This is a genomic window from Salinisphaera shabanensis E1L3A, assembly GCF_000215955.2.
Classification (GTDB): Bacteria; Pseudomonadota; Gammaproteobacteria; order Nevskiales; family Salinisphaeraceae; genus Salinisphaera; species Salinisphaera shabanensis.
On the sequence record NZ_AFNV02000029.1, the window covers coordinates 1 to 43131 of the forward strand.

Sequence of the window (43131 nt, forward strand, 5' to 3'; positions counted from 1 at the left end):
CGTCGATAAATGCCCATTCCAGATCAGGGTCGGTGATCAGCGCTTTGGCAATCCGCCACCACTTCCCGCTCTGAGACCAGGCGCGGAAGCGTTTGTAGACCGCGTTCCAAGCGCCAAAGACCTCGGGCAGGTCGCGCCAAGGGCAACCTGTACGCATTCGGTAGAGCATGCCTTCAACCGTCAGACGTAAATCCGATTTGTCGTAGATCGATTCGGCAAGCAAAATACGTTTGAGCTTGGACCAATGCTCATCTGTGAGTATTTGTCGGGCCATCGCAGGCTCGTCGTTGTGTTGCTGGTAACACCACAATACGAGCCTGCCTTTCCTACAATCAATAACTTAGCGCGAAACGGCAACACGCCCTAAGAAACGAGCGTTTATTGGTCGTCGCTGTATTCCTTGTCGAGCAGATCGTTGGCCCGCTTGATGAGATAGGCATGGATCTTGTCGATTTCGTCCGGTTCGAGCACCTCGGCATAGGACGGCATGCCCTTGCTCAAGCGCGCGCCCATCACGATCGCCTTGAAATGATCGTGGGTATCGGCCGACAGGCGACGCAGATCGGGGGTCACACCGCCGCTCGCGGCATTCATACCGTGACACTGGCTGCAATGACCGTTCATCAGGTCCTTGCCTTCGGCAATCTCCTCGGCGCTCGCGGTCTGCTCCGGCGGTTCCGGCTTGGCCAGCGGCGGGAAATCAGGCTCGGCCAGCTTTTCGTCGCCGCCGATCTTGAAGGTCAACACCTCGGCGTACGGGCGCACACCCGCGTTCTTGGACTGACCGCCCGCAAACGTGGAGAACGCACCGCCCCAGCCCACCATGAAGGTGACGTACTGTTCGCCACCGGCCATATAAGTCACCGGCGCGGCCATCACGCCGCTGTTGGCCGGTGATTCCCACAGCTTCTTGCCGTCGGTCGCACGATAGGCCACCACGCGGCCGTCGGCGGTGCCTTCGAATACGAGGTTACCCGCGGTCGAGAGCGTGCCGCCGTTGAAGATGGTCTGTGCGGTACTTCCCAAACCTTTTCCTGCTTGACCGGATCCCAGGCCAGCAGCCCGCCGGTCCAGCGATCGGCCCATGACTGCATTTCCTCGGCATCGTCGGACATGGCCGCGGCATTCGTACCCAGCTGGTAGAAGCCCTTCTGCGGCGTCCATTCGGGGTCCCGTACGTCTTCGTAGGTCACCTCGAAGTAATGCTTGGGTATATAGACCAGGCCGGTGTTCGGGTTGTACGACATCGGCTGCCAGTCGTGGCCGCCCCAGAAGCCCGGCTGTACGACGACCGGGCCGTCCTGTTCCCAGTACTTGGCGTGATCGGTGAACACCGGACGCCCGGTTTCCAGATCCACCTTCTCGGCCCAGTTGACCGGCGCATATTTCTCGGCCGAGATCACCTTGCCGGTCTTGCGGTCGAGCACGTAGAAGAAGCCGTTCTTGGGCGCCTGCATGATCACTTCACGTTTCTTGCCGTCGATTTCGAGATCGGCAAGGATCATGTGCTGGGTCGCGGTGTAGTCCCAGGCATCGCCCGGCGTGGTCTGGTAATGCCAGACATACTCGCCGTTGTCGGGGTTGATGGCCAGAATCGACGACAGGAACAGATTGTCGCCCTTGGCATCCGAACGTGCCTTGTAATTCCACATCGAGCCGTTGCCCACACCGACGTAGAGCAGGTTCAGGTCCGGATCGTAGGCCATGGAATCCCAGGCCGTGCCGCCGCCGCCCTGCTCGATCCAGGCATCGCCGTGCCAGGTCTTGGCGGCCATTTCCAGCGCTTCGTTTTCCTGTGGCTCGGCCGGGTCGCCCGGCACGGTGAAAAAGCGCCAGGCCTTGTCGCCGGTTTCGGTATCGTAGGCGGTGATATAGCCGCGCACGCCGAACTCGGCGCCGCTGTTGCCGATGATCACCTTGTCCTTGACGATACGCGGCGCACCGGTAATGCCGTAGCTGCGGTCGTGGTCGATGATCGTATCGACCGACCACACTTCCTCGCCGCTGGCGGCATCGATGGCGACCATGCGCCCGTCCAGCGTGCCGAGAAAGACCTTGCCTTTCCAAACGGCCACGCCGCGGTTGACCACGCCGCAGCAGAAGCTCGCCGCCTTGGTGCGATCGACCTTCGGGTCGTGCTTCCACAGCAGCTCGCCGGAGGCGGCATCGAAGGCATAGACGATGCTGTAGGCGCCGGTGGTATACATCACGCCGTCGACCACGATCGGCGTGGCCTCGACGCCGCGATCGACGTCCAGCTTGTACTGCCAGGTCAGACCCAGCTCATCGACGTTCTCGTCGCTGATATCGTCCAGCGGGCTATAGCGCTGTTCGTCGTAGGTCCGGCCGGTGCTCATCCAGTTGCCGGGTTCCTTGTCGGCATTGATGATGCGCTCGCCGTCGACATCGGCCGGCCCGCGTGCGCCGCTGCCCGTTTCGGCTAACGCCACGGGCTGGCAGAACGCGAACAGCACCAGGGCGAGCCCGGTATGACGTCGCCAGGCCTGCGACGGGTGGAATCTCTGCGTATTCATATTGTTGTTTCTCCTCGGTGCGTTAGCCGTGCTGCATGTAGACGACGTGCGTCTCCATGAACTCGTAGAGGCCGTGCTTGCCGTCGGCACCGCCGATGCCGGACTTACGCCGGCCGGCATGAAAGCCCTGCATGGCCTCGAAATTCTCGCGGTTGATATAGGTTTCGCCGTATTGCAGTGTGCGTACCGCCTGCATCGCGGCATTGATGTTCGTGGTGTAGATCGACGAGGTGAGGCCGTAGTCGGAATCGTTGGCGAGCGCGATGGCTTCATCCAACGAATCGACGGTCTGCATCGGCAGAACCGGGCCGAAGATCTCGTCGCGCATGATCGCCATGTCGGCCCGGCAATCGGTCAGCAACGTGGGCAGATAGTGATAACCCTGGCCCAGATCGGCCGTGCTACCGCCGGTGACCACCGTGGCACCGTCGACTTTTGCCTGCTCGACCATGGCGGCGACCTTGTCCAGCCCGGCCTTGTTGATGAGCGGGCCCATGTCGAGGTCGTTTTCGGCTGACGGGTCGCCGTAGCGAGTCGCCTTCAAATGGGCCGCAATCTTCTCGGCCAGCGGCTCGGCAACGCTTTTCTCGACATAGATACGCTCGGCGCAGTTGCAGACCTGGCCGGTGTTGATGGTGCGCGAAGCGCAGATCGCTTTCGCGGCCAAATCCAGATCGGCATCGGCCAGTACGATCGCCGGCGCCTTGCCGCCGAGTTCCAGATTCACCCGCGTAAGATTCTTAGCCGCGGTGGCCATGATCCGCGAGCCGGTCGCGACGCTGCCGGTGAAGGTGATTAGGCGCACGTCCGGATGCGCACACAGCGCGTTGCCGGTAATCTCGCCACGGCCGCCCACGAGATTGAATACACCCGCCGGCAAGTCGGTTTCGGCGACCAGCTTTGCGAACGCGTAGGCATTGAGCGGCGTTTCTTCGCTGGGCTTGATGACCACGGTATTACCCGTGACCAGCGCGGGCGCCATCTTGCGGGCGATCAGAAAGAACGGAAAATTCCAGGGCAGGATGCCGGCCACCACGCCCACCGGCTTGCGCAGCAGGAAGATGCTTTCGCCGGCCCGATCGCTCTCGATGACCTCGCCCTCGATACGACGCGCCCATTCGGCCATGTAGTCGATATAGTCGGCGGTGAAGTTGACTTCCACCTCGGCCAGCGCCCGCACCTTGCCCTGTTCGCGCACGATGATATCGGCGAACTCGGCCACGCGCTCACGCAGTTTCGCGCTGATCTGGCGCAGATAACCGGCGCGCTCGATCGCCGGGCGCTTTTCCCAGGCGGGCTGGGCGCGACGCGCGGCGGCCACGGCCGTATTCACCACTTCGGCATCGCTGTCGGGAATATGGCCGATGGTGGCCTGGGTGGCCGGGTTTTCGACCGCGATCGATTCGCCGCGGGCGGCCACGAAATGACCGTCGATAAAATTCTGTTCGGGTTCTGCCGGCTGGCTCATGAATAGCGCTCCTTGTCGAAAGAAAACGCTCGAGGCCGAGAATCGACGCATGGGCGCAGACGATGACCGACCGCTATCGCAGCGGAACAGACATCGCCGGGGCACGCCGTTTTGGGATCTCCTCGAACGCCATTTTTTACGCGGCTGTCATGCAGGCCGCGTTTTATTGAATGACCACAGGCGCAAACGGCGTGCCAGCCGATAGGCGTACGAAAAGGCTACGGCGTAGCGTGCACGGACAGAGAGTCAAGCCGCTGTTTTAGCGTAATTTTTTATAGCAGCACAGGCGTTTGTGCCGCTCGCGTCATACGCGCGAGCGTGTGCAACAAGTGTTGCACCGCGACACCGTGAACGCGCCATCTGTTGCAATCCGTGCAACAGATGGTGCGTGTCTAAGCTAGCCGTCGGCCAGCTGCTCCCAGACACGGGCAACCGCCTCTGCGCCCGGATCGGTGAGATCGCGCAGCGCGTTCTCGGGCACGTAAGCCGAACGTCCGGCCTTGGCGTGGGTCATCGAACGCGTGGCATCGGCGCCGTCGCGGGCGGCCGTGGCGGCCGCGCCCAGATCATTGCCCTCGCCCAACGCCTCGGTCGCCGGAATGAGCGCATCGAGCAGTGTGCGATCGCCCTGGGCCGCGCCGCCATAATGCTGCATGCGTTCGATACCGCGCATGAGCGCCTCGCTCCAATTACTGCCCTCGTCCAGCGCCGCGCCGGTGGCCGTACACAGAATGGACAGCAGCACGCCGCTGGAACCACCCATGTCGCGCGCCAGAATTTCGCCGATCTCGTAAGCCATGCGTGCATCGTCGCCGCTGGATAGCACCTCGTTCTGCAAGGCATCGCGGATCGCTCGCGCGCCGGCCGCGAACGTCGTGCCGGTATCGCCATCACCGGCCTTGGCATCGAGCGCATCGAGTTCGTCCTTCGACTCGATCAGCCGCTGCACCACACGTTCGATACGCTGCTCACGATCGGCATCGCGCGCACCCGCCGGCTCGTTCGATGCCGCGCTCAACTCGACATCGAAGCTTTCGTTTTCACGAGCGCTATAGAGCCCCGGCCAGGCAATCGCGGCCACGGGTGATTCCAGCGCGCTTACGAAGTCGTCTTCGGCGGGCAGCAGCGTGACCGAGAAACCGTGCATATCCAGCGATGTCATCAATGCCGCCGGCGCAACCACACGAGCCACACGCTCGGCCGGCAGGCGGGCCAGCAATTCGTTGAAGAGCACGCCCATTTCCTGGGTCGCACAGCTGCCCAGGTTATTGAGCATGACGATCAGCGGCGCGTCACCGCTACCGCGTTCGTTTATGGCTTCGAGCAAGGGGGCGACTACCAGCTGCATCGCATCGCCGGCATCCACCGGGTCGACTTCGCGCACGCCCGGTTCGTTGTGTATGCCCAGGCCGAGCTCGGCAGCACGCCGGTCGATGGCATGACCCGGCAGCGTACAACTCGACAGCGACAGGCCGATCGAGCACAGCCCGTCGCATACGCGCTGGGCCATATCGGCTACGGTGTCGAGGTCCGCGCCTTCGGCGGCATAGTGGCCGGCAATCTTGTGGACCAGCACGGTACCGGCCAGACCGCGCTTCTGGGTCGCCTCATCTAGCGCAATATCGTCGGCGACAATCACGCTACGCACGCGATAGCCCTCGCGGGTGGCGCGTTCGGCCGCCAGGCCGAAGTTGAGCCGATCGCCGGTATAGTTCTTGATGACCAGCAGGCAGCCGGCCTCGCCGCAGGTCGCACGGATGGCGGCAAGCACCGCTTCGACGCTGGGCGAGGTAAAGATATCGCCGGCGATGGCGCCAGCGAGCATGCCCTTACCCACGAACCCCGCATGCGACGGTTCGTGCCCGGCGCCCCCACCGGACAGAACGGCGACTCGCTGCTTGTTCCAGTGGCGATCGACGACCACACGCACGCCGTGCGTTTCGGCACTGCGCTTGACCGGCGCGATACGAGCCAGGCCGTCGATCACTTCGTCGACGACACGCTCCGGAGCGTTATAAAAGAAGTCCATTGCTCATTCCTTCCTTGGCTAAAAGGCGATGCACGCGCCACAACGAACGCAGCACGTTCAGACTATCAGGACGAACGATTGCATCTGCCGCACCGGTTATTAGCCGTCCTGCGCCAGGCGTACTGTGCGGCTTGTTCGAACGTCACCGAAATTTACTCGCCGATGCTTGATTTACCCCAACAAGGCACCAGACTATGTCGCCCCGACACCACCGCGCCGTTGCAGCATATCGACTGACCTCCAACGGATTCTGGAGCCGCCATGCCAGCCTACTTCGACAATCGTATCGAGCTGCATGAGCACGCGGGGCAGCTCTGCGTTTATGCCGGCCCGCAGCTAATCGGCCAGACCGACACGGCGCTGCGCCTGGCCGAACGCGGCTATGCCGATCGCTTCTATCTGCCCTGGTCCGCGATCGAGTCGCATTGCTTGCAGCGCTCCGACAAGCAAACGTATTGCCCATACAAGGGCGATACGCGCTACTACCATGTGGTGATCGACGATGTGTCATACGACAACGCGGCGTGGGTGTATCCGCAGCCGCGTTCCGAGATGGCTGCGATCGCCGGGCGTATCGCTTTTGATCATCCGCAGGTCACGCTTGAGATCGCGCCCCGGCAATAGCCGCGGCCCGATCAGCCGATAGAGAGTTCCAGCCGGTGCCGGGCTCGACTTTCTACTTCTGTTTCTTTTTCTGTTCGCTTCTGGTTTTTCGATGACACGCTTGGCCACTTCGCTCATTGCACTGATTGCCAGCATCGCCCTGCTGGTCAGCGGCAACGCCTTCCTGATGACCCTGCTCGGCCTGCGCCTGAGCGTAGAAGGATTTTCCACCAGCCTCATCGGCTGGATTCTGGTGTGTTATTCCGTGGGCTTCACGCTGGGTACCGTCTTTGCCGAGCGCGTGGTCGAACGGGTCGGGCATATCCGTGCCTTTGCCGTGTTCGCAGCCGCGCTCGGGGTCACGATCCAGATCTACCCGCTCGCGGTGAATGCGCCGCTATGGGCTGCGCTGCGCGCCTTCGCCGGCTTTGCCATGGCCGGCTTGATGATCGTCATGGAAAGCTGGTTCTCGAGCCGGGCGACCAACGACAACCGGGCGCGTCTGTTCGCGGTCTACCAAATCGTGTTCTTTCTTTCGACAGCGTCCGGCCAGCTGCTGATCAACGTCAGCGCGCCGGAAAATGTTTTCCCGTTCACGCTCGCGGCGATGCTGGTGACCATCGCGGTGGTGCCACTGTCGCTCACCCGTATGCAAGCGCCGACGATCGAAGGCGCGGAGCGGGTGTCGCTGCTCGCGCTTTATCGCCTGTCGCCGGTCGGCGTGAGCGGGGCGTTGATCGCCGGTTTGCTGGTCAACGCGTTCTATTCGATGGCGCCGGTCTATGCGGACCGGATCGGGCTGCCCACTGATCGGCTGTCCTTGTTCATGGCCAGCGCCATCGTGGGGGCGATGCTGCTGGCCTGGCCGGTCGGCCGGCTGTGCGATCGGTTCAATCGGCGGCGCGTGCTCATGGCCGTACTGACGGTGGCTGCGCTGACCAGTGGCGCGATTCCATTCGTGGGCAATACGCATGCTGTGGCCCTTATCGCGGTGGTCGGTCTTTATATGGGTCTGTCGGCAGCGCTTTACCCGGTATCGGTTGCAATTACCAACGACCAGATGCCCAGCCACCGAATCACTGCCGCAAGCACGACCCTGCTGCTGGCCTACGGTATCGGCAGCTGCATTGGTCCGGTAGTCGCCGCTACCGCCATGGACGAACTCGGCCCGAACGGGCTGTTCTATACCAACACCGCCTTTCTTGTGGTGCTGGGTGCCTATCTGCTTTATCGTCTGCAACGGCGCGCCGACGTGCCGGCCGAGGATCGTGTCGATTACTACACCACCTCGCCGCAGGGTGGCCGTCATCTCTATGCGCTGGACCCGCGCAACGCCGATTTCAAACCTCGAGGCGAGACGGCCCGAGCTGCCGGCATGCGCATCGGGCGTACTGTATTGGGCGCCGCCGGGCGCGCTCACGCGGCTACGCGCGGGCGTTGAGCAAGCGTGGCCAGTGATAGAACAAATCGTGACGCCGATGCGTCGAAGCATTCAACCCGGCGCTTCTGGTGCCGATAGTGCGGGTACAACGAAACGCATCGGTACACGTCAGCCAGGTCGCGCATGGAAGTGAAGGACGCCCCCCGCATCGAAATCAACGACGGTGACCGAGTAGCCAGCGCGTTCGAGACCCTGCAGCAGCGCCCGTATTGCGATCTGCGGCTGGAATGCGTGGCCACCGGCGAGCGCTTTGATATCGAAGAATTCCGTATCGAAGCCAGCGGCCAGCGCATTCGTCTGATGATCGATGTCCTCGGTCTGCCGCGCGATCGCTTCGCCACCGGTGTACGCCTGCATGCCAGCCTGGGTGTGGAAGCGCTATTGTTTACCGGCATCGAGGTCGAGAACTTCAGTATTGAAGCCGATCCGCCGGAGCTGGTCATCGCCAAGCCCGAACGGGTTTATGTTTCCAACAAACGCGAGTCCACGCGTATTCGCCTGGTTCGCGGCATGCGTGCGTTGGTGCAGCTGCAGGTGTACGAGGACCGAAACCCCCTCGACGCGCGGCTGATGGATCTGTCGTTGGGCGGCTGCGGTATCGAAATCGATCTACGTGCCGGCATGCTGCTCGAATGCGATCAGCAGGTCGCTGCCCTATTCATCGAGTTTCCCAACGGCACGCGATCGGCGCTGTCGGCGGTGGTACGCCATGTCCAGATGGCGGAGCGAAACGCCCATGCCTATGTCGGCTTTTCGTTCGTACAGCGTGACGGCAATCGGCTGACCGAGGTGCCGGTATGGCTGCGCGAAATGGAGCGCGAGATCGCGTTCCGTGCCGGTCAGGGCCGTAATCACATGATTCAGCCCTCACGGCTGTTCATCGGCGGCGCCGAATCGCCGGTAGCGATTCGTCTCGACCAGCAGGAAAAAACGCCTTATGCCAGCACCACGTCGATGGTCGGCCCCCTGCGCGATATTGCCCACACGCTTGGCGTCACGGCCATCGCGTTGCGTCACGGGCGCGAACTGCCGGTCGACGATCTGTATCGATGTGCGGACACGCTCTGCGCGCTGCTGGCCGAGGACCGTCCGACCTTTCTTTATGCGCTGTGCTGTCTCAACGAACAACCGGCGTTGCTGCATCACTGTATTGTCGTTGCCGGCCGTCTCGCCGATCTCGTGCAGAACGACGAAACGCTGGTTCGCAATCTGCGCGATATTGTCGTCGCCGCGCTCGTGCACGATCTCGGCAATATCCGACAGGCCGGCCCGCAGACCGCTTCGGCTGATTCGCTGATTACCGATCCGAGCGCACCAACCAACAGCCATCGCGAACTGATCGAAGCCCTCGGTTCGGCCGGCTCATGGGCCGCCAGTGGCGCCCGGCGCGCGGTTATCGAATGCCTGAACTCGACCGACGCCGATGTCGCGCAACTACCGGTCGCGTTGGCGTCGTTGGCACGCGCGGCGCGAATCGTCGATCTGATCGAAGTAAAAAGTCGTGGCGGTATTGGCGCCCACGAAGCGGGCACGCCGCTGCAGGTGTTTCGCACCCTCTATCACAACTGCGACGAAGCCGAGCGCGAATGGCTACAGCGCTATATGAAACGCCAGGGCATATACCCGATCGGCAGCCTCGTTCATTGTTCGAGCGGCTTTCTCGCCTGGGTGCTGCAACTCGGTGAAGACGGTCAGCCATCGCGCATACGCGTGGTGCGCAGCCTCAACAATGCACGCAAACTCAACCAGATTCTCGGTCGGGCGGATTTCTCGCAAATCGGCAAGATCGATCAACCGGCATTGCCGCAGCGTTTCGGGCTGTCCCCTTTCTAGCCCGGGCATCGTCACCTGGCCGACCGAAAGCGCGCGTACCATAGGCGCGCCTGATAGAGGTGCTCGTATTTCTTCGGTCCGGGAAGGGTTTCGATGATCGTCACAATTGCGCTGATCGCGCTGACCTGCGCTGTTTCGTTTACCGCTTTCCAGAATCGCGACATGATGGAGCGGCTGATCTTCTGGCCACCAGCCGTCAATCGCGGCGAGTACCAGCGCCTGCTCACCCATGGTTTCATTCATGCGGACGGCCAGCATCTGCTGTTCAACATGATCACGCTGTTCTTCTTCGGGCGTGTGATCGAGGGCTTTTTCGAACGCTATATCGGCGCCGTGGGATTCGCGCTCTTTTACCTCGTCGGTGTGGTGGTGGCGATCGTTCCGAGCTATCTCCAGCATCGTAACGACAGCCGTTATCGCAGTCTCGGCGCGTCCGGCGCCGTATCGGCGGTGTTGTTTGCGTACGTGCTGATCGCGCCCTGGTCGACGATCTACGTGTTCTTCTTTCCGATTCCGGCGATCGTCTATGCCGGGTTGTTTACTGCATACGGCCTGTACGCCGGGCGGCTCGGGCACGACCACATCAACCACAGCGCGCACCTGTGGGGCGCCGGCTATGGCGTACTGTTCTCGCTGTGTATGGAGCCGCGTCTGGCCGGCGTGTTCATCGAAAATCTGATGAAACCGCTCGGCGGCTAGCCATGAAGCTTCTTTTCGGACTTTTGCTGCTGTCGTTTCTCGGCTGGCTGGCAGTCAACCTTGTCATTCAGCGCCTGCGCCGACTGCGCGGCGAGCCGATCCCGGAACGTAAAGGCCCGCGTACGGTCACGTACGTGTGTATCGGGCTGGTCGCGATCTATGCACTGCTGATCCTCTGGCGGGTCTATAACGAAGGTTTTTCCGCCTTTGGCTGAGTACGATTTTGCGAAAACCACTTGAGCCACACGTTCGCGCCGCTATACTGTGCGGCCGATCGCTGCTCCCTTCGTCTAGCGGTCCAGGACGTCGCCCTCTCACGGCGAAAACACGAGTTCGAGTCTCGTAGGGAGCGCCATCTTCGGGCTTCAGCCCGCTTCGACCCGACCCCGACCGTTGGATCGAGCAAGATGACGCGCGATATCGGCGCGATGAATAATGATCTGCGCACTGTCTTCACCGCTCGATTCCGCCACGCCGGCGCTTGCCGTGATATCCACGTGCCAAGCCTCGCTCACCATGCCTTGCCCCCGCAGGGCTTGCAGCAAACGCTCGATAGTCACCAGCGCCTGCGCCCGGCTGGTATCGGGCAGCAGTAGAAGAAGCTCGTTGTCGTCCCAGCGTCCGACATGGTCGCTCGCGCGCAGGGTTTCGTTGCAAAGCGCGGCGACATGATCCAGGGCCGCCTCGCCGGCGCCTTGTCCGTGCTGCGCATCGAGCGTTTCGAAATCATCGACCGCCAATAACGCCACGCTCACCGGCTCTTGTCGTGAGCGCGCCCGGTCGATTTCATCCTGAAGTTGGCGCTCGAGCCGGTCACGATCGCTTAAATCGGTGAGCGCGTCCGTCGCCGGGCCAAACTGCTCACGCGCCTGTTTCAGCAGTACAATGCTATTTTCGATCCCGATCTCCTGCCCGACCCATTGCGCAAGCGCGGCGATCAGATCGAGGTCTGCCTGGCCGAACAGCCCATCTGCTTCGTGCCCTGCGAAATAGAGCGTGCCGTAGACCCTGCGCCCCATCGGTATGGGGCAACCGATATAACAGCCGACTTCGACACGATCGCCGTATCGCCGCAGCGGTACGTGCTTGTAGGTAAGTCCATCACGACGAAACGGCGCATTGCGCTCGATCGCATGGTCACAGTAGGTATCGCCACGGTTGAAGGCATCGCCGATATGAAAACCGTCGTCCGGCCCGGTGGCATCGATGACTGTCAGCTCATTATCGACCAGCTCGCTGATAGCGCCATACGGGGTGCCGAAATGTTCGCAGCCAAATGCCAGCAAGGCACGACGGCGCTCATCGAATGGCAGACCGGGATCGAACACGACACGACGCAGCGCATGCAATACCTGATCGGAACATGACCAGACGCTGACATCGTGTACGACCTCGATATACAACAGTTCCTCATGTCGCGGATCGCGAATGGTGGCAACGAGCGTCTGCGCATCGAAAGTCGATCCATCGGCGCGCCGCCGACGCCCCAGATAGCGGCGATAGCCCTGCCCCAGATCGGCACTGGCTTGTAGCACGTCCTCCGACGGCAACGCCTGCGCCTCGGTAAAGAAGTCACTCGCCTTGCGCCCTATCATGTCGCTTTCCTGACAGCCGAACAGCGACAGCGCCGCCGGGTTCGCGAAACAGATGCGACGGCCGCCGTCGGCGAACAGCACGGCCTGTTCGGCTTGCACGAACAGTCGCGCCAGTATCGTCCTCAGTAATTCCGAGGCGGGCGGGCGTTTGTCATCCATATCATGCATGGGGAAGGCCTTCTCCTACGGTCGCGTCTGCCACAGAGGATACGCAACGCGTGGTTATAGTACGCACCGATCGAATCCCGCACGTGCACGCGGTACGCGGCCGGTTCGCACGCTAAGTTTGATACACGCTGTTTTCGCCCCAAGGTCGAGGTTATCCCACGAAGACAAAGGCAACGCCATGACAAGCGAAACCGAACTTTTCCGTGAACAGGCCTATGTCGGGGGCCGCTGGATCGACGCCGCCGAGCAAGCGACCCGTGCGGTCGACGATCCGGCAACCGGCGAAACCATCGGCCATATTCCCGATCTGGAATCGGCGCGTTTACAGGGCGCGATCGACGCCGCCGATGCCGCGTTTGCGCGCTGGCGCGATACGGCCGTGACCACCCGCGCCGACAAGCTTCTTGCCTGGTACGACGGCATGCAGAAAAACCGCGAAACCCTGGCGCGGCTGATGACGCGCGAACAGGGCAAACCGATCGCGGAGGCGCGCGGCGAAGTCGACTATGCGGCCAGCTTCATTCGCTGGTTCGCCGAACAAGGCCGTCGCAGCAATGGCGTGAATATCCCAGCCGAAAACCCGGACATGGCGCTCGGCACGGTCGAAGAACCGGTCGGCGTGGTCGGCGTGATCACACCCTGGAATTTCCCGTTGGCAATGATCACCCGCAAGGCCGCGGCCGCGCTGGCGGCCGGCTGCACGGTAGTGGTCAAACCGGCGAGCGAAACCCCGTTTTCGGCGCTGGCGCTGGCAGCCCTGGCCGAGCAGGCCGGGCTCGATGACGGCGAATTCAACGTCGTGACCGGCGATGCCCAGCGTGTCTCCGAAAAGCTGTGCGCCGACACACGCGTACGTGCCCTGTCGTTCACCGGCTCGACGCCGATCGGCCGCCAGTTGCTGCGTGACGGGGCCGATACGGTCAAGCGCATGTCGATGGAGCTGGGCGGCAATGCGCCGTTGATCGTCTGCGAAGACGCCGATCTCGACACGGCGGTGGAATCGGCAATCGCTGCCAGATTTCAGACCAGCGGCCAGGACTGCGTGGCGGCAAACCGAATGTTCGTGCATCGGTCGTTGTACGACGAGTTCGTCGAGCGATTTGCTGACCGCATGAACGCGCTGGCCGTCGGCAACGGCTTCGACGAAGCCAGCGATATCGGCCCGCTCATCCACGAGCGCGCGGTCGAAAAAGCCAAGGCGCTGGCCGACGACGCCGAGGATAACGGCGCACGCGTGATCGGACGTGCCCAGGCCAACGCGCCGGGCGCGCGCTTCTTCATGCCGACTCTGCTCGCCGATATCACGCCCGAAATGCGCATCTTTTCCGAAGAAGCCTTCGCGCCGTTGGCCGCGGTATGCGCCTTTGATGATGACGACGCGGTCATCGCCAGTGCCAACGATACCGAGTACGGCCTCGCCGCCTATGTGCATACCCACTCGGATGCGCGTATCCGCAAGTTCATGCGCGGGCTCGATTACGGCATGGTCGGTGTAAACACCATGGATATCACCGGTCCGCATGTGCCTTTTGGTGGCATGAAGCAATCCGGCCTGGGGCGCGAGGGTGCCCATGCCGGTATGCAGGAATACCTGGAAACCAAGTACTACTGCCTGGGTGACGTGCCGGTGTGATCGCGCCGGCCGATCGCTGGCGCCGCGTCAGCCGCTGTTTGCCGGCGGCCCGGACGAGCCTGCTCTGTTCGGCTCGTCGATGTGCGTGCCGAAGAGCTCGGCCCGCCGGGCCGTGTCACGCTGATTGTGGGGCCGGCAATTCATCTATGTTCTGTCGGACCTGATTAACTCACACCGAAATCACACGAGGGCCCATTCATGGCTGCCATGTTCGAACCCAAGCACGCATCGACCCACGAGGAGCGCCGGGTCTACGGCCGCTACGAAAAGCTGTACACGCTCAACGATTTTTTTGCTGCGCTGTATTTCCTCGTCGGTTCGATCATGTTCTTTTATGAAAGCCTGATGGTTCCCGCGACCTGGTGCTTCACGCTCGGTTCTGTGCATTTTCTTCTGCGCCCGACGATCAAGGTCGCGCGCGAATTTCATATCGCCCAGTTGCCGCTGCCGGGCGACGACGAATAGTCGGGCCCAGCTATCGCACCAACGCCTGACCGACCCGCCGTAGCCGCGGCAGTTCGTCGAGCAGCTGAGCCAGCTGGGCGCTGATCAAACGCTGGGGTTCGATATCGCCCAGCGGCATGGCCGCAAGCGCGTCGCGCAGGCTTTGTTCGTGTTCGCTATCGACCGGCATGGGCTCGCCGCGCACGAGCGCATGCGCGGCCTCTTCCAGCGTATCGGCGATATAGCCCGCCACCTGCTCGAGTAATGTATTACCAGCGTGGGTGGACAGCACCTGGCGGTGCGCACCAAGCGTGGACAGGTGCGCAATCAGCGTCTGCGCACCGGCCAGCACGGCCAGCGCCTGCTTGCTGTCGGCGCGCGCGCCGTGCGGATCCTTGAGCGCCGATGACACATGCGTACTCACGGCAGCATCGGCATTATGCGCATCGCGGCGCGCGACCCGGTAGTCCAGATCATCGCGTTTGCCGCTTTGATACTGGGCGAAAATCGCACGCAGATAGCGACCGTCTGCAGCCAACGCATCGGCCAGGCGCTGGTGCAGTTCACGCGAACGCCAGTCCGGGAGCACAAGGCGCATGGCGGCAAAAGCGATCGCGCCGCCGATGACCGTATCCAGCAAGCGCGGCACGATCAGGTCGAAGCCGTTGCCGACCTGATTGAACGCCAGCAGCACAAGCACACTGATAGCCGCCGCTGCGATGACATAACGCCGAAAGCGGGTGGCGAAAAATGTAACCCCGGCCGCAATCGTGAGCAGCAGCTGTATTTCGGTGGCCGGGAAAAGCTTGAGTAGCGCCCAGCCCACGACCAGGCCGAGCACGGTTCCGCCCACGCGCTGAATCGCACGCTGCCGGGTCGCGCCATAGTCAGGCTGGCACACCAGCATCACCGTCAACAAAATCCAGTAGCCCTGCTCCGGATGCACGATCTTGAGCACCGCATAGCCGACCAGCATCGCCAGTCCCAACCGCAGGCCGTGGCGAAAACGCGCGGACGCGGGCGTGAACTCGACCACTATACGACGCAACCCTTCGGCAAACGTCGCGGGCGCCGGGTTCTGAAGACGCCGTTCGACCGTCTGCTCGGCCGGCGCTTCGGACGTCACCACACGCTCGGCCAGGGTATCGAGATTTTCCGCCAGCTCCTCGACTACCGCGAGCAACTCGCGCCCGGGGGCGTCTTCGCGCTCGCGCTGATAGGCGAGCGCGGCATCGAATTCCGAGCGGGCCGTATACAGCCGCGAAAAGCCTTGCGTTGCCTGGTAGCGCAGCGCCGCGCCGCGCTCACGACAGGCCATACCCACCGCGGTAACGAGCCGTTGCGCACGAAACATCAGGTCGCTATGAAAGAAGGCCTGCGTCAATCGCGAATAGGGATGATGCGAGGACGCCGCCCGCTCGTGAATATCCTGTGCCGCCAGATAAAGCCGCAGGTTTTCGTCCATTGCAGAGCGCGAGCGACGCCCGTCGAGCCGGTCGATAAGCGCCAGGCGGGTATCGTTGAGTGCGCCCACCACCCGCGCATTGGCGTGGGCCAGCGCATTGCGACAGGCGGCGATATCCAGACCGCGGCTGGGCTCGAAAAGGCGTGCCTTGCAGTCGAGATAATCGCCGAGCGCGTCGTAGAGCTTGGCCAGGGCCTGGCGTACCGGCCGGTGTACGAACAGCGCGTTCCATAACAACGACAACACCCCGTACCAGCCGGCACCGGCGACGAGCAGCGCCGGCTGATGCCAGAACGCATCGGCCACGGCATGCTGATCGCGTCCGATCATGCCGTAGACAGCCAGCAGTAGCGTGGCATTGCTGATGGTTGCATAGCGCGGGCTCGCCGAGCCCATCATCACCAGCAAAAACGGGCCGAGCGCCAACGCCACGCCGAATAAAAACGCGCGCTCGAACAGCAACTGCACGATCAACGCGGCGGCTGCAAAACACAGCAACGTCACCGCCAATGCACTGGCGCGCCGACGCCAGCTATCGTCGGTTTCGGCAATTGCGGCCGCGATCACGCCAAGCATGAGCGGGATCAGCTCATGCACGTTGTCGCCAAGCCCCGCATAAAGCATCACCCCGGCAAGCGCGACGAACACGCGCAGCGCGTCGGCGAACCGATCAAAAGCGATAAGGTATTGCAGACGGTGCCAGCGCAATCCGACAACTCACGAAGGAATCTCAGAGCCGCATTCTAGACGTTCCAGCAGCGCCGGCGCCGGCCGGCATCGCAGTCGCGCCTCGTCGACAGCCCCGCGCCGCGCATTTCCTGCACCGAGTGGATAAAAGCACCGATCCAGGGACGACGCGAAAGCGGCAAACGTTTACCCTCCCACGCGCATCGCACTCGCTTGCAACGACCTTCAGAGCCGGCGCCGCCGGCATCAGCAGATCAGGACGACCGTGCAGATTCTGTTATTCAACCTTGCCGCATTCGCCGGTGCCTGCGCGCAGGGCATGACCGGCTTTGGCTCGGGCACGCTGACCGTGTCTTTGTTGGTGATGCTGTTTCCGTTTCGTGATGTGATCGCGACCGTGGCGATGGTCGTGCTCGTGCCCAATCTGATGCTCACCTGGCTGACCCGCCACGAAATGGACTGGCGTCGCGGGCCGGTGGCCGCGCTCGGCCTGTCGCTGGGCATCGTCGTGGGCGGCCAGTTACTGGCGATTCTGCCGGCCGAGCTGCTGCGCCGCGGGCTGGGCATGGCGATACTCGTTTATGTCGGACTCATGCTCTGGCGTACGCCCACCCCAGAGCACGCACCGCCGCGCTCACCGCGCGAGGCTGGTTTTCTATTCGGCTGCGGCGCTGTCTCCGGTGTGATCGTGGGGGCGGTCGGCGTATCGCCGATTCCGCTATTGATCTATGTGAGCCTGCGCTATCCCAAACAGATCGCTCGATCGGTACTCACGCTCGCGTTTTTCTGCGGCACGATCACGCAGAACATCGTCTACTTCCAGCTAGGACTGCTCACCGGCGAACTGGCGCTCATGGCGCTTCTGACCGTGCCTGGCATCGCGCTTGGGCTGCTGGTCGGCAACCGGCTGCACTATAAAATCAACCAGAAGACGTTTGCACGGGCCCTGGCATTGATTCTGCTATTGCCGGCGCTGCGCCTGGTATGGGGTTGATGCCGCGCTTCGCGTTGCACTACCCGGGCCCAGGCCACGTCGGCATTGCGCCCGGCCCTTGCACGCGGGCATGATTCGAATCGTGAAATATCGGTTACCGACGCGAGTTTACGTAAACCAACCCCATCATTCGCATGGTCATACGGGCGCTGCCGTCACAAAAACGATTTGCGATGGCAAATGTTCGGGTTTGCATGCACCGGTATCGACCCAGTGACAGCCGGTACATCCTATGTTTCGTACCGGCCGTCACGAATAATTCGTGTATCGTGAAAGCGATACGCCATAATGGCAACAATGGCGACAACTGTTTAAGCCTGCGGCTGCCCCGGGCGCCGCGCCGGCGGACCATGCAGCCGACGCCGGCCAATTAATGAGTTCCTTCATGCGCAAGCTTGCCCTGCTGTTTCTGATTGCCCTGTTCGTGTTCGCGCAGACCGGCTGCGCGGCCGACTCTCCGGCCGACCCCGAACCGGTGCCCGACGCCGGCGGCGGTACTGCCGAGGGCTATTCCCCACTGGTGCCCGAGGATAATCAAGGCGAAATCGACCGCGAGATCGTCAAGCAGCTGCAGCAAAACCACTACAACAAGGTAGAGCTCAACGACGCGTTCTCGGAAAAGTTCTTCAACGCCTATCTGGACGAGCTGGACGGCACCCGCGGTGTCTTTCTGCAATCCGATATCGACCGCCTGCGCGACAAGTACGAACACGCGCTCGACGACGAGCTCAAGCAGGGTCAGACCCGCGCCGCCTTCGATATCTACAACACGTATCAAAAGCGTCGCATCCAGATCGACCAGTGGGCGCTGGATCGTATCGAACAGGGTATCGACAGCCTGAACATCGACGATGACGAGAGCTTCGAAATCGATCGAGAAAACGCCCCCTGGCCGGCCAATGCGGCCGAGCGCGAAGCGCTATGGACGAAGCAGCTCGAGAACCAGCTGATCAATCTCAGACTCAACGATCTCGACGAGGCCGAGGTCGAAAAACGCCTCACCCAGCGTTACTCCAACGAACTCAAGCAGCTGCGCCAGACCGAGCCGATGGATGCATTTTCGGCTTATATGGATGCCTATACGCACAGCTACGATCCGCATACCGACTATTTCTCGCCACGGCGCTCGGAAGATTTCAATATCGATATGAACCTGCAGCTGCAGGGGATCGGCGCCGAGCTACGTTCCAAGAATGGCTATGCCGAGCTAGTGCGCCTGATCCCGGGCGGCCCGGCCGCGAAGTCAGGCAAGCTCAAGCCCACGGACCAGATCATCGCCGTGGGCCAGGGCGAAAGCGGCGAGTTCACCGACGTGGTCGGCATGCGTCTGGACGAGACGGTCCAGCTCATCCGGGGCGAGAAAGGCAGCACCGTGCGTCTGCAGATTTCGTCGCAGGACGGCAGCCAGACCAAGACGGTCGTACTCGTTCGCGACAAGATCGAACTCAAGGACCAGGCGGCCCGTAAACAGATCATCGAAATCGAACGCGGCGGCCAGACCGTCGATGTGGGCCTGATCACGCTGCCCTCGTTCTATAACGGCACCGCCAAGGACGTTAAGAACCTGGTCGAGGAACTCAAGAAGAACGAAGACCTGGCCGGCATCGTGCTTGACCTGCGCAACAACGGCGGCGGTGCGCTCGGCGAAGCCATGAAGCTCACCGGGCTGTTCATGAATTCGGTGCCCGTGGTACAGATTCGCGACGCCGACGGCAACGTTCAGGTACTGGGCGATCGCAACGATGGCCCGCTCTATGACGGGCCGCTGGCCGTGATGGTCAACCGCCTATCCGCGTCGGCGTCCGAGATCGTGGCTGGCGCACTACAGGACTACGGCCGCGCGATCGTGCTCGGTGGCCAGACTTTCGGCAAAGGCACGGTGCAGACGCTAATGCCGCTTTCCGAGGGCCAGATCAAACTGACCCAGGCGAAGTTCTACCGCGTGTCCGGCGAGTCCACCCAGGATCGCGGCGTGACCCCCGACCTGACGTTCCCGGCCGCGATCGATCCGAGCAAGATCGGCGAAAGCGCACTGCCCAATGCCCTGCCCTGGGATCGCATCAAACCGACCACGTTCCCTTATTCGGATGAGATCGTGCAGCTGCTGGACACGCTCAAACGCGGCCACACCTTGCGTATCGAGAACGACCCGGACTACCAGTATCGCGTCGACCGTATTCGGCTGGCTCGCCAGCAGAGTGAAAAGACCCGCGTTTCGCTCAATCTGGAAGAGCGCCGCGCCGAACAGGAAACGCTCAAGCAGCAGAGCCTGAAACTCGCCAATGTTCATCGCAAGGCGACCGGCGAGCAACCGTTCGAAAACTATGCCGCCTTCGAAGAAAGCGAAGAAGGCGAAGACCCGCAAGAGCAGGAGCTCAGTGCGCATACGTTGGAAACGGGCGACGAAGTCGACGCCTACCAGACCGAAAGCGCGCGTATTCTGCTCGACTTGGTCGAAGCGTTCATTCGCGAAAAACAGAGTGCGGCAAGCTGAGCCGACCAACGTAAGGCGGCAATGCTACGGCCTGTGTCCCAGGCCTCGCGGGGCTTGGAAGGACTCCCGGATTGCCGGGCCAACTGCCCGGCATAACGGTGGCTGTTTGACCGCCGCTGATCGGGGGTTCCGGCCGGCGCTGCCCCGCCGGGCCAGCAGACGATCAACCGATGGCCTATCACGCCCGAGCCATGCCAGGCGTTATCGATCCCGTTCGAACCGCTGCCAAGACGCGATAGCGCCCTGATGCTCTTATGGGTCCGAGCCCGCGCCTTACAACAGCACGGGCTCGAACCATGCGGCTAATCCTGCTGCGACGGCCGGCCCACGTCGTCCTGGGCCGGCTATCGCAGAGCAGCGACGTCAAGGAACGCGTATACGAACAATCGGTCGCCTTTTTCAGTACCAATGAAAGCGTGTTCACAGCGCTGGCGGCGACTTTCGTTTCGCTTGGCGGTTTGCACGAGTCCACGCAGACCCTCGAACGTATGAAACAGGGCATGAACGAATCGATCGAAACGCTAGCCAATGTCGGCGATGACGTTCTCATGCAGGGCACGCGTGCCGGCTATGGCCCGTCACTACGCGCCGAAAGCGTGGAAAAACTGGTCGATGCCATCGCCGATTACCAGCAGCGCACCTACGAAACCACCCGCGAAATGCGACAGCTCGCGACCGACAACGGCGACGAAATCGCGCGTCTGGTCGAGGCCGGCAAAGCACGCTATAGCCGCCTGCTGCACGAAGAACCGAAAAACCCGCATAGTCCATGAGCGATCCCGACATGTCCCGGCCCGGTCTGGAGGACAGCCTGGTGGTTATGGATATCGCTGATCGCATGCGTCGGCGTGCCGATACGCTCGATCAGGCCAGCGATTACGACTCGCGCCGTCGTGCGTTGCGTGAACGCTTGGTGCAGCTCTACAAGGCACAAGGCATCGCGATCGATACCGACACGCTCGATTCCGCGATCGAACAGCATATGGCACGCCGTCTGACCTACCGCCCCGCGCGCAGGCTCGCTGCCGCCCTGGCGCGATTCTATGTGCGTCTGGTCACGCCCGCGGCTGACGTACCCAGGCAAGAGCGTTGATACGTGGTCGAATCCCAAACGATTGCCGAACGTGTCGCCGCCCGGCGTTCGCGCCTTGGGACCAACGAAGTCCGGCAAAACGAACTATGGCAACAATTCGCCGAATTACGCGCGCGCAGCCTGGCCGCCGGTGAGATTACGGGCGAGTTGACCCGCAGCGATCGACGCATGCGCGAGCTAGACGCGCAACGTCGCCAGTTCGGGGACGAAATCGAACGTGTGTTGCGCGAACGCGACGCCCGTGAGCGCCTGCGCAACGAAGCTCTGAACAAAGCCCGGCAACAGGCTGCCGCGGCCGAAGCGGCGTATGAACAGCTACGCGCCGATATCGAAGCCGAACTTCAGGCCGACGCCGATTACCGCGAAGCGGCCCAGGCCTACGAACGCTCGCGCCAGACCTTGGGCGAACTCGAAACGCGTTTGGCCGACGCCCGCAGCGAACGCGATGCCAAACGCCAAGCTTATGAAAATGATCCGCTGTTCGTCTATTTGTTGAAGCGCGGATACGCCACCCAGGAGTACACACGCTGGGGCTGGGCTCGCCGTATCGATAACTGGATCGCCGATATCGTCGATTTCAACAATGCCTACGCCGACTACAGCCTGCTTAACGATATGCCGGCCTGGCTCGAAGAGAACATCGAGCGCGTTTCCACGCTCCTGCACGAGCATGAACGCGTTCTCGCCCGTTACTGGGAACAACTCGCACGCGCTGGCGAACTGCGACAACGACGCGAAAATGCGGAACAGGCACGCCACACGGCCGAAAGTCAGGCCGAGGCCAACGCCCAGGAAATCGCACATGAACAGGCGGTGATCGATGCACGCCCGGCTTACGAAGCGCGCGACGATATATATGCTCGCGAGATGCGCGAACTCTATCGGCGCAGCTTCGCCCATCAACCACTGACCGCGCTACGTACGCTCGCCGCGCAAACGACAACGTCGCTGGACGTACAGGCAATCGACGATCTCGCACGCCTGCAGGCAGAGCATGCCGACCTCAGCCAGCGTCTGGCTTCGCTACAAATCGAAGACAACACGGATGCCGACGACGTCGAGCATTGAGCTGTGACCCACACGCTTGCGGCACAATAGCCGTCTTGCTGTCACATCGAGTATCGAGCGCTTATGAGCATCCTCCAGCTACCCACCGCCGATCCGTGCGTGATTCTGATCGATTGGCACGCCACGCTCGTCGATACACACGATGCGATGTATCACGCAGTCGACGATGTGCTGCCGCGTCTGGAGGAACTCGGCTTGCTCGAACATCTGCTTGCCCCGGACCAATCCAAGACGGTCGAGGATGCAAAGCTGGTCAAGTATGTGCGCGATAACCAGGCCCTGCATCCGCGTATCGTCGCCGAGCGCAAGATTTCTCGCACCGACATCTTCGAGGTGCTATTCGGCGATAACCCCGACGCCAAGCGCCGCGCACACGGCGCCTTCGACGAGTCGTATCGCAAGTACGTGGGCGAAGTCACACCACTCGAGCCGGACACGCGCGTCAATCTGCAAGCGCTGCGCGAACTCGATATCACCCTGGGGCTGATCTCGAACCGTAATCGCGAGTTCATGAACCACGAACTGGCGATCGTGGACGACACCGGGTGGGAAGATCTGTTCGACGCGATGACCTGCGGCAACGATGTGCCGCATCGAAAACCACATCCCGATCTGTTGCTCAAGGCACTCGAACAACTGGGCCGGGGCGCGGGCGAGCACGTCTGGTACGTGGGCGACTCCACCACCGATGTCATCGCGGCCAAGCGCGCCGGCGTGACGGCTGTGTTCTACAACGGCGCCGGCTGGGATCAGGCATGGATTGACAAGATCTTTCCCGGCACGGTGCGCCACCCGCACCGGCCCGATGCCGTCGTCGATAACCTCGGCGAACTGGTCGATCTTGCTCGGCACATGCGGGCCCAACACCTGCGGGTGGAACGCTCACAGGATTGATGCGCGTCTGTTGCGCCCCGTTTTGGTGCAACTTTTCCAAACATGGCCAGCCTGACCGGCAGGCAATGGCCACGCGCTTTGCAAGCGCCTGATTCGGCAACTTCCATGCGGAATGGCAAGGTTCCTGCATCGTTGCACCCAACGAGTTAATCGGGTATCGGCAGCATGGGCTGCCCCACAATCAGTTTCCAATAGATGGCTAGGGTTCCGATCGGCGCGAAAAACAAGCGTCGGTGACTGGTCCGAGAGCGATCGACCTGACCGGCAGGGCCGGCGCAGGTTACACGGCGGGACAAAAGCCCGGGAGGTCACCAAGCAGTTCGACTGCGTCCGGTACCCCCTGTGTCATTCGCCGAAGTTGGAGACCGCCATGCCCCGCACTTCCCGCCTGTTTGCACTTCTTGCCGTGCTCGCTGTATCGCTGGTGCCGTTGGGCGCTGCCCAGGCCAAGGACAATTTCCGTGTCTGCTGGTCGATCTATGCCGGCTGGATGCCTTGGAGCTACGCCGAAAGCTCCGGCATCATGAAGAAGTGGGCCGACAAGTACGACATCTCGGTCGATCTGGTTCAGATCAACGACTATATCGAATCGGTGAACCAGTACACCTCCGGCAACATGGACGGCTGCGCGATCACCAATATGGATACGCTCACGATTCCGGCGGCCTCCGGTGTCGACTCGACCGCCCTGATCATCAACGATTATTCCGACGGTAACGACGGCATCATTCTCAAGGATGCCGATTCGCTCGAAGATATCGAAGGGCGTCAGGTCAATCTGGTCCAGTTCAGTGTCTCTCACTACTTCCTGGCCCGTGCACTGCAATCGGTCGGCCTGTCCGAGCGGGATATCAGCACCGTAAACACGACAGATGCCGACATGGTGGGTGTTTATGCCAACGACGATGTCGATGCGGTGGTGACCTGGAACCCGCAGTTGCAGGCCATCGACGAAATGCCCAACAGCAACCTCGTCTACACCTCGCAGCAGACTCCGCGTGAGATCCTCGACATGCTGGTCGTGAATACGCAGACCCTCGAAGCCAACCCCGACTTCGGCAAGGCCATGGTCGGTGCCTGGTACGAGGTGATGCAGCATATCGCCGACGGCGACGAAGCCGCGCTGACCGCCATGGCCGAAGCCGCGGGCACGACCATGGACAACTACAAGCGCCAGCTCGAAGCCACGTATCTGTATACCGATCCGGCCGAAGCCGCCGAACTGATGAACAGCGAAGAACTGCTCGACAACATGCAGCGTATTGCCGAGTTCAGCTTCGATCACGGTCTACTCGGCCCGGCCGCGCCCGGCCCGGATTTCGTCGGCATCGAATCGCCGGCCGGCGTTTATGGCAGCGAGTCCAACGTGATGATGCGCTTCGACCCGAGCTTCGCCGAAGACTACGCCGAATCGCACTAGTCACGTTGCTTGTGCGGCGTCCGTAAACACGGGCGCCGCCCTTTCGGCCGAATTCCAAGGACTGCATCCATGAAGCGCTTGATCAACCTCAAGCCGGCGCGCCCCGCGCGCGTCGCCCTCGCGCTGTTACCGTTTTTGCTGATCGCCTTCGTCTATCTGAGCGCGTCCAGTGCACGGCTGGCCGAGAATCCCAACGACCGTCTGCTGCCCTCGCCGGCCAAGATGGCCGATACCATGCACGGCCTGGCCACCGAGGCGAACGTGCGCACCGGCAGCATACCGCTATGGGCGGATACCGCCGCCAGCTTGAAGCGGCTGGGCATTGGCGTCGGTATCAGCGCCTTCGCAGCCCTGGTGTTCGGCCTGTTCAGCGGCGGCCTGCCGTTGTTCCGGGCACCGTTTTCGCCCTTGATCACCGTGGTGTCGCTGATTCCACCGCTGGCGGTACTGCCAATTCTGTTCATTGTGTTCGGCACCGGCGAGCTGGCCAAGGTGGTGCTGATCATCGTCGGCATCACGCCGTTTCTGATTCGCGATCTCACCGGCGAGGCGCTGCGCCTGCCCGACGAGCAGCGCATCAAGGCACAAACGCTGGGCGCCAATTCCTGGCAGGTCATGCTGCGCGTGCTGCTACCCCAGCTCACACCCCGACTGATTTCCGCCACCCGGCTGGCGCTGGGCAGCGCCTGGCTGTTTCTGATCGCCGCCGAAGCCATCGCGGCCCAGGACGGCCTGGGCTATCGCATCTTTTTGGTGCGCCGCTATCTGTCGATGGACGTGATCCTGCCGTATGTGGCCTGGATCACCCTGTTGGCGTTCCTGATCGATCAGGCGCTGCTATGGATCTCGCGCCTGTCGTTCCCCTGGTACCACGTCGACGAGGGCAAATCCTGATGAGTCTCGTAGAAGCCAAAGGGCTGGAAAAACACTACGGCGACGACGTGGTGCTGGAACGCCTGAATTTCAGCGTCGAACCCGGCGAGTTCGTCACCGTCGTCGGCGCCTCCGGCTGTGGCAAGACCACATTTCTGAAAATGATGCTGGGTACGGAGTCGATCACCAAGGGCCAGCTGCGGGTCGACGATAAACCCATTCCCGGCGAACCCGGCCCCGATCGCGGCGTGGTGTTTCAGCGTTATTCGGTATTCCCGCACCTCACCGTGCTCGGCAACACCATCATCGCGGAAGAACTGTCGCGTTCGCGCGTGTTCGGCAAGCTGTTCGGCCCCGGGCGGCGCAAAGCGCGTGAAGCGGCCATGGAACGGCTCACCCAGGTGGGCCTGCAGCATGCGCTCGACAAGTATCCGCATGAGCTGTCCGGTGGCATGCAGCAGCGTCTGGCCATTGCCCAGGCACTGATGATGAAACCGCGCATCCTGCTGCTCGACGAGCCGTTCGGCGCGCTCGATCCGGGTATCCGCCAGGACATGCACGAACTCGTCGGCAAGCTCTGGCGCGAACAGAAACTCACCATCTTCATGATCACCCACGACATCGAAGAAGCCTTCGCGCTGGGTACGCGCGTGTGGGTCTTCGACAAGTGGCGTGACGATCCGCAGGCGCCCCAGGCGTACGGCGCCACCATCACCTACGACCTGGACGTGGACCGCAACCGCGAGGACGCGCCTTCCCAGGCCAAGAAACTCCAGGAGGACATGCACGCATGAGCGATACCGCCTATTCCACTCATCTGCCCGGCGGGCAGCACTGGTCACTGCGCCTGCGCCGTGGCACCACCATGACACTGACCGCCACCGAGCCCGACACGAATGTCGGCATGCTGATGTACAACCCGGAAAACCTGCTCGAGCGGCTGAACCTGCCGGACAGCCTGAAGTGTCAGCACACCTTCAAGCTTACCCGCGGCAACTGCCTGTATTCCGATATGGGCCGCATCTTTGCCTCCATCGTTGAAGACGATCTGGGCTGGCACGATGCGGTCGGCGGCAACCTGCACGAACGCCATCTCATCGACAAAGGCTGGCAGCCGGTGAGCTTCCAGTCCGCGCTCAACGACCGCACCCAGACCGGCCACGACAGCTTTCTGATCGAGCTGGCCAAATACGGACTGGGCAAGCGCGACCTGGCAGCGAACCTGAACCTGTTCAGCAAGGTCGCCGCCGATGACGAGGGCAATCTGTCCTTCGTGACCGGGCATTGCAAAGCCGGAGACGCGGTCACGCTGCGCTTCGAGATGGACACGCTGGTGGCCTTGCATACCTGCCCGCACCCGCTCGACCCGGCCGCCGAATATCCCAAGCGCGGCGTGGATATCGCGCTGGCCGAAGCGGCGCCCGTGGCCGCCGACGATGTCTGCCTGACCCACTGCGACGAAAACGCCCGCGGCTTCGAGAACAACCGCCTGTACTACCTCGGCGCGGCCTGAAGCCCACGATACGACAAGGAGCACCCATGACCATCGCAAGCCAGCAACGCGAGGAAAACGCCGTCTTTCGCCAGCTCATCGATGCCGGCGATCATTACATCGGCACCATAAAAAAAGGCCAGACGATTCGTATCGTCGATGTCGAAGGCAATGAAGCCGCCGATACGCTGTTCTTCAACGCCAACGACCCGTCCGAGCGCTATAGCGCCGTCGATACCGTGCGCGAACAGGGCAAGGTCTATCTAACCACCGGCACGGAGCTGCGCTCGAACCTCAACAACGTAATGCTCACCATCAACGCCGATACCTGCGGCCGCCACGACACGCTCGGCGGTGCCTGTGCCAGCGAATCGAACACGGTGCGCTACGACCTGGAAAAGCGCCATATGCATTCCTGTCGCGACAACTGGATGCTGGCGATCGCCAACTATCCGGAATACGGCATCACCAAGCGCGACATTGCCCACAACATCAATTTCTTCATGAACGTGCCGGTCACCGCCAACGGCGAACTCTACTTCGACGACGGCATTTCCGGGCCCGGCAAGTACGTGGAAATGGTCGCCGAAATGGACGTGGTCGTACTCATCTCCAACTGCCCCCAGCTCAACAACCCCTGCAGCGGCTTCAACCCAACGCCCCTGGAAGTGCTCGTCTGGGACTGATCGGCCAGGCCGTGAGGATCCGGCGCCGGGACGACCCGCGCCGTCGATGACAAACCGCGGGACGACCCGCCGTTGAAGGCATTGCCCTATGTTTTCCAAAGTCCTGATCGCCAACCGTGGCGCTATCGCCCGTCGTATCCAGCGCAGCCTCAAGGCGCTCGGCGTGGCATCGGTCGCCGTCTATGCCGAAGCCGACCGCGACGCCCTGTTCGTCCAGGAAGCCGACGAGGCCTACTCGCTGGGCAGCGGTGGCGCGACCGATACCTATCTCGATCGCGATCGCCTACTGGCTATCGCAGCCGAAGCGGGGGCGCAGGCGATCCATCCCGGCTATGGCTTTCTATCGGAAAACGAAGACTTCATCGCCGCCTGCGAAAAAGCCGGCGTGGTCTTTCTCGGCCCGACCGCCGAACAGGTTCATGCCTTCGGTTTGAAGCACGAGGCCCGCAAGCTGGCTGAAAATGCCAAGGTACCGCTGGTGCCCGGTTCGGGGCTGCTCGATGATGTCGAACAGGCCCGGCGCGAGGCCGACGCCATTGGCTATCCGGTCATGCTCAAGTCCACCGCGGGCGGTGGCGGTATTGGCATGCAGGTCTGCGAGACCGAAGCCGAACTGGCGCGCGCCTTCGATTCCGTACGCGGGCTGGGCCAGCGCAACTTCGGCGACGCCGGCGTATTCGTCGAAGCCTATATCGCCAAGGCCCGCCATCTGGAAGTCCAGATCTTTGGCGACGGCAACGGCAAGGTTGCCGCGATCGGCGAGCGGGACTGCTCGACCCAGCGCCGCAACCAGAAGGTGCTGGAAGAATGCCCCGCCCCGGCGCTGCCCGAAACCATACGCAGCGCCCTGCTCGACACCGCCGTACGCCTGGGCGAAGCGGTGAACTACCGAAGCGCCGGCACCGTGGAATTCATCTACGACGCCACGCGCGAAGATTTCTTCTTTCTGGAGATGAACACGCGCCTGCAGGTCGAGCACGGCGTAACCGAAAAAGTCTACGGCGTGGATATCGTCGACTGGATGGTGCGTCTGGGTGCGGCCGAACTGGGCAATCTCGACGCGCTCACCGCCGATCTCGCCCCACGCGGCCATGCCATTCAAGCACGCCTCTATGCCGAAGACCCGCACCAGGATTTTCGTCCCAGTGCCGGGCTGCTCACGCAGGTCGAATTCCCCGAGGGCGACGATCTGCGTATCGATCATTCCATCGAGGCCGGCCTGGGAATCTCGCCGCTGTTCGACCCCATGCTGGCCAAGGTGATTGTGCACGCGGACGATCGCGATACAGCACGGGCACGGCTGGCCGAAACGCTGGAAGCAAGCGCGGTCTACGGTATCGAGACCAACCGCACCTGGCTGGCCCATGTGCTGCGCGATACGCGCTTTGCCGATGCCGATATCCATACCCGCTGGCTGGCCGATCTGGCATGGGCACCGCCGACCATCGAAGTGCTCGATGCCGGCACCATGACCACCATTCAGGACGTGCCCGGCCGTACCGGCCACTGGGACGTGGGCGTGCCGCCCTCGGGGCCCTTCGACGACTGGTCATTCAAGCTTGGCAACCGCCTGCTCGACAACGCAGCCGATGCCGCCGGGCTGGAAATCACCCTCACCGGTCCGCAGCTACGCTTCAATCGCGCCACCCAGATCGTGCTCGCCGGCCCGCCGATCGATGCCACCCTCGATGGCGATACGGTCGCCAACTGGCAGGTGCTCGATGTCGCCGCCGGCGCCGAACTCAAGCTCGGCAAGATCGAGGGCGGCGCGCGCTGTTATCTGCTCATTCGCGGCGGGATCGACTGCCCCGCCTATCTGGGCTCGCGTTCGACCTTCACCCTCGGCCAGTTCGGCGGCCACGCCGGCCGCGCCCTGCGTAGCGGCGACGTCTTGCCGCTGGCGCCACTCGATGCGATCGAACCGAAAACGCTTGCCCCCGAGCTGCAGCCGGAATACGGCAGCCCGAACGAAACCGGCCGTCACTGGCAGATCGCCGTGCTCTACGGCCCGCACGGCGCGCCCGATTTCTTTACCGAAGACGACGTCGACACCATCTTCGCCGCCGACTGGGAAGTGCATTTCAATTCCAACCGCACCGGCGTGCGCCTGAACGGGCCGCGCCCGGAATGGGCTCGCGAGGACGGCGGCGAGGCCGGCCTGCACCCCTCCAATATCCACGACAACGCCTACGCTTTCGGCACCATCGATTTCACCGGCGATATGCCGGTCATCCTCGGCCCGGACGGCCCCTCGCTGGGTGGTTTTGTCTGCCCGGCCACCTCGGTACGCGCCGAGCGCTGGAAACTCGGTCAACTGGCCGCGGGCGATACCGTACGCTTCGTGCCCGTGTCTCTGGACACCGCGCGCGCCATCGACGAGCGCCAGCAAACGGTACTGGATACGCTGGCAGCCACACCGAAGCCGGCGTTCGCCGAAGACCGCGACAGCCCGATTCTGCGCGAGCTGGACGCCGATACCGCCGGCGAGCGGCTGGTGTATCGTCGTGCCGGCGACGAGTTCCTGCTAATCGAGTTCGGCGAAATGCAGCTCGAGATCGCCCTGCGTTTTCGGGCCCATGCCTGGATGCTGTGGCTCCAGAAAAACCCGCTCGACGGCATGGCCGAACTCACGCCCGGTATCCGCTCGCTACAGATTCACTACAACCCCGACGTGCTCGCGCTCGATACGCTGCTCGCGCATCTGGAAACGGCCGAGCGCGAGCTGCGCGACGTGGAAGATCTGACCATCGAATCGCGGGTCGTGCATCTGCCGTTGTCCTGGGACGATCCGGCCTGCCAGGAAGCCATCGATAAGTATCAGCGCAGCGTGCGACCGGACGCGCCCTGGTGCCCCAGCAACCTGGATTTCATCAAGCGCATCAACGGCCTGGAAAGCCATCAGGATACCCGCGACATCCTGTTCAATGCACGCTATCTGGTCATGGGCCTCGGCGATGTCTATCTCGGCGCGCCGGTCGCCACCCCGCTCGATCCGCGCCAGCGCCTGGTCACCACCAAGTACAACCCGGCCCGGACCTGGACGGCGGAAAACTCGGTGGGTATCGGCGGGGCCTATCTGTGCGTGTACGGCATGGAAGGCCCCGGCGGCTACCAGTTCGTCGGGCGCACATTGCAGATGTGGAATCGCTACCGCGAAACCCGCCATTTCGAAAATCCGTGGCTGCTGCGTTTCTTCGATCAGCTGCGCTTCTATGAAGTCAGCCACGACGAACTCACCGAAATCCGGCGCGAGTTCATCCACGGGCGTTTTGACCTGAAGACCGAGACAGTCAAGTTCTCGCTGGCCGAGCACGAAGCACAGCTCGAACCGGTGCGCGACGAAATCGCCGCGTTCCGCGACCAGCGCGAGCAGGCCTTTCAGGAGGAAATGGCGCGCTGGCGGGCCAACGGCCAATTCACCTTCGAGGATCACACGCCCGAAGTCAGCGAAACCGCCGAACTCGCCGCCAACGAAACCGGCGTCGACAGCCCGGTGTCCGGCAGCCTGTGGAAACTCCAGGTCGCCGAGGGCGATGCGGTCGAAGACGGCCAGGTCGTCGCACTCGTCGAATCCATGAAGATGGAAGTCGAAATCGTCGCCCGCCAGGCTGGGCACGTCGCCCGTTTGCCTATTGCCGAAGGGGGAGCTGTGGCCGCGGGGCAGCCGGTGGTGATTGTTGCTACGGGCGATGCTTGACGCTCCCGCACTTCGTTCTAAGACGCGTTTGCCACAGATGGGCCCAGATCGACGCGGTTGGAAGGGCGATAGTGATATTCCCGAGGTTACGCCGTTGTTTCGATGCCATATGTCTTTCGGCACTCACGAGTTTGCCGAAACTTTGGTTTCGCGCTGCAGCGCGACCCACTTTCGTTTGCTTGTCCAAACGAAAGTAGGCAAAGGAAAGGACACCCGGGTTACGCGTCGGCGCGCAGCGCGCCGAACCACTGCGATGCTCGAGCCGAAGCGATGCGGCAAAAACTCGCATCGCTTTCGCGATGCTCAAACACCTTGCCGCACCGGCGCAGTGCGCCGGACACCCTTCGGCCCTGCGCTTCTCGTTCGCTCCACACGGTGCCTGAATACAGGCGGATTAGCCCGTAGTCCTGAGCCGTTACAGCTACGAACAAAACCGCCGCCCGTGGTTGCGTTGCGTCGGATTACGCCTTGGCTAATCCGACGTACAAAACTCGTGACCTTGAGCGAGCGCCAGCGACGCTTGCCTGTATTGGGCCCCTTGGGCGTAGCGCCGAGCAGTGGAGGCCGAACGCGGACAAAGCGGGCCGGATGTTTGAGCGAAGCGAGTTTCCGGCACGCCCGCGTTCGGCCGGAGCCGCGCAGGGAATCGGCGCGTAGCGCCGACGCAAGACAGGGTGCCCTTCTCTTGGTTACTTCTCTTGGGCAAGCAAGAGAAGTGACTCGCACAGCAGTGCGAAACCCCAAGCCTGAATTCGCCCGCGTCGTTGATTCAGACGCACTGATAGAGCAGCGATCTTTCCGTACCCAAGCGTTCATCAAACCCGCAGCGTCATCCCACCGCGCCTAGTCGACAACACCCGTCACCAATCGCAAACGCCAAAACACGCAAACGTCTCAAGAGGTTTAATATGACCACCCGCCAACCCACCGCCTTCGAATCCATCCCGGCAATCGACATCGCGCCGCTGTTTGGCTCCGATGTGCAGGCACAGCAGGCCACCGCCGAAGCACTGGGCCGCGCGGCCCGTGAGGTCGGCTTCTTTTACGTGATCAACCACGGTATTTCCGAAGCACGTCAGCAGGCGCTGTTCGACCAGACAAAACGCCTGTTCGAGCTGCCGCTGCAACGAAAGATGGACTACTACATCGGCAAGTCCGATAACCATCGCGGCTACGTACCGGCCGGCGAAGAGGCCCCCGACCCGTCCAAGGCCGATGCCAAGGAGGCGTTCGATCTGTCCTTCGAATTGCCCGACGATCACCCGGAGGTGCGTGCCGGCACGCCCATGATGGGGGCGAACGTCTGGCCCGATATCGACGGCTTCGCCGACGATGTTTACGCCTATTATCAGGACGTGTTCGCTGTCGGGCGCGCATTGATGGGCGGCTTCGAACAGGCGCTTGGCCTGGAGGCCAATACCCTGCTCGGCGAGGTCACCGAGCCGCCGAGCCAGCTGCGCCTGATCCACTATCCCTACGACCCCAATGCCCAGGACGCCCAGGGCATTGGTGCCCATACCGACTACGAATGCTTCACCCTGCTGCGCCCGACCGCGCCCGGCCTGGAAGTGATGAACGGTGCCGGTGAATGGGTCGATGTGCCCTATCGCGACGATGCGCTGGTGGTGAACATTGGCGACATGCTGGAGATATGGACCAACGGCGCGTTCGTGGCCACGTCGCATCGCGTGCGCAAGGTCAAAGAGGAACGCTACAGCTTCCCCCTGTTCTTCGCCGCCGACTACCACAGCCAAGTCGCACCGCTGCCGCAACTGCTCAAAGACGGGGAAACGCCCAACTACGAACCACTGTCGGCCGGCGATCACCTCTGGGCACAGACGATCCAGACCTTCAACTATCTCAAGAAACGGCTGGCCGACGGCGAAATCGAGCTGCCCGACGGCGCCCGCGGTGCCGGCACACTGGGCCAGCACGCCCGGCACAAGGACGAGGCGTAACCGTGGATCACGTACCGCAAATCTACCACGGCCTGTGGCAGCGCACGCTCTATGCCGAGCCGGCCAATGGCGAGCCGACGTTCGTCGATCGCGATACACAGGTCTACTGGCTCCAGGCCGGCGACTGGCATGCCGATCTGCGCGTGCCCACAGATCGGCCCGACTTTACGGGCCAAGAGTCGCTTGCGGCTTGCGGACGCGATCAGCTCGAATGGCTTGCCAGCCAGACCGCGTTCGCGGGCATTACGCGCGTCGAAGGCCGGTTCTGTACCTGGCATCGGTTGATTGACCTATCGCCCGGCTTGAACAAGGACATTGGCGTGATGCGTTTCATTGATGACGACACACTTGAAGAGTGCCATCCGGAGAGCACTTATCGCGAAATCTGGCAGCGTGTCACCGCTCGCGACAGCGCCGAGCCGGTCGTGGAACTGGACGCCGCCGGCCTGCCCCGCTGGCTACAGTACGGCGACCATGCGATGGCTATTCAACCGCGCCCGGCCATAGCGGGCGAGCACGACCTACTGGCCGCCCCGGCACAATGCACCACGGCCGAGCTACACGCCCGGGCCGCAGTCAATATTCGTTATGCCACACAACACGACGACGCATGGCAGGTCGCACTTTCCACGCTACCGTGGCAAGAGAACCGCCCGCTCGTCGCCTGAGCCACTTATCGCTCAGTTCGCAGCAGCCTGCTTCGACTCGCCGGCAGTCCAATCGGCGATGACGTCCGGATGTTCGTCGATGAATGTCTGGGCGGCTTGTTCGTAGGAGGTCTGTTCGGCGTTCACGAGCGCCGTATTGATCTGGTCCAGCGTGTAGTGCATGCGCTTCAACATGGCATGCACCTCGGGCTCGCTCTCGGCCAGTCCCTTGCTGGCGATCGCATCGACATGCTCGCGATCCCCCAGCACGCCTTTCGGGTCATCGAGATAACGCAGATCGAAGCGCTCCCACATCCAGTGTGGGCTCCAGGCGGTGACCACGATCCATTCCTTGTTATCGATCGCGCGCTTGAGTGCGGCGGTCATCGCCGCACTGCTGGCGGTAATCAGCCGATAGTCGTCATCGAGATCGTAGCCCTCGATCGTCTCCTTGGAGACCTGCATCAGGCCTGCGCCCGCGGAAATTCCCTGAATTTCACCGCCGAGTTTGTCGACCACATCCGGCTTTGTCATATCGGCGATACTGGCCAGCTGATCTTCCGGCACATAGCTCGGTACCGCCCAGCCCAAACGCGCGCCGTCGAACAGCTCACCCAGATTGTCGACCTTATCGCCGACGCGATCCATGTAATCACCGTGCGTACGCGGCAACCACGCGACCAGGAACAGAGAGCGTTCGTCGTTGGCCACACCGAGAAACGCAGGACCGACGGCCACCGTCTTGAGCTCGACCGGTACATCGTATTCCGACTCGATCACGCTCTTGGCCACGTGACTCATCACCTGACCTTCCGCATATTCGTCGACATAAATACGAATGGGTTCGGGCTGTGCCGCCATGGCCGCGCCCACAGGGATAACCGATACCGCAATAATCGCGGTCATAAGAAAACAGGAAAGACGCTTCATGGCAGTGCCAGCACTCAGGGTTATTTCGGTTTCCCAAGTGTTCTGGATATCACGGCGTCACGCAAGGTTCCGACTTTGCAACGCTGTCTACCGAAACCGGGCACCGGCCCGCCCGACCGCATGCACGCCAGCCAAGTTTATTGAATAACACCGGCCGCGCGCTCGGGCCTCCTACCACGGGCCTGCCCAATGCCTCGGACGGGTCAGATCACCCGTGAGAACCGCGCCGGCGTTTCGCGCTGTTTGAGATAGGCATCGAAGACCATCGCGATCGGACGCAGCAGCAGACGGCCACGATCGAGGATATCGATCCCGCCGGCGTCGATCACGATCAGCGCGTCGTCCGCCAAGGCGGTCAGTGCTTCCAGTTCAACCGCGAAGTAGTCGTTGAACACAATGCCGTGACGCTGTTCGATCGGCGCGAAATCGAGCCGGTCGTGGCACATCAGCCCCTGAATGACGTCGCGGCGCAGCCGGTCGTCGTCGGTCAACGCTACGCCGCGCTGAACTGGCAGGCGGCCCTCGGCCAGCGCCTGCTGGTAATCCGGAATACTCTTGCCGTGCTGGTTGTAGCTGTCGGCCACGCTCGAAATCGCGCTCATGCCCATGCCCACGAGATCGCAGCCGCGATGGGTCGAGTAGCCCTGGAAATTGCGATACAGCCGGCCTTCGCGCTGGGCCACGGCCAGTTCGTCGTCCGGCAGCGCGAAATGATCCATGCCGATATAGACATAACCGGCCGCGGTCAGGCGCTCGATCGCCAGCGCCATGAGCGCGAGCTTGGTTTCCGCGCTCGGCATATCCTCGTCGCGGATCTGGCGCTGCGCGGAAAACAGCTGCGGCATATGCGCATAGCTGTAGAGCGCGATACGTTCAGGCCGGCGCAGGATCACTTCGCTGAGCGTGGCGTTGAACCCCATCACCGACTGGCACGGCAGACCATAGATCAGATCGAAGTTCACCGATTGAAAGCCCACCCGGCGCAGTTCATCGAGCACGCGCGCAACCTGATCCTTCGACTGGATTCGATTGACCGCCTTCTGCACGTTGATATCGAAATCCTGCACGCCGAGGCTGGCACGGTTGAAACCGAGCGCCGCCATGAGCCCGATCGAATCGGTATCCACCGTGCGCGGGTCGATTTCCATGGTGAATTCACGTGAATCCGCGGTGTCCAGATCGAAGTGCGTGCCCAGATCGGTCATCAGCGCCGTCATCTGTGCCGAGGTGAGATAGGTCGGCGTACCGCCGCCCCAGGCCATTTGCGACACCGTGCGGTTGGAATCGTACAGCGCCCCCTGTAGCGCGATTTCCCGGCGCAACGCGGTGACGTAGCTATCGATAACCTGGGGCTGGCGCGTGATAACCCGCGTACAGGCACAATAAAAACACGGGCTCGAACAGAACGGCAGGTGCAGATAGAGCGACAGCGGACCGCCGGCTGCGTTGCTGGCCGCCACGCGCTCGCGATAGGCCGCTTCATCGAAATCCTGCGAGAAATGCGGCGCCGTCGGATACGAGGTGTAACGTGGCCCGCTACCGCTGTAGCGGCGCACCATATCCATATCGAAAGACAGCGATGAACTCATGGCGTACGTCCGCGTCGATTATATGGGCCACGCAGGGTAGCGCTGTTGGCGCCCACGTAATTTGATCTCAATCAATTTCAGCAAGCCGTGGACGGCGCGCACAGCGCTTCGCCTCAGGCCGCCTCGACGCGATCGCGGCCCGCGTTTTTCCCCTCGTACAAAGCCGCGTCCGCACGGCGCAACACATCGTCCAGGTCTTCATCGCTCGCGTCGAACTGGGTCACCGCCAGGGTGGCCGTGAGCCTGACGCAGTGCGAACCGCTGACCAGATCGCTGCCGGCAAGGCGCGTGCGTATCGTCTCGGCGATGGCGCGCGCCTGGTATTGATCGGTACCGGGCATAATCAAGATAAACTCTTCGCCGCCCAGACGGCCGAAGATATCCGACTCACGAAGCACTTCGCGACACAGATTCGCTGTCGATACCAGGGCCGCATCGCCGGTCGCATGACCAAAGGTATCGTTCACGCGCTTGAAGTGATCCAGGTCGAGCATGACGAACGACAAAGGCTGGCCCGACACGCGTGCCCGACACATTTCACGTTGTGCTGCGCCGGCATAGGCGCGCCGGTTGAAAGCGCCCGTCAAGGGATCGGTCTGCGCCTGTTCCAACAGCTTCGCTTCCAGCGCCGCGCGACGTTCGATTTCAGCGCGTGCCAGCTCCAACGCCATGAATTCGCGCCGACGGGTCGTTTCAAAGCGCTGTGCAGCAAACCAACCGGAAACCGCCGGGATCAACAGGAACGCCGCCAGCAGGATCATGCGTATTGGCGTCGTTTCACCGATATTGAGCTGGACGCTGACCCACGTCCCCACCGCGGTATACAGTGCGATACCCAGCGAATACACGGTGCGGTTGGGAAACAGCACGAACAGCTCGAGGATCAACACCATATTCACGGCGGCCAGCCAACGAATATTGTCCTCGGCGCTGATGAAATACAGGGCGAACAGCGACGTCATCCCCACCAGCGCAGCCGGCGTCATCACCAGCCCGGATGTTGCAAGCCACGGTCGCTGGCGCACCAACGCAGCGCTGGCCAACAGACCACAGAACAGGATCAGCCGTGCCGCCCAGACGCCATAAAGCGTCAACGAAAAACCGAACTGGTAATAATCGCTCAGGCCGAAGAGCAGCCATAGCACGCCCCACACCACGAGCATGCGGCTTACATAATTGGCGACCGGGCCCTCGATATGTCGGCGATAACGTCGTTCGGTATCGCCGTCGCTGAATTCCACACGCCATCGCGAAATGCGATAACGCCCGGGCTCGTTTTCCGGCAACACGGGCGGTGGCGCAGTAGCCGGCCGCGTTTGAGCATCAGCCGTTCGACCACGCGCCTTTGCTCGCTGGCTGAGGCGGTTCATGCAGGTTTGAATAAATAATGGTCAACAACTATCGGCGTTACACACCCGTGCTTGAGGCGCGAGTCACCGCGCACAAGCTGTCCAGCTTAGCCTGCACGATCCGGCCGCGGCCTATAGGATTGCCCTGTCGGCCCTGGGGTTACCGGCTTTCATATCCACCCGGGGCTCCTGTTCCGTCGCACCGCGCCTACCATGAAGCGTATTCTGCTTTTCTTCATCGCCACATCGGCTCTGCTGCTGTCGGGCCCGCTGCTGATGCTGGGCAGCGACGAACTGCGTATGGGGCAGAGCTGGCGCGAGGCCGATCGCAGCTCCGCGGCGCTGGCGCCCCGCCCGTCGCATGAATCCAGGGCCGTGGTACAGGTCTATGCCGCCCGGGCCTTCAGCTGGCGCGGCATCTTCGCCGTGCATACCTGGGTCGCGACCAAACCGGCCAATGCCGATCGCTATACCGTGCATCAGGTCGCTGGCTGGAACCGTCCGCCCCTGACCTCTCGCACCGACATCCCCGATCGCCGCTGGGTGGGCGCCACGCCGCAGTTGTTGCTCGACATGCGCGGCCCGCACGCCGAACAGGCGATCACGCAGATCGACGCCGCCCTGGCCGACTATCCCTACGATGCGTATCGCATCTGGCGCGGGCCGAACAGCAACACCTTCGTCGCCTGGCTGGTGCGCCATGTGCCGGCGTTGAACGTGGAACTGCCGCCCACCGCGATCGGCAAGGACTATCTTGGAGACGCCCTGTTCTCACAGGCGCCGAGCGGGACCGGCTACCAATTTTCCTTGTTCGGTGCGCTGGGCGTGCTCGCGGCATGGGACGAAGGCATGGAGATCAACCTGTTTGGTCTGGTCTGGGGCATCGATCCGGCGGACCTGGCTATCAAATGGCCGGGGCTGGGGCGTATCGCCTGCCACGATCCCGAACCGGACGCACGCTAGCGCGCGCCGGGGGACTGGCTGCACGGGCTGTCGCCCCATCAGGGCGACCGGACATGTCAGCTCGCTCGCACGAGTGCCGTTTCGACATAGCCGGCGACCATATCGCTGAGCGCGGCGATCAGCACTTCGCGGTCGAAGCCGGGCTCGGCCATGCTCAGATAACGCATGAGCGGAAACAGCGTGGCGTTGACGATGACGAACAACACCGGCCGCAGATCGTCGATCTGCAAACGCTGGTGATGGCGCAGCACATAGCGCCGGCACACCTCCATCGTATGGTCTTCAAGGGCTTCGATGACCGTCAACACGCCCGTCGTCTGCCAGTGACGCATGAGTTCCAGATACAGCGCCGGGCGGCGATCAACCACGGTCAAGGTCGCCTGTAGCAATCGCTCCACGGCCGCGCGGGTATCGGCCGCCAGGACGTCGACCAGCGCCTCGTCGACCGCTTCAAGAATCTGACCGCTCAGACGTTCGATCAACGCCAGCACCAGATCCGGCTTGCTTTCGAAGTACTGGTAGAGCGAACCGATGCTCACACCGGCACGCGCGGCGATATGGTTGGTGGTGGTCTCGACGAGACCGCGATCGATAATTTCCAACGCGGTCGCTTCGATCAAGTCGTCGACACGCCGCTGGGCGCGCGCCTGACGCGGTTTCTTGCGCATGCAGAACACGAGTTGAATGTGAGCAATTACTCACATTAACGTTCTTTCATGATTTCGCCAATGCACGATCGCATGATGGATCAATCCCGCAACTCAGTGCCCGCGATGCCGTCGCGCCACGGCATCGACCTCGATCGCAGCCGTGCAATCGCGGCCGCCATCGGCCGCGCGATCAAGGGCGACCCGCAACCCTCGCCCGAACGCTGGCAAGCGATCGGCCAGGCGCTGATGCAGGGTGACCCGCTCATGGACGATGTCGTGGCCTGGTTGTACGACGACACCACGTCCCACAGCCGGGGCGAGAAGCGCGCCCAGTTCCAGACCGCGGTGGATGCCGGTATCGATACCATTGCAGAGCCCGCCCCGGCCCTGCATGCGCTGTTCGCTCATGTGGGTACACGCCCCGCCTGGGTCGACGACACGCTGCTCGAACGCGGTGCCCGGGTTTCACACCGCAGCGGCATGGCCGGGCTGCACATCCTGCGCGATGTGGCATTAATGGGCGGCTATCAGGCCGCCGCAATCAACAAGACACTGGTAGCCACCGGCAGCCTCGAACGCGGCGCGCAACGTCGTCTGGCCGAAACCACATCCTGGTGGCTGGACTGTACCGGCGTGGGCGCGCTCGAGCGCTTCGGTGCGGGTTTTCGCAACACGTTGAACGTGCGCTTCATCCACGCCCTCATCCGCCGCGGGGTACAGGACAAACCCGATTGGCGCAGCCAGGACTGGGGCCTGCCGGTCAATCAGACCGACATGGCGAGCACACAGCTGGGCTTTAGCGTGATCTTTCTGCTGGGCACGCGCGTCGTGGGCGTGCCGATCTCCAGGGCTGACGGCCATGCGGTCATGCATTTGTGGCGTTTCATCGGCTGGCTGATGGGCGTGGACGAGCGCTGGCTTGCCGAAGACGAACAGGACGGCCGGCGTCTGCTCTATGCCCTGCTGCTCAGCCAGGCGCCGCCGGATGAATCCAGTCGCCAACTCGGCCGCGCACTGATGAACGAACCGCTCGCCCGGCCGTACCCCAACTTCGCCAAGCTGCGCGCCCGCTATATCCAGGCTCGTGCAAACAGCATCACACGCCTGTTCGTCGGCCGCCGCGGCATGCGCGATCTCGGCCTGCCCGTCTGGATGCCACCCTGGTATCCCGCACTCGCCGCGCCGCGCAACATCATCTATCACACCGGCGCTCGCTTATTGCCGGGCGGGCTGCGTCGGGCCGAACGCGCCGGCCGGCAGGCCCAGATCGACCAGCTGCATGCACTGTTTCCAGATCGCACACCGGGGATTCACCGGCCGGTGCTCAGTTAGCGCTTGCCGACTGCTTGAGCCGCCCGTATGAAAGCCGAGCCTGCCCAAGCGCTAATCCGCACGGCGCAGGCTGGCCAGCGCCTGCGCGCGCAAGCGTTCGCGCACCTCGCGTGCGTTCTGGTCGGCCGCGTCGAGATCGTGTTGCTCGCCTTTAGCCGGCAGTACGACGTCGGCAAGCGGCCGATCGCCCGGCTGCTTCATCGCCGCGCGTGCGTGCAGCGCGGCCGCTAAGCCGGCACGCATCGCGCCATCCCCGTGGTTGAGAAAAACGGTTGCCGCGGGCGCAGTCTCATCGATCTCGAATACGAACCGGCACAACGCGTCGATATCGCCATGGCCGGAATAATAGTCGCCAAAATCCACGAGGCGGGCCTGAATACGGGACGGGTCGATACGGGCTTTGCCGAGCGCAAGCGGCGTGTTGCTCGGCCACTCGCCCGCAATCAAGCGTCGCAGTCGTCCCGCGCCGGTTTCAGGCGGCGCATAGCCGCAGAGCACGATCGTGGCCGCCGGGTTGCCGATCTGATCGGTAATGAAATCCACGATACGCCCGCCCTCGCACATGCCGCTGCCCGCCAGCGCGACCAAGCGCGACAGCTCGGGGTCATGCATCGCACGTAACGTGCCGCCGGGCGCCCGATTGCGGCCAACCCGCGCCCATAGGTCCACGAGATACGCATCGACAGCAGCCTCGTCGGCCAGCCCCAGACGATCGGCCAGCGCCGGATTACGCCAGGGCGGTTGCTCGCCCTGTTCGTTGCGCCGCGTCAGCAGCTCGGCATAGACATCGGTCATACGCGCTGCGAGCGGGGCATCCATCGACAGCCAGCGCGGCCGACCGGCCGCATCCGGTGCGCCGGCCGCCGTATTGCGCAGCACTCGATCAAGATCGAACCACAGCTCCTGCGCCCGATGAATCGCAAAACACGGCACCACCACCGGACCGCCGCCGCGTGCGTCGCTGTCGGCAAACACATCGGCCCAGGCCTGCTCGCGGCCGGTAGCCGATTTATAGTGCGCCGGTCGCGCCGGCTCGGCGCCGCGGGTAGATTCCACCACCATATAATCCACCGCGCCGGGCGTTTGCTGACCGGCCAACAGCGATTGATACGGATTGCCCGGCGTATTACCGCCGATATCCCCGCTGAAACAGATCGAGCGCCGCGTGCTCGTGCGGCTGCGCCAGGCAATCGTAAGCGCCACCGCACCCAGAATATGCGCGCTGCGATGAAAGGTAACCGCGACACCGTGCAACCGCATGGGCTGGCCGAACTTGAAGTCGGCCCGGCGATCAAGCGGCTGGAAGTCGATCATCTCGACATCGTCCGCGTCGTACTCGCGCGAGAATTTGGCGGCGTCCATCAACGCGATACGCGTCATCGCCGCCGTGGCTTCGGTGCAGTACACCGGCCCGCGAAACCCGGCCCGATGCAGCTGCGGCAGCCGACCGCAATGGTCGCGATGGGCATGGGTTAAAAACACACAACTCAGCGCCCGCGCATCGAAACCCAGCCGCGGCGCACCGTCGGGCCGCATCAGCTCGCGCTCGGCATGGGCACCGCAATCCACAAGCGCACGCAGCCCCAGACGCGTATCCGTCAGCAGGCTGGCAGAGCCCGTGACGCCGTCCGCACCGCCGATGAAGGTCAATTCCATGGGGCCAGTATGCGTGCTTGACGGTGTTCGGTTTCAGAACGAATACCGAGGTAGCTACGCCAAGCTACCCTGGATCTACGCGTCTTCGCTGCCTGTTGGCGTGGCTGCTACTTCTGGGCTCAGAGCCGGCCGCCCTGATACACGGCTCGCGACTTACCTTTAGCTCACTTCGCCGGAAAACCATTAAATCGCGGAGCAATTAAATATACTGTCCCCGGATCGCCAATTAAATATACTGTCCCCGGATCGCCACGGATCGCCACGGATCACCACGAACGCACACTCCCCAGCCTGCCGGCGGCGCATATATCGCAGACGCTGATCGCCGTAAGACGAAATAACTACAAGACCGGGCTCTATAAAGACGACGTGGGTATTGTGCTCGAAAGCCGGGACGGGCAACTTAGAGTCTGGTTTGACGGGGGCAACGGACTACGGGCATTCCTCCCGAGCGCACTACCCGCTCACGACACTGTTTACGCAATGACGATCCACAAAAGCCAGGGTTCGGAGTTCGATGCCGCCACCCGCGTACTGCCGGACTACGACTTGCTAGTTTTGACGACGGAGTCGTTTTATCCGGGGTTAACTCGCACGCGCGAGAGGTTAGCTGTGCTTGTGCCGCATGAGGCTTTGCAACGGGCCGTTGGACGAAAGGTTGCACGGGTCTCGGGACTTGCCAGTCTAATAGTTATCGGAGATTAGAACGTGTCTAGATGTGTAAACCCACCAGGTTGTTCACGCCGA

Annotated in this window: 34 protein-coding genes, 1 tRNA gene, 1 pseudogene and 1 riboswitch; of the genes and pseudogenes, 25 read left to right on the forward strand and 11 right to left on the reverse strand. The window is 62.5% G+C overall.

Features of this window, described 5'->3' with window-relative positions:
- From SSPSH_RS15845 to SSPSH_RS15860, 4 genes and pseudogenes are all read right to left on the reverse strand, one after another.
- Window positions 1–274, reverse strand: a 274-nt coding sequence (locus tag SSPSH_RS15845; protein WP_006912961.1) for an IS5 family transposase, incomplete at its 3' end; no start/stop codon positions are given.
- 104 nt (window positions 275–378) lie between these two features.
- Window positions 379–2534, reverse strand: a pseudogene (locus tag SSPSH_RS15850) (PQQ-dependent dehydrogenase, methanol/ethanol family).
- A 22-nt stretch (window positions 2535–2556) separates the two neighbouring features.
- Entirely contained in the window at window positions 2557–4002 is a 1446-nt protein-coding gene (gene aldA, locus SSPSH_RS15855) for an aldehyde dehydrogenase (protein WP_006912962.1), read from the reverse strand.
- 397 nt (window positions 4003–4399) lie between these two features.
- Complete coding sequence (locus tag SSPSH_RS15860; RefSeq protein ID WP_006912964.1) at window positions 4400–6031, reverse strand: dihydroxyacetone kinase subunit DhaK; 1632 nt, start codon at window positions 6029–6031, stop codon at window positions 4400–4402.
- Between the two features lie 261 nt (window positions 6032–6292).
- Between SSPSH_RS15860 and SSPSH_RS15865 the strand changes: the two genes are divergently transcribed.
- The 6 genes from SSPSH_RS15865 to SSPSH_RS15890 all read left to right on the forward strand — a co-directional run bounded on the left by SSPSH_RS15865 (window position 6293) and on the right by SSPSH_RS15890 (window position 10962).
- Window positions 6293–6655 carry a DUF427 domain-containing protein gene (locus SSPSH_RS15865; RefSeq protein WP_006912965.1) on the forward strand — a complete coding sequence of 121 codons (363 nt, stop codon included), beginning with the start codon at window positions 6293–6295 and terminating at the stop codon, window positions 6653–6655.
- A gap of 91 nt (window positions 6656–6746) precedes the next feature.
- Window positions 6747–8075, forward strand: a complete 1329-nt coding sequence (locus tag SSPSH_RS15870; RefSeq protein WP_006912966.1) for an MFS transporter — start codon at window positions 6747–6749, stop codon at window positions 8073–8075.
- 123 nt (window positions 8076–8198) lie between these two features.
- Entirely contained in the window at window positions 8199–9908 is a 1710-nt protein-coding gene (locus SSPSH_RS15875; RefSeq protein WP_006912967.1) for a PilZ domain-containing protein, read from the forward strand.
- 93 nt (window positions 9909–10001) lie between these two features.
- Window positions 10002–10607, forward strand: a complete 606-nt coding sequence (locus SSPSH_RS15880; RefSeq protein ID WP_006912968.1) for a rhomboid family intramembrane serine protease — start codon at window positions 10002–10004, stop codon at window positions 10605–10607.
- A 2-nt stretch (window positions 10608–10609) separates the two neighbouring features.
- Window positions 10610–10822: a hypothetical protein gene (locus tag SSPSH_RS15885; protein WP_006912969.1), complete on the forward strand. Its 213-nt coding sequence runs from the start codon at window positions 10610–10612 to the stop codon at window positions 10820–10822.
- 64 nt (window positions 10823–10886) lie between these two features.
- A tRNA-Glu gene (locus SSPSH_RS15890) sits at window positions 10887–10962 on the forward strand.
- A 10-nt stretch (window positions 10963–10972) separates the two neighbouring features.
- On the opposite strand, the gene SSPSH_RS15895 is transcribed toward SSPSH_RS15890, so the two are convergent.
- Entirely contained in the window at window positions 10973–12370 is a 1398-nt protein-coding gene (locus SSPSH_RS15895) for a sensor domain-containing diguanylate cyclase (protein ID WP_006912970.1), read from the reverse strand.
- Between the two features lie 178 nt (window positions 12371–12548).
- Here SSPSH_RS15895 and SSPSH_RS15900 point away from each other — a divergent pair, with 178 nt between their 5' ends.
- Complete coding sequence (locus SSPSH_RS15900; RefSeq protein ID WP_006912971.1) at window positions 12549–14003, forward strand: NAD-dependent succinate-semialdehyde dehydrogenase; 1455 nt, start codon at window positions 12549–12551, stop codon at window positions 14001–14003.
- 198 nt (window positions 14004–14201) lie between these two features.
- Window positions 14202–14468, forward strand: a complete 267-nt coding sequence (locus SSPSH_RS15905; RefSeq protein ID WP_006912972.1) for a YrhK family protein — start codon at window positions 14202–14204, stop codon at window positions 14466–14468.
- 10 nt (window positions 14469–14478) lie between these two features.
- On the opposite strand, the gene yccS is transcribed toward SSPSH_RS15905, so the two are convergent.
- Window positions 14479–16620, reverse strand: coding sequence for a YccS family putative transporter (gene yccS, locus SSPSH_RS15910; protein WP_006912973.1), 2142 nt, complete (start codon window positions 16618–16620; stop codon window positions 14479–14481).
- Window positions 16621–16864: 244 nt separating this feature from the next.
- Between yccS and SSPSH_RS15915 the strand changes: the two genes are divergently transcribed.
- The 14 genes from SSPSH_RS15915 to SSPSH_RS15980 all read left to right on the forward strand — a co-directional run bounded on the left by SSPSH_RS15915 (window position 16865) and on the right by SSPSH_RS15980 (window position 33936).
- Complete coding sequence (locus SSPSH_RS15915; RefSeq protein WP_006912974.1) at window positions 16865–17593, forward strand: sulfite exporter TauE/SafE family protein; 729 nt, start codon at window positions 16865–16867, stop codon at window positions 17591–17593.
- A 385-nt stretch (window positions 17594–17978) separates the two neighbouring features.
- Entirely contained in the window at window positions 17979–20087 is a 2109-nt protein-coding gene (locus SSPSH_RS15920) for a carboxy terminal-processing peptidase (RefSeq protein ID WP_006912975.1), read from the forward strand.
- 296 nt (window positions 20088–20383) lie between these two features.
- Window positions 20384–20860 carry a hypothetical protein gene (locus SSPSH_RS15925; RefSeq protein ID WP_006912976.1) on the forward strand — a complete coding sequence of 159 codons (477 nt, stop codon included), beginning with the start codon at window positions 20384–20386 and terminating at the stop codon, window positions 20858–20860.
- Complete coding sequence (locus SSPSH_RS15930) at window positions 20857–21180, forward strand: DUF6384 family protein (RefSeq protein ID WP_006912977.1); 324 nt, start codon at window positions 20857–20859, stop codon at window positions 21178–21180. Before SSPSH_RS15925 ends, SSPSH_RS15930 begins: the two co-directional genes overlap by 4 nt.
- A gap of 3 nt (window positions 21181–21183) precedes the next feature.
- Window positions 21184–22248: a coiled-coil domain-containing protein gene (locus SSPSH_RS15935; RefSeq protein ID WP_006912978.1), complete on the forward strand. Its 1065-nt coding sequence runs from the start codon at window positions 21184–21186 to the stop codon at window positions 22246–22248.
- Between the two features lie 63 nt (window positions 22249–22311).
- Window positions 22312–23142 carry an HAD family hydrolase gene (locus tag SSPSH_RS15940; RefSeq protein WP_006912979.1) on the forward strand — a complete coding sequence of 277 codons (831 nt, stop codon included), beginning with the start codon at window positions 22312–22314 and terminating at the stop codon, window positions 23140–23142.
- Between the two features lie 188 nt (window positions 23143–23330).
- A riboswitch (guanidine-I (ykkC/yxkD leader) is annotated at window positions 23331–23451 on the forward strand.
- Window positions 23452–23512: 61 nt separating this feature from the next.
- Window positions 23513–24562 (forward strand): putative urea ABC transporter substrate-binding protein, encoded by a 1050-nt coding sequence (locus SSPSH_RS15945; protein ID WP_006912980.1) that lies wholly within the window; start codon window positions 23513–23515, stop codon window positions 24560–24562.
- A gap of 69 nt (window positions 24563–24631) precedes the next feature.
- Window positions 24632–25456 (forward strand): ABC transporter permease, encoded by an 825-nt coding sequence (locus SSPSH_RS15950; protein WP_006912981.1) that lies wholly within the window; start codon window positions 24632–24634, stop codon window positions 25454–25456.
- On the forward strand, window positions 25456–26229 hold the full coding sequence (locus tag SSPSH_RS15955; protein ID WP_006912982.1) for an ABC transporter ATP-binding protein: 774 nt from the start codon (window positions 25456–25458) through the stop codon (window positions 26227–26229). The genes SSPSH_RS15950 and SSPSH_RS15955 overlap by 1 nt, the downstream gene beginning before the upstream one ends.
- A complete protein-coding gene (locus tag SSPSH_RS15960) occupies window positions 26226–26948 on the forward strand; it encodes an urea amidolyase associated protein UAAP1 (protein ID WP_006912983.1) in 723 nt (240 codons plus the stop codon). The genes SSPSH_RS15955 and SSPSH_RS15960 overlap by 4 nt, the downstream gene beginning before the upstream one ends.
- A gap of 26 nt (window positions 26949–26974) precedes the next feature.
- Window positions 26975–27613 (forward strand): urea amidolyase associated protein UAAP2, encoded by a 639-nt coding sequence (locus SSPSH_RS15965; RefSeq protein ID WP_006912984.1) that lies wholly within the window; start codon window positions 26975–26977, stop codon window positions 27611–27613.
- Window positions 27614–27701: 88 nt separating this feature from the next.
- Window positions 27702–31310, forward strand: a complete 3609-nt coding sequence (uca, locus tag SSPSH_RS15970) for an urea carboxylase (protein WP_006912985.1) — start codon at window positions 27702–27704, stop codon at window positions 31308–31310.
- A 908-nt stretch (window positions 31311–32218) separates the two neighbouring features.
- Window positions 32219–33268, forward strand: coding sequence for an isopenicillin N synthase family dioxygenase (locus tag SSPSH_RS15975; RefSeq protein ID WP_006912987.1), 1050 nt, complete (start codon window positions 32219–32221; stop codon window positions 33266–33268).
- A gap of 2 nt (window positions 33269–33270) precedes the next feature.
- Window positions 33271–33936 carry a hypothetical protein gene (locus tag SSPSH_RS15980; protein ID WP_006912988.1) on the forward strand — a complete coding sequence of 222 codons (666 nt, stop codon included), beginning with the start codon at window positions 33271–33273 and terminating at the stop codon, window positions 33934–33936.
- A gap of 12 nt (window positions 33937–33948) precedes the next feature.
- On the opposite strand, the gene SSPSH_RS15985 is transcribed toward SSPSH_RS15980, so the two are convergent.
- The 3 genes from SSPSH_RS15985 to SSPSH_RS18145 form a co-directional block, all read right to left on the reverse strand.
- A complete protein-coding gene (locus SSPSH_RS15985) occupies window positions 33949–34845 on the reverse strand; it encodes a glycine betaine ABC transporter substrate-binding protein (protein WP_021031887.1) in 897 nt (298 codons plus the stop codon).
- 203 nt (window positions 34846–35048) lie between these two features.
- A complete protein-coding gene (gene hemN / locus SSPSH_RS15990) occupies window positions 35049–36434 on the reverse strand; it encodes an oxygen-independent coproporphyrinogen III oxidase (protein WP_006912990.1) in 1386 nt (461 codons plus the stop codon).
- Between the two features lie 113 nt (window positions 36435–36547).
- Window positions 36548–37675, reverse strand: a complete 1128-nt coding sequence (locus SSPSH_RS18145; RefSeq protein WP_161627850.1) for a GGDEF domain-containing protein — start codon at window positions 37673–37675, stop codon at window positions 36548–36550.
- 321 nt (window positions 37676–37996) lie between these two features.
- Between SSPSH_RS18145 and SSPSH_RS16000 the strand changes: the two genes are divergently transcribed.
- Window positions 37997–38746: a DUF3750 domain-containing protein gene (locus SSPSH_RS16000; RefSeq protein WP_006912992.1), complete on the forward strand. Its 750-nt coding sequence runs from the start codon at window positions 37997–37999 to the stop codon at window positions 38744–38746.
- 56 nt (window positions 38747–38802) lie between these two features.
- Here SSPSH_RS16000 and SSPSH_RS16005 read toward each other — a convergent pair whose 3' ends face one another.
- Window positions 38803–39414: a TetR/AcrR family transcriptional regulator gene (locus tag SSPSH_RS16005; RefSeq protein ID WP_006912993.1), complete on the reverse strand. Its 612-nt coding sequence runs from the start codon at window positions 39412–39414 to the stop codon at window positions 38803–38805.
- A 72-nt stretch (window positions 39415–39486) separates the two neighbouring features.
- Here SSPSH_RS16005 and SSPSH_RS16010 point away from each other — a divergent pair, with 72 nt between their 5' ends.
- Window positions 39487–40728: an oxygenase MpaB family protein gene (locus SSPSH_RS16010; RefSeq protein ID WP_161627851.1), complete on the forward strand. Its 1242-nt coding sequence runs from the start codon at window positions 39487–39489 to the stop codon at window positions 40726–40728.
- 51 nt (window positions 40729–40779) lie between these two features.
- On the opposite strand, the gene SSPSH_RS16015 is transcribed toward SSPSH_RS16010, so the two are convergent.
- Window positions 40780–42384, reverse strand: coding sequence for an MBL fold metallo-hydrolase (locus SSPSH_RS16015; RefSeq protein ID WP_006913672.1), 1605 nt, complete (start codon window positions 42382–42384; stop codon window positions 40780–40782).
- A gap of 483 nt (window positions 42385–42867) precedes the next feature.
- Here SSPSH_RS16015 and SSPSH_RS19580 point away from each other — a divergent pair, with 483 nt between their 5' ends.
- Window positions 42868–43089, forward strand: coding sequence for an ATP-binding domain-containing protein (locus SSPSH_RS19580; RefSeq protein ID WP_006913671.1), 222 nt, complete (start codon window positions 42868–42870; stop codon window positions 43087–43089).
- The last annotated feature ends 42 nt before the right edge of the window (window positions 43090–43131 follow it).

What these genes read in the sequence shown, in the direction of transcription:
- SSPSH_RS15920 (WP_006912975.1), top strand. Translation starts at nt 17,979, where the DNA reads ATGCGCAAGCTTGCCCTGCTGTTTCTGATTGCCCTGTTCGTGTTCGCG.
- hemN (WP_006912990.1), bottom strand. Translation starts at nt 36,434, where the DNA reads ATGAGTTCATCGCTGTCTTTCGATATGGATATGGTGCGCCGCTACAGC.
- SSPSH_RS16010 (WP_161627851.1), top strand. Translation starts at nt 39,487, where the DNA reads ATGATGGATCAATCCCGCAACTCAGTGCCCGCGATGCCGTCGCGCCAC.
- SSPSH_RS16000 (WP_006912992.1), top strand. Translation starts at nt 37,997, where the DNA reads ATGAAGCGTATTCTGCTTTTCTTCATCGCCACATCGGCTCTGCTGCTG.
- SSPSH_RS19580 (WP_006913671.1), top strand. Translation starts at nt 42,868, where the DNA reads ATGACGATCCACAAAAGCCAGGGTTCGGAGTTCGATGCCGCCACCCGC.
- SSPSH_RS15870 (WP_006912966.1), top strand. Translation starts at nt 6,747, where the DNA reads ATGACACGCTTGGCCACTTCGCTCATTGCACTGATTGCCAGCATCGCC.
- SSPSH_RS15875 (WP_006912967.1), top strand. Translation starts at nt 8,199, where the DNA reads ATGGAAGTGAAGGACGCCCCCCGCATCGAAATCAACGACGGTGACCGA.
- SSPSH_RS15925 (WP_006912976.1), top strand. Translation starts at nt 20,384, where the DNA reads ATGCGGCTAATCCTGCTGCGACGGCCGGCCCACGTCGTCCTGGGCCGG.
- SSPSH_RS15865 (WP_006912965.1), top strand. Translation starts at nt 6,293, where the DNA reads ATGCCAGCCTACTTCGACAATCGTATCGAGCTGCATGAGCACGCGGGG.
- SSPSH_RS15940 (WP_006912979.1), top strand. Translation starts at nt 22,312, where the DNA reads ATGAGCATCCTCCAGCTACCCACCGCCGATCCGTGCGTGATTCTGATC.
- SSPSH_RS16005 (WP_006912993.1), bottom strand. Translation starts at nt 39,414, where the DNA reads ATGCGCAAGAAACCGCGTCAGGCGCGCGCCCAGCGGCGTGTCGACGAC.
- aldA (WP_006912962.1), bottom strand. Translation starts at nt 4,002, where the DNA reads ATGAGCCAGCCGGCAGAACCCGAACAGAATTTTATCGACGGTCATTTC.
- SSPSH_RS15960 (WP_006912983.1), top strand. Translation starts at nt 26,226, where the DNA reads ATGAGCGATACCGCCTATTCCACTCATCTGCCCGGCGGGCAGCACTGG.
- SSPSH_RS15975 (WP_006912987.1), top strand. Translation starts at nt 32,219, where the DNA reads ATGACCACCCGCCAACCCACCGCCTTCGAATCCATCCCGGCAATCGAC.
- SSPSH_RS15955 (WP_006912982.1), top strand. Translation starts at nt 25,456, where the DNA reads ATGAGTCTCGTAGAAGCCAAAGGGCTGGAAAAACACTACGGCGACGAC.
- SSPSH_RS15965 (WP_006912984.1), top strand. Translation starts at nt 26,975, where the DNA reads ATGACCATCGCAAGCCAGCAACGCGAGGAAAACGCCGTCTTTCGCCAG.
- SSPSH_RS15930 (WP_006912977.1), top strand. Translation starts at nt 20,857, where the DNA reads ATGAGCGATCCCGACATGTCCCGGCCCGGTCTGGAGGACAGCCTGGTG.
- SSPSH_RS15985 (WP_021031887.1), bottom strand. Translation starts at nt 34,845, where the DNA reads ATGAAGCGTCTTTCCTGTTTTCTTATGACCGCGATTATTGCGGTATCG.
- SSPSH_RS15860 (WP_006912964.1), bottom strand. Translation starts at nt 6,031, where the DNA reads ATGGACTTCTTTTATAACGCTCCGGAGCGTGTCGTCGACGAAGTGATC.
- SSPSH_RS15880 (WP_006912968.1), top strand. Translation starts at nt 10,002, where the DNA reads ATGATCGTCACAATTGCGCTGATCGCGCTGACCTGCGCTGTTTCGTTT.
- SSPSH_RS15885 (WP_006912969.1), top strand. Translation starts at nt 10,610, where the DNA reads ATGAAGCTTCTTTTCGGACTTTTGCTGCTGTCGTTTCTCGGCTGGCTG.
- SSPSH_RS15950 (WP_006912981.1), top strand. Translation starts at nt 24,632, where the DNA reads ATGAAGCGCTTGATCAACCTCAAGCCGGCGCGCCCCGCGCGCGTCGCC.
- SSPSH_RS15900 (WP_006912971.1), top strand. Translation starts at nt 12,549, where the DNA reads ATGACAAGCGAAACCGAACTTTTCCGTGAACAGGCCTATGTCGGGGGC.
- SSPSH_RS15895 (WP_006912970.1), bottom strand. Translation starts at nt 12,370, where the DNA reads ATGCATGATATGGATGACAAACGCCCGCCCGCCTCGGAATTACTGAGG.
- SSPSH_RS16015 (WP_006913672.1), bottom strand. Translation starts at nt 42,384, where the DNA reads ATGGAATTGACCTTCATCGGCGGTGCGGACGGCGTCACGGGCTCTGCC.
- uca (WP_006912985.1), top strand. Translation starts at nt 27,702, where the DNA reads ATGTTTTCCAAAGTCCTGATCGCCAACCGTGGCGCTATCGCCCGTCGT.
- SSPSH_RS15945 (WP_006912980.1), top strand. Translation starts at nt 23,513, where the DNA reads ATGCCCCGCACTTCCCGCCTGTTTGCACTTCTTGCCGTGCTCGCTGTA.
- SSPSH_RS15905 (WP_006912972.1), top strand. Translation starts at nt 14,202, where the DNA reads ATGGCTGCCATGTTCGAACCCAAGCACGCATCGACCCACGAGGAGCGC.